Origin of the sequence: Pseudomonas sp. 14A, assembly GCF_018132745.1 — a bacterium.
Classification (GTDB): domain Bacteria; phylum Pseudomonadota; class Gammaproteobacteria; order Pseudomonadales; family Pseudomonadaceae; genus Aquipseudomonas; species Aquipseudomonas mercuritolerans.
In genome coordinates this window covers 1-57671 of record NZ_JAGRQJ010000003.1, presented here as the reverse complement: position 1 = coordinate 57671, position 57671 = coordinate 1, and the positions used below count along the sequence as shown (strand labels likewise).

Here is a 57671-nt window from a genome sequence, read left to right as displayed (position 1 = left end):
AGCCCGTGGTGTGCCAGATGTAACCTCCCGCCGCCACAGTCCCCAATTGCCGGTGGTTGGTGGAGGTGGCAATGCGTTGCAGGATGCGCTCAGCGGCCACGATCTGATAGGGCCGCATCACCAGCAGCTTGCGATCCACATCGAACACGCAGTACTTGGTGAGCAAGTTCAGCAATGAATGCTTGGCAAAGAAGGTCTTGGTGAAGCCCACCAGCTCGGTGATGGGCTGGTTAAGCGCGTCGGCCCACCAACTGGTGAAAGAAAAGCTGTTGGAGGTTTTGCTTTTGCTGCGCTTGCCGGACTGCTCCTTCAAGTGTCCGTCGCGTACGGTATTGCTGTAGTACTTGGTCAGCGTGCCATTGCTGATCACGAACAGCTGCACGTACTCGAATAGGCCACAGCCCGCCCAGAAGCTGTCGCGCTGGTAGCGATTGATTTGGTTGAAGGCTTCGCGGATATCCACCCCGCGGCGCTTGAGCTCGACATGCACCATCGGCAGGCCATTGACCAGCACTGTCACATCGAAGCGCGTAGTGTGTTTGCCGCCGTGCTCGCCGGTTGGCGTTTCGTACTGGTTGATCACCTGCAAGACGTTGTTATGGATATTGGCCTTGTCGATCAGGTAGATGTTCTTGCTGCTGCCGTCATCGCGCTTCAGGACCTGGACGTGGTCTTCCTGCAGGCGCGCAGTTTTTTCCAGAATGCCGTCATTGCTACTAGCAACGCAGGTCGCGAAGAAGCCCTGCCACTCGGTGTCGGAAAACTCGATATTGTTGAGCTGCTCCAGCTGGGCTCGCAGGTTGGCGACCAACTCGGCCTCCGAGCTGATCGGTAGGTATTCATAGGCCTGACGCTGCAGTTGCTCGATAAAGGCACTCTCCAGCGCCGCCTCGCTCTGGTAGCCAGTCTCGCGCACACCCAGCGCATCCGGCAGAAACTCGGCAACCACCGTGCTCTCATTGGAGAGTGAAATGGCCTCGTAACGATAGGGCTGGATCTCTATGCTCATGCGGCTTCCTTGAAAGTGAGCAAACGGTCGCGGTAGTAAGTGTACTGCTGACGGCGAGCGGCAATCTCGGCAGGCAGGCCGACGGAGATGTCATTTACCAGCGCATAGAACTTGTCGAGGATTGCGACGATGCGCTCTTGCTCTTCGAGCGTTGGGACTGGGATACGGATCGTGGAGAAGCCGCCAATCAGCAAGGTGTTGACCTTGGTACGCGCTACGTACTTGGCCTTCCCAGCAATGAATGAGCTCGTTTGCATGCAGTAGGAAACGAACTTCGGATTCATCGAATGGCGGAAGGCGTAACAGTGATCGTGGATCGCAACATCCTCGGTGCCAACCCAGGCCACGGCCTTACCAACATCCTCCACGGTTTCTCCTACGTCAGTAACCACGACATCACCGGGCTTGGCATAACGCAGTGAAGCGGCCATATCCGAACGTACATGCGAGATGGCCGATTCTGCGGCCGTACCGTAGCGGGTGTAAATCTCGCCATAGTGGATACAGGGCACGCCATCTTCGACGTAGTCAGCCTTGGTAAAACGTCGCCCCCGGATGAACTTGCCGAGCTCGGCCATTGCGACCCAGCGAATATCTTGATCACTGAAAGCGAGCAAGGCGTCGCGATAGTACCGGTACTGCCTGCGCCGCGCCTCTAGCTCTGCCTCCAACTCCGCACCAAGCTCCGCCTCAAGCCCCATGAACGTGTCTAGCACTTTCACGATCTCACTTTGGACTTCGAACGGCGGGACAGGAATACGAAACGCTTTAACCGCACCGTCCGTGATTGCTGGATAGCTTGCTCCACGCTGATTGACATCGACATAGCTATAGAAGCTTTCTGTCCCGAGGAGATGAAACAAAAAACTGGGCAGGAGCAAATCAGCTTTGGGACGAAGAACGCAGTAGCCAGTGCTGCATATTTGCCCGTCGTATTCAGCTGGGACTAGGCAATAGCGTTTGAGCATCGGTCTTGTCGTGCCGAAAATAACGTCGCCTACACGCACGATTTGCTGTGCTCGGCTCGGCGCGGTTTCACTATCGATCGTCTCTGTGTTAGCAATAGCGGAGGTATTTCGATCAACCGAAGTCAGATCGATGTACTGGAATTCCTGACCTGCGACATCCTGCCACCGAATATTCGAGGCTCGCTCAAGCAGCTCACCTATCTCTTTGAACTCCACCCCCTCCGGGCAAAGCTCAGCGATCATGACCTCAATCCGGTTCATGGTTTTTTCTTCCCGGTAATTTTCTTCTGCACCGTCTTCACGGTTTCCGGATAGGCCGCTTCCAGATCCGCAACGACGGCGTCGATCTGCTTTCTCAACTCCGCTTGCCGGGTAACGATGCCGCTGATTTTTTCATTTAGCTCACGAATATCCACCGCTTCACTGGTGTCGGCCTGCTCAACATAGCTTGAGACGGCGATATTGTACCCGTTGGCGGCGATGTCGCCGTTCTCAACCATATGTGCGAAATGGTCGATGTTCTGGCGACCGGTGAATGCGTCGAGGATTTTCCGCTGGTGATCGAGCAGCAGCTTGTTCTTGTTGCCACCGCGCACGAACAGGCTCGAGGCGTCAATGAACAGAATGGCGTTGTCGCGTTTAGACTTCTTCAGCACGATGATGCAGGTCGCGATGGGGGTGCCGAAGAACAGATCCGGCGGCAACTGGATAACGGCATCGACGTAGTTATTGTCGATCAGGTACTTGCGAATCTTGGCTTCCGCACCGCCGCGATAGAGCACGCCAGGGAATTCGACAATGGCAGCCGTGCCGTTGACCGCCAGCCAGCTGAGAATGTGTAATGTGAAGGCCAGGTCGGCCTTGCTCTTGGGCGCGAGCACGCCGGCCGGAGCGAAGCGCGGGTCGTTGATCAGCAGCGGGTTGGCATCACCCTCCCATTTGATCGAGTAGGGCGGGTTGGAGACGATGGCCTCGAAGGGCTCGTCATCCCAGTGCGCCGGGTCGGTCAGCGTGTCACCGTGGGCGATGTTGAACTTCTCGTAGTTCACGTTGTGCAGGAACATGTTGATCCGGCACAGGTTGTAGGTAGTAAGGTTGATTTCCTGGCCGTAGAAACCCTGACGTACCTTGTTGTGCCCCAGCACCTTGGAAAAGCTCAGCAACAGCGAGCCGGAGCCGCAGGCTGGGTCATAAACCTTATTGACCTCCTTCTTACCCACCACCGTGATGCGGGCCAGCAGTTCCGAGACCTCCTGCGGGGTATAGAACTCGCCACCGGACTTGCCGGCGGTGGAGGCATACATCTGCATCAGGTACTCGTAGGCGTCGCCGAACAGGTCGATGCTGTTATCGGCAAAATTGCCCGAGCTGTTGCCCAGCGGCAGATCTCCGATAGCATCGAGCAGCTTCACCAGCTTTTCGTTGCGCTTGGCCACGGTGGGGCCGAGCTTGCTGCTGTTGACGTCTAGGTCATCGAACAGCCCCTTGAAGTCGTCCTCGCTACCTGCGCCCAGCGCCGAGGCCTCGATGTCCTTAAACACTTTCGACAGGGTTTCGTTGAGATTCGGGTCATGTCGGGCGCGCTTGCGCACGTTGGCGAACAGTTGCGACGGCAGGATGTAGAAGCCCTTTTCCTGAACCGTTTCGTAACGGCCCACAATAGCGTAGGCGTCTGCCAAATCGCTGTAGTCAAAATCCGCACTACCCGCGCGGCGCTCCTGTTCGTTGAGGTAGTTGGTCAGGTTCTCCGAGATGAAGCGGTAGAACAGCATACCGAGCACATAAGTCTTGAAGTCCCATCCATCGACGCTGCCACGCAGGTCGTTTGCGATGCGCCAGATGGTTTTGTGCAGTTCGGCGCGTTCAAGATCTCTAGTGTTGCTCATAGGACGGTAATCACTCTCAGTTTTCGTGTCGCCGGATGACTAACCCATCGCGGCATATATCTAATCGTTCGCTCAGGTCGTCCGGTAACCGGGTGCCAGTACCGCTGTTTCCACGCCGTAGAGCAGCAGGGGATCTTTCAGCCAAAGGCGGTACTCCGGATCACGCAGCCGATGATCTGGCGAACAGTCGACGCTCCATTTGCGCAGCACATAACCAGCCGTAGCCCCGCGCAACCTCAGGCGCAGCACACCGTCTTGCATGGCGTAATCCATGGTGGTGATGTCCGGATGCGGCTGGTCGGGGTGCGGTACCAGTTCGACCTCCAATATCCGGCTCCACTGGACATCCTGCTCCGGTCGCTCATGCTCGGCGACGGGAGACTCCATCAGCAGCTCCGGCCGTCTGATGCGCGTGACCACGAAGTCTCGAAATGCACCACGCTTGCGGTCATAGCCGCGCACGTGCCAGCGCAAGCCCGTATCAATGAGGGCAAACGGCACGATCTCCCGCTGGGTCTTGCCACGCTCTAGCGAGTAGTACTCCACACGCAGAGGGCAACGGTGGTAAATGGCACGGGTCACGATACCCAAAGTGTCCAGATCCGGCTGGGTGAAACGCCCGGACGTTACGCAGGAGATTCCTGGAGCACTGCTGGCCGGCTCGCCATCGCCAAACCCCTCTGCCAGCCAGGCCAGTACCCGGTCAACAGAGAAGGTGAATATCGGCCGGAACTCCTTGGTCGGCGTGTAGATTTTGCTGCTGCGGTCATACGCCAGGTTGTTGCCGGCGAGCTCGCGGTAGGTGGCGAGGTCACGGGTAGCAGCCGCCGTTTGAATGCCGAAGCGCTGAACCAAGTCCTGCCTGCCTATCTCCCCCACGAATCGCAGGCGCAACTCCAGGTAAGCAAGGCGATCGCGTTGGGCTTGCGTTAGCTGCGAGAGGGCGTCAGTGGTCATGGTTCGTCTGATTGTAGTTAAAGCCACGACAGGATAAATTGCGATCACAACACCCGCAATTAAAAATCATAAAAGTACAATTTACAGATCATTTTGATTCGTTATTACGTAAAGCTACGGCTGCCGCCCCGCCCGCCCCGCAAACTCGGAACGGGCATGCACATATGGCTATTTACCAATTTGCCCACGAGATAGAGCATGCAGAACGGGTGATTTTGCGCAAAGCTCAAGGACGCTGGATTCAGCTATCCGATAGGCCAAGCTGCGAAAATGAACCGCGCCTGGTGGGGGGAGTGACCTGTAGAGCAGAAGCGGCACTTGGGGTAAGACGAAGGTGCAACACGCTGCCAGTACGCATGGGGATGGATACAGAAAAATGAACGACGACTGCTTTTCTGCCAATCACTTCCATCGTTTAATCGGCCCTGGGAGCCCTGTACCGGCGAGCGCAGGGGCAACGATCAACAGTGCGACCATTTGCTTGATAGATTCGGCCCCGATTCGTATTTGGGGACGGTTCTCAAAAGGCACCGTCCATCGGAATCCAGACCACGCAGCGTTCCAACTGGTATTCCAAGCAAGTTGAGCAAAAAATTATTTACCAGCAAAAACAGATAGATACCGACCGATTTCAAATTACCCCGGCCCACCAACTCCAGCGAGACGACACCTTACTGCGTCTTCTTTTGGGACTTAGCTTGACTGAATTTAGGGTTTCTCTGGTTTGAGATCTTCGGCATACAACAATTTCCAAAGCGGTCGGGAAAGGGTGAGACGCAACCCACGTCTGTGCGCTCAGACGAAATGAATCCGCAATGCCCTGATCCACCGCGACTACTTCGTCAGCGCCTCGATCCGGATCATGATCTTCGCTGATCGCATCGAATTGATCAGCCCCGGGCACCTGCCTGACGTACTCGATACCGAGAAAATTCGATTCGGCCTGTCCAATCGTCGTAACCCGACGCTCACGTCCCATGCTGTGCACATCCTGCCCTATCGCGGTTTGGGTACAGGCATTCCGCGTGCTATCGACGCTTGGCCAATGATTACCCTTGACGACGACCGGCAAAGTAACCAATTCAGGGTGGTGATTAAGAGGACCGTTGAGAAAGGGCCTCTTTCGGGCCCAAGCGGGGACCAAGTAGGGACTAAGTCGGGACCAAGTCGGGACCAAGCAGGGACTGAGTCCGTTGTCGACGGAGAACAAGCCGTAAACCGCCTGTATTTGCAGCCAGAGCAGATAACGCTGCTAAGCAGGACGACAGGTGAGCACACTGTGCTCGAGCTGATGACCTTCGTCGGGCGCAGCAACCGCAGCAAGTTTCGCGAGCAGGTTTTGGCCCCACTACTGGCGAGTGGCGTGGTCGAGATGACCGTTCCAGACAAGCCCAACAGCAGCAAGCAACGCTATCGCCTGACAGCGGTCGGCCGAGCGCTGAAAGCTGAACACCGCCCCTCGGACGACTGACCCCGGGCAAACGAATTTTCACGCCAGCGCAATCTGGCGCTTTGTACACTTCGCCACAGGTAAGCGCGGCCGTCGGGCGGCTATAGTGGGCTGAGTCTTTATCAGGATTAGAAAGAACCATGTCCGTCCCGACCTACGACCAGTTCATCGAGCCCATCCTGCGGTTTCTCTCGGTTCATCCGGAAGGTGCCACCGCATCCGAGGCCCACGAAGCGGCCGCACAGGCATTGGGCCTAAGCGAAGCACAGCGGCAGGAGACCATCGCCAGTGGCCAGGCCACCTATAAGAACCGTTCAGGCTGGGCGCATGACCGGCTGAAGCGCGCCGGCTATTCCAGCAGCGCCAAGCGTGGCTATTGGCAGTTGACCGACACCGGCCGTGTATTCGCTCAGGCCAACCCTGCCCCGTTGAGCGCAGAACTGGTCGAGCATCTGGCTGTGAATTTCATGAGCGTGAAGCTGAAGACAGCACCGGATGCGGCCTCACTGGATGAGAGCACCGATGCGTCCATGTCGATTGCCACGACCGAGCTTGCTACGAGCAGCCCACAGGAGCGTCTCAACCAAGCCATCCTCGAGCTGCGCACGAGCGTAGCGGGCGACTTGCTGGACAGCCTGCTGCAAGCAAGCCCGACCCGCTTCGAACATATTGTGCTCGACGTGCTGCACAGCTTGGGCTACGGCGCGAACCGTCAGGCGCTGCAGCAAGTCGGTGGTAGTGGCGACGGAGGTATCGACGGCGTGATTTCGCTGGACGCACTCGGGCTGGAGAAGGTTTACGTGCAGGCCAAGCGCTGGCAGAACACCGTCGGCCGTCCCGACCTGCAGGCGTTTTATGGCGCCCTCGCCGGACAAAAAGCCAAACGTGGCGTATTCATCACCACTTCCGGCTTCACCGCTCAAGCCGTTGACTTTGCGCGCTCGGTTGAGGGGCTGGTGCTGGTCGATGGCAAACGCTTGGTCAACCTGATGCTTGACCACGACGTGGGCATCAGCTCGCAGCTTTACAAGGTTCCCAGGCTCGACAGCGATTACTTTGACGAATCGCTCGGATGAGTAAAAATCAGTGCCTGCCACAGCAGCCACTCCGGACTTATCGCCCGTAAACAATGAATTTTTCTTCACCACGCTGAATCCGCTCACGCTGTAAAGTCCATCCCGCTCATTCAAGAAACTACGGTTCGCCCGCGCTCCTAGCGGGCTTTTTTTCGTCTGCCATCCAGCACACCTTGCCGCTCCCCACCATATGCGCGACTCTGCCTGCAGATCCCTCGCCAAGGAGCGCTCGATGCCGCTGTTATCCCTCCCCTGCCCGCGCCTGACCCTTGCCATCCTCTCCCCCGATCAGGCCGAGCTCGAAAGCGCTTTCTACCAGCGCAACCAGCGGCACCTGGCTCGCTGGTCGCCCATCCGCACCACCGACTACTTCTCCACTGCCAACATCCGTCGTCGCTTGGAGATCCAGGCCAGCGCCTTCGAAGCAGGCCTGGCGATGCATTTCGCTCTGCTGTCGTCGGACGGTCAGCAGATGATTGGTGCGTGCAATTTCAGCGGGATTATTCGTGGGGCATTTCAGGCGTGTTATTTGGGTTATCACATCGATGAGGCGCATCAGGGGCAGGGTTTGATGCAGGAGGGGCTGGAGGCGGGGATTGGTTATATGTTCGATGTGCAGAATCTGCATCGGATCATGGCCAATTACATTCCCGGAAATGAGCGCAGTGCGCGGTTGCTTGAGCGTTTGGGTTTTGAGCGTGAGGGCTACGCGAAGGCGTATCTGAACATTGCCGGGCGTTGGCAGGATCATGTGCTGACGGCGCTGGTCAATCCGGGGTTCGAGGCGCCGGATCAGCGCTGGTCGCGGCGCCTGGGTTGAGTTGCGCTAAATCTGTCAGACAAAAATCCTTTCAGCTCTCGGGTTTGCGGCCGATACAGACCTGCTAACACCCCTGCTGGCTCAAAAGAACAACAATCTTCCAGCTTAACTGACGACCAAGAAACCCAACGTTTCTGGAGGATTTGCATGAATAGCTGGTTCGGTAACATCAGCGTGAACATGAAACTCGGCCTGGGCTTCGGCCTGGTGCTGGCCCTGACCTGCGTTCTGGCGCTGACCGGCTGGACCAGCCTCGGTGGCCTGATCGACCGCAGCAACTGGATGAGCGACATCACCCAGCTCAACGCCGGCCTGACCAAACTGCGCGTGGTGCGCCTGCAATACATGCTGACCAACGGCGACGAAACCGCCGCGCAGAATGTGCAGGCCACCCTGGAAAGCTTCGCCGCTCAGCAGCAGGCGCTGATCAGCAAATTCAAGAGTCCGGAGAACGTCAAACTGCTCAAGCAGCAGGCCGCGACCATCGCTGAATACCAGACCTCGCTGAACAAAATGCGCAACGCCTATCGCACCGGCAACAGCGCCCGCGACACCATGAGCGCCAACGCCCAGACCGCGTACAACCTGATCGAATCGATCAGCCAGCGCGTGCAGCAGATGGAGTTGAGCGATCAACGTTTCGAGCAGTTCCAGGCTGTCACTGCGGCCAAGGAAGCGTTCATCCTCGCGCGCTATGAAGTGCGTGGTTACACCGCGACCAGCAACGCCGAGACCGAGCAGAAAGCCGTCGGCCAGATCGACGCGGCCATCGCCAGCCTCAAACCGCTGAATGCGCAATTCGCTTCGACTCAGCAGGATGCCCTGCGCCAATTGGAAACCGCGCTGACCAGCTACCGCAGCGCGTTGATGGCGTACAAAAACGCCAACACCGATGCCGTGCAGGCGCGTAAGGAAATGACCGATCAGGGCACCACCATCGTCGCCCTGAGCGAGCAGCTGTACCAGATCCAGCTTGATCGCCGTGACGCTGAAAGCGCCCAGGCGCGCACCTTCCAATTGATCAGCACGTTGCTGGCGCTGCTGGTTGGCGTGATTGCTGCGGTGATCATCACCCGTCAGATCACCCGGCCGTTGCAGGAAACCCTCGCCGTGGTCGAGCGCATCGCCAGCGGCGACCTGACCCAGAATGTCACCGTCACTCGCCGCGACGAACTCGGCGTGTTGCAGCAAGGCATCGCGCGCATGGGCGTGACCCTGCGTGATTTGATCAGTGGCATCCGCGACGGCGTTACTCAGATTGCCAGCGCCGCTGAAGAACTCTCGGCCGTGACCGAGCAGACCAGCGCCGGTGTGAACAGCCAGAAAGTCGAGACCGATCAGGTCGCCACCGCCATGCACGAAATGACTGCCACCGTGCAGGAAGTTGCGCGCAATGCTGAGGAAGCGTCGCAAGCCGCGGCCGCGGCGGATGGCGAAGCCCGTGAAGGCGACAAGGTGGTGAATGAGGCCATCGCGCAGATCGAGCGTCTGGCCAGCGAAGTGGTGCGTTCGACCGAAGCGATGAGCGTGCTGCAACAGGAAAGCGACAAGATCGGCAGCGTCATGGACGTGATCAAGGCGGTCGCCGAACAGACCAACCTGCTCGCCCTCAACGCCGCGATCGAAGCAGCGCGTGCCGGTGAAGCCGGGCGTGGGTTTGCCGTGGTTGCCGATGAGGTGCGCGGTCTGGCTCAGCGTACGCAGAAGTCGACTGAGGAAATCGAAGGTCTGGTCGCCGGTCTGCAGAACGGCACCCAGCAGGTTTCGGCGGTGATGAACAACAGCCGCGCGCTGACCGACAGCAGCGTCGCCCTGACGCGCAAGGCCGGCGCCTCGCTGGAAAACATCACCCGCACGGTGTCGAATATCCAGTCGATGAACCAGCAGATCGCCGCTGCTGCCGAACAGCAAAGCGCCGTGGCCGAAGAGATCAGCCGCAGCATCATCAACGTCCGCGACGTGTCCGAGCAGACCGCAGCGGCGAGTGATGAGACGGCAGCGTCGAGTGTTGAACTGGCGCGGTTGGGTGGTCAGTTGCAGCAGATGGTCAGCCACTTCCGCGTATGACGTTCGTTTTGCGCTGAGGCTGAAACCGAATCGCGGGCAAGCCCGCTCCCACAGGTTTTCGTGGTCGAGCACTGTTGATGTGTTCACCTCGCTCCCACATTTGGATTTGTGTGACTCACCGGATTTTGAGCAGACCACAGATTTCTTGTGGGAGCGAGCTTGCCCGCGATGGCGGTGGGTCAGTCAAATCAACATTGTCTGACGCTGCGCCTTCGCGAGCAGGCTCGCTCCCACATTGGATCTGTGGGGCTCGCTGGATTTTGATCACACCGCAAAACCCTGTGGGAGCGAGCCTGCTCGCGAATGCGGTTTAAATGACAGAGCAGATTTTCAGACCTGCCACGGATTGATCACTTCAATCCCGGCAAACTCGAAATCCCGGACATTGCGCGTAGCAATCGCGGCTCCACGATTTCGGCAGATCGCTGCGATTTGCGCATCGGCCATTGCAGTCCCCCGCCCCTTCGCCTCTGCATCGGCTACCAGCGTCGCGTACTCGACGGCTGCGTGGGCATCGAATGGCAAAATCCGCCCGGCAAAATCCTCTTCAAACATTGCCAAAGCGTGGGCCTGGAGTTTTTGTTTGCGCTTGCCGGAAGGTAATCGAGCGATGCCGTGCAGTATCTCCGCCACGGTGATTGCGCTGATGGCCAGGTCCATGGCCGGTTGCGCATCCACCCAAGCCAACACTTGAGCCTCGGGTTCGATACGCATGAATTCGGATAGAACGTTGGTATCGAGCACTATCATTCAGAAAAGTCCACCCCGAGCGGTTTTTCTGCACGCGCAGGCAGATCGAGCTCGGCTCCGCCCTCGGCGCTGAAACGCTGGTGGATCCGACTGCCCAGCCCTCCGGCACGATCAACCGTGGTGAGCGCTCGGCCCAGAATCAGCCGAGCCTCTTCTTCCATGGAATGTCCGTTGTGTGCAGCGGTAATGCGCAACTGCTCCTTGAGCTTCTCGTCAAGGTTTCGAATGGTGATGCTGGCCATGTCGCCCTCCTGCAATCAATGAAATCATTGATTGCAGGCTAGCATATTCAGGTCTGAAGGAGTGAGGCTTAGCCGAACGGCACCGTCGGCACCGGCACTCCGCAATACCCCCGTGGGAGCGAGCCTGCTCGCGAAAGCGGTGGATCATTCAGATCATCATTGACTGAAACTCCGCCTTCGCGAGCAGGCTCGCTCCCACAGGGGTCTAGGGTGTCAGGACTATTCGGGATACCCGGTGATTTTGCGGATGCTTTGGTACAGCGGTTTGAGCTGCCGGTACATACGCAAATACACCTCTCTGTACAACTGCTCATAAACCTTCTGCGCCTCAGGCTGCGGTGTGAAAACCGCTCCAACCCGAGTCATCGCCGCAATGGCCGATGGAAAATCCCGATGCAACCCCAACCCCACCGCACAGCAAATCGCCGCCCCCAACCCGGACGCTTCATACACATGCGGGCGCTCTGCCGGCAGGCCGAAGATGTTGGCGGTCAGTTGCATGGCGGCGTCGCTTTGTGAGCCGCCGCCGGCAACGCGCAGGCGTTTGATCGAGACCTTTGAGCGTCGCTCGATGTTCTCCATGCCCTGGCGCAGCGCGTAGGCCAGGCCTTCGAGAATCGCCCGGTAGATGTGCGCGCGGGTGTGTACGTCGCCGAAGCCGATCATCGCGCCTTTGGCTTCCACGCCCGGTTCGCGGATGCCCGGTGACCAGTAGGGTTGCAGCATCAGGCCCATCGAGCCCGGTGGCACTTCGTTGACCAATGCGTCGAACAGTTGCTCCGGTTCGATGCCCTGCGCATTTGCCTGTTGCATCTCGCGCAGGCCGAATTCGTTCTTGAACCAGCTGACCATCCAGTAGCCGCGATAGATCATCACTTCGCAGTTGTACTGATCGGGCACGGCTGAGGGGTACGGCGGGATCAGCGGGACGATTTCCAGGTAGCGTGAGCGTGTGCTGGTGATGGTCGCGGTGGTGCCGTAGGACAGGCACACGGTGCTGGCATCGACCACGCCGGAGCCGATCACTTCGCAGGCCTTGTCGGCGCCGGCGGCAATCAGCGGCAGGCCTTCGGGAATGCCGGTGTGCCGGGCGGCTTCGGCGCTGATATAGCCAAGGGTTTCGCCGGGTTTGTGCAGGCTCGGCAACTGCTGCGGGCGCACCGCCAGGGCCTGCCATTTCCAGTCGCGCGGCGCCGCCCATTTCAGCCGCTTGAAGTCGAAGGGCAGATAGCCGACGCAGCAGCCGACCGAATCGACGAAGCGTCCGCACAAGCGATGAGTGAGAAAGCCCGAAAGCAGCAGAAACTTGTCGGTCGCCGCCCACACTTCGGGCTGATGCCGGGCGATCCAGTTGGCCTCGGCCTGGGCGCGAAAGTAATCCACCGTTGCCTTGGCGCCGACCAGTTTGAACAGCCAGCCCCACGGCCCCTTGATGCCGCCCTCGACCTCGGCCTGACGTTGATCAAGCCAGACAATCGCCGGGCGCAGCGGTTTGCCGCTGGCATCGACATTGATCACCGTGCCGCGCTGGGTAGTCAGGGACACGCCGGCAATCTGCGCACGGTCGATGCCGGTCTGCTGCCAGAGTTGCTGACACGCCTCGCCGAGTTTCGCCCAGTAATATTCCGGATCCTGCTCGGCCCAACCGGGTTGCGTCGAGTAGTACGCCTGCAAGTCGACTTTGCCTTTGCCGAGCAGATTGCCCTGCTGATCGAAGAGCAATGCGCGCACGCTCTGAGTGCCGTTGTCGATCGCTAACAGGTATTTCATGGCGTGATCTCCGGCAGGCCGTGATCGCGCAGCCACAACAATCGATAACGCTGGATTTCCGCTAGCCAGCGCTCATCGTCCCAGGCCAATCGTGGCTGGCAGAGCGTGCGAATCGCAGGCAGATAGTCCTCGCCACCGCGCGGCAGCAACAGGCCCAAACGGGTGCGGCGCAGCAGCAAATCATCCAAATGCAGAATCATTTCCGCCTCGCAGGCGAACGCCAGTTCTGCCCACAACGTATCGCTGGCCCCAACCGTTTCCAGACCGAGTTCGCCGAGCAATTGCGCCAGCCTCGGCAGGTCTCGACCGTGACGTCCGGCCAAGCGTCGCCATTGACTGGCGCCCAGTCCCGCAATTGTCAGCGGTGGCACAGCGGCGAACACCGCCGCGCCGTCATCGACAAAAGAGCGCCCGAGCATCGCCGCACAAGCCTTGAGCACTTCGATCGCTTGCGGGCGAAATGTGGTCAGTTTGCCGCCGGCCAAAGTGACCCAACCCGGCTCCTGCCACAACACATGTTCGCGGGTTTCATTGGACGGTTTGCCCTGCTGCGCACCCGCCGCGCTGCCCACCACCGGACGCACGCCTGACCAGGTCGACAGCACGTCGTCGACGCCCACTTCGGCGCCGGGAAATTGCTGTTGGCACGCGGCGAGCAGATAGTCGAGTTCGTCGCTGGAAATGCGCGCGCTGTGGTCGAGATCTTCGCGGTGATCGAGGTCCGTGGTGCCGACCACCGTCGCGCCTTCCCACGGAAACACGAACACCGGGCGCCGATCGCGCTCATGCAGAAAAGTGAACGCCTGCGCGACCGGCAGACGCCAGCCTGGCAGCAACAGATGACTGCCGCGCAACGGTCGCAACTGCTTCGCAGCGTCAGCGGGACGGAGGCGCTCAGCCCATGCGCCCGTGGCCACGGCCAGCACGCCACAGCGCAATTGCAGCGTGACGCCGCCCTCGCCATCTTCGATCTGAACCCCGCACACCCGCCCGCCTTCACGCAGCAGTTGCGTGACCCGCACACCATTGAGCACCACCGCGCCATCGGCCCGAGCCTCGCGTAGTATGCGCATCACCAGCCGCGCGTCATCAGTCAGCGCATCGACAAAACAGCTGCCGCCGAGCAGGCCGTTTTCCTTCACCCCCGGGGCGAGATAACGCAGTTGTTGTGCGTCGTGAAAAGCATGGTTGCGCCGCCCCGCCAGCGCGTCGTACACCGAGAGCAGGCCGCCCATGACGCGCGGCCCGGGAAAGCCGCCGCGATAGTGCGGCATCATGAAACTCATCGGCTCGACCAGCCCCGGCGCTTCGTCGAGCAGGCGCTGACGCTCGCGCACCGAATCGCGGGTCAGCCGCCACTGGCCCTTGGCGATGTAACGCAAACCGCCGTGGACCATTTTCGATGATCGGCTGGACGTGCCCCAGGCAAAATCGCGCTGTTCCAGCAGCAGACAGCGCCAGCCCCGGCGCGCGGCTTCGCGGACAATCCCGGCGCCGCCGATGCCGCCGCCGATCACGATCAGGTCCCAGGTTTCATCCGCCAGCGTCGGCAGAATCTGCTCGCGCCACTGCGCGTTCCAGTTCGCCGTCATGGCCGCGACTCTGGCAACAGCGTGCCCGGGTTGAGGCGCCCTTCCGGGTCGAAATGTTCACTCAGTGCCTGCAACGTCTGCATCGCCAGCGGGCCTTTTTCCCGTAGCAGATACGGCGCATGATCCTTGCCGACGCCATGCTGATGGCTGATGGTGCCGTGGTTGTCGACGATGGTTTGGCTGGCCGCGTGTTTGAGCATCCGCCAGCGCGCCAGCGTCGCGGCATAGTCCGCTGCCGGGCGAAACACGTAGGTGGTGTAAATGCTCGAGCCCTCACCGTAAACGTGCGAGAGATGAGTGAACACATGCACCCGTTCGCCCTCGGCGGCCAAGGCGTCGCGCAGGCTGTTTTCGATCAGGCTGAGCAAGTGATCGACGTTGCTCCAGTCGGTGGCGGTTTCGAGGGTGTCGACCACGTAACCGGCGTTCCACAGGTTCTCGCGCAGGTAGGGAAAGCGGAAGCGGTTCCGCGCCCACTTCTTGCCCAGCAGGGTACCGGTGAATACGCCGCCGAAGGCTTTCAGATGCTGGCGCGCGTGTTTCAGCGACAGTGCGTTTTGCTGGCGATTGCCGGTCACACCGAAGGTCAGCAGGCATTTGCCGGCGCCGGCACCGCGCAGCTTGAGGTACTTTTCCAGCCAGGCGATCTGCTGCGGATGGCCGGCCAGCGCCAGTTGCGTTTCGGTTTCCACCGCGTTGGACAGGCGCAGCATCGACAGCGGTACGCGCGCCTGCGCCAGTTGCCGGATCGCCTGCAATGCCTGCGGCCAGTCGGGCAGGAACACACCGTAGAAACGTTCGTCCGCCGGCAACGCGCTGACTCGCACTTTGACTTCGGAAATGATCCCGAAACGGCCTTCGCAACCGAGCACCATTTCACGCAGATCGGGACCTGCCGCCGACGCGGGAAAGGTTGGAATCTGCAGAGGCCCGGCGAACGTTTCCAGGGTGCCGCCGGCGAACAATTGCTCGATCCGACCGTAGCGCAACGACTGCTGACCGCTGGAACGACTGGCCACCCAACCGCCCAGCGTCGACAGCTCCCACGACTGCGGAAAATGCCCCAGCGTGTAGCCGCGTGCGCGCAACTGGCTTTCCACTTGCGGCCCGCTGGCGCCGGGGCCGAATGTCGCCAACAGGCTCTGTTCGTCGAGATCGGTCAGGCGATTCATCCGCGCCAGCGACACCGTCAGCACCGGCCGCGTGGAGTTCGGCGGATTGATGTGTCCGGCCACCGATGTGCCGCCGCCATAGGGAATCAGGCACAGATCCTGATCATGGGCGAGCGCCAGCAATTGGCGGATCTGCTCAGCGCTTTCGGGAAAGGCCACGGCATCGGGATAAGTACCCAACGCGCCTTCGCGCAACGCCAGCCAGTCCGGCAGGCTCTGGCCGCGCGCGTGCAACAGGCGATCGTGAGTATCGACGCTGTACAAGCGATGAGGCACCAGGCGCGAGGTCGGCACTTGCGCCAACGCCGCTGCCAGAGTCGCATCGGGCAATGCCCGGCCGGCGCCCAGGCGTTCGTGGAGAAATGTCGCGCCCTGGGCCGGCAGTTCGACCACCGTGCCTGCCTCTCCCCAACCGTTCCAGCGTCGCATGCGTGTGTCCTTTTTCTGCCGTTGGATCAAGCTTGCATACTAGTCAGCGCTGGAGATCTGTCACGGTCGCATCCGGCCAGATCCTGTAGCGAATGGCGCCAAACGTCCGGGCATTTACTTTCGCCGGGCAATCCACTTACCTTGCGCCATTCATTCGCTCACGCGCCGTCGATCAAAGGACCGCGACCATGCCATCGCTCGGCTTCACTTCCGTTCCGCCGCTGCTCAAATACCTGCGCCATGCCGAACAGTTGGGCCTGGCCATCGAGCCTGCATTGGCGGCGGCCGGGTTGCAGGCGCAGCAGTTGAGCGACAACACCTTGCGCCTGCCGGGTGAGGTTCACGAGCGCTTGCTGGATTATTTCTGCGAGCACTCGGGCGATGGGTTGTTCGGGCTGCATGCGGCGAATTTCGTCCTGCCCAATTCGTGGAGCGTGCTCGGTTACATCACCATGAATTGCGCGACGCTGGGCGATGCGATGAGCCGGATCATGCCGTTCGAAAAACTCGTCGGCGACATGGGCGTCAGCCGCGCCGAGGTGCAGGGCGAGCACGTGCATCTGGTCTGGACCTGCCGCTACCAGCGGCCACGGATTCGCCGGCATCTGGTGGAAAACGTGCTCGGTTCGTGGCTGCACTACGCGCGCTGGATCGCCGACACGCAGCTGTCGCCGGCCTGCGTATGGCTGGAGCATGCGCGGCCGGATGAGGTGACGCTGGCCGAGTACGAGGCGTTTTTTGGTTGCCCGGTGCTGTTCGATCAGGCGTATTCGGCGCTGGTGGTGCCGCTGGATTATTTGCAGTTGCCGCTGCGCCAGGCCGATGCGCAGTTGCTGCGAACTCTGGAAGAACATGCGATGGGCTTGCTGGCGACGCTGGAGGATGCGTCGCTCGGGGAGCAGGTGAAAAACATCCTGCGGGGTTTGCTCAAGGAGGGCTTGCCGCGCAAGGAGCAAGTGGCGGAGCAGCTCAGCATCTCGGTGCGCACGTTGCAGCGGCAGTTGCAGCAGGTCGGGACGTCGTATCAGCAGATTCTCGATGAGCTGCGTCAGGAGTTGGCGGAGCATTATTTGCTTAATAGCACGTTGCCGATTCAGGACATTGCGCAGTATCTGGGCTTTACCGAACCGCGCTCGTTTCATCGCACCTTCAAGAGCTGGCGCGGGATGCCGCCGGGGGAGTTTCGGCTGCGGAATCGGCGGTGATGCTGATGACCTCTTCGCGAGCAGGCTCGCTCCCACAGTAGTTCTCGGTTGTCTGCATTTCCGAGTTCACCGCAGATCCCCTGTGGGAGCGAGCCTGCTCGCGAAGGCGTCATTCGCCACATCGATTAAACACGTCTTGGCACAACCGTTTAAAGCCGCCAGACATTCAGCGAAACCACCCACAATTCCTTGCGCCGCTGCCTACGCCTGCGCCAGAATCCGCCGGCTTGTGCGCCATGGGGCCTGCCGGTAACTTGATTCGGTCACTGATTTCTCAGTGATCGAGCTTAGCGGCTCGGACAGCATTCCGGTTGTACAAGTCCAATCCGGTCAGGCTCACGCCTGCACTCGATGGTGGCTGTGCGCATGGCATCTTCGGATGCACCGGGTTGAATGCTTACCGGTCCGCTAACTTGCGCACAGCTGCCTCCCTTTGCTTAGCGGCGAAACGGATGCAGCTTCATAAGAGGCAAGCATTCATGTTCAAAGTAACCCCAAACCCGCCCCCCACAGACCCGGCATCTCCCTACGAATCCGCCGACTCAAAGAAATTCCACGAAGCCGCCGACCGCGCCCTCGACCATTACCTCGGCCCATCCAGCGCTGAATTCATGGCCCCGCCCTACAAGTCCAACACGCTGTACATGGCCAATCCCGACGCCGACAACGAATCGCTGTTGGCCGACGCCTGCGAAACCCTGGGGTCGGCGACGGTGATGCTCAACGATCAGGCAGGGCTGGTGAACGGCTCGCAACGCAAGACGTTGCAGGGCATTGCGCAGATTGTGATGGTCGCGGAGATGGCGGTGAATCGGGTGCTGGATCGGTTGGTGCCGACTGATTGAGGACTTTTGCGGGATTTGGTGTGGGCTGGTTTTTGTGGGGTGTCAGGGGTTGCCCTCACCCCAGCCCTCTCCCCAGGGAGAGGGAGCCGACCGTGCGATGCTCACGAATTACGCCGACCAGAAATGACCGCTGTGAATCCATATTCGACTCGGCCGTTCAGGTCGACGTTAGAAGCGCGGTCAACTCGGTCGGTCCCCTCTCCCCCCGGGAGAGGGCTAGGGTGAGGGGCTTTTGATCTTGGGCGCCAAGCTCAAAGACTGATCGCATTGGTAAACACCAACCGATTGCCAAACGGATCGGCAATGGTCATGTCCTGGCTGCCCCACGGCATCGCCTGAATCTGCGGATGCGAGAACGTGTAATCCTTGGCCATCAACTGCTGCTGAAACGCCTCCAGCTCATCGGTCTCGATACGCAGCGCCGAACCCGGGCAGGCATCGCCGTGATGCTCGGACAGATGCAGCACACACTCGCCCCGTGACACCTGCAGATACAGCGGAAAATTCGCTTCGAAGCGGTGCTGCCAGTCGATCTTGAAACCGAGAAAATCGACGTAGAACTCGACAGCCTTGGCCTCATCGAAGATCCGCAGGACCGGGGTGGTTTTGCCGAAGCTCATGGGGTGCTCCCTGACTGATTGGCCCCACAGTGTAGACGGGGAGGATGTCAGCAAATCGGCTTGTGGATGGCTTTCTTTAATTGCAATGTGCCATCACCACAGAAAATCAAAAGATTGCAGCCGGGTGTACACCTGTAGGAGCTGCCGAAGGCTGCGATCTTTTGGCGTCATCACCATCAATCAAATCCTTCGCGCAAATCACCTTCACGTGCCAGAAACCGACCTGCCCTGCCCCCACTCGCCTGTCCATCGCGATAACTCAACACGCCGTTGATCCAAACCCCGTCGATCCCCTGCGCCGCCCGTTGCGGATCGTTGAAATCGGCCACGTCACGCACGGTCGCCGGATCAAACAACACCAGATCCGCCCAGTGTCCTTCACGTATCTCGCCCCTTTCCTGCAAGCCAAAACGCGCCGCCGACAGGCCGGTCATCTTGTGCACGGCGGTGTGCAGCGGAAACAGGCCGACGTCGCGACTGAAATGGCCCAGTACCCGTGGGAAAGCGCCCCACAGGCGCGGATGCGGGAACGGGTCTTCGGGCAGTCCGTCAGAGCCGACCATCGACAGCGGATGAGCGAGGATTCTTCTGACGTCGGCCTCGTCCATGCCGTAGTACACCGCGCCCGCCGGTTGTAGACGTTTCGCGGTTTCTTCCAGCGACAGTTTCCATTCGCCAGCGATGTCGATCAGGTCGCGCCCGCTGACTTCCGGGTGCGGCGTCGACCAGGTGATGGTGATGCGATGGGCATCGGTGACTTGCTTCAAATCCAGGGTCGAAGAACTCGCCGCGTACGGGTAGCAATCGCAGCCGACCGGATGGGTTTTCGCTGCCTCTTCCAGCGCTGCGAGCAATTGCGGACTGCGCCCCCAGTTACCGACGCCGGCGCATTTGAGGTGGGAAATAATCACCGGCGATTGCGCGTGTCGGCCGATCTGGAAAGCTTCATCCATCGCCTCCAACACCGGGGCGAATTCGCTGCGCAAATGGGTGGTGTACACCGCGCCGAACGCCGTGAGTTCTTCGGTCAGTTGCATGACTTCATCGGTCGAGGCGTTGAAGGCGCTGGCGTAGGCCAGGCCTGTGGATAAACCCAACGCGCCGGCCTCGAGGCTGTCGCGCAACTGCTCGCGCATGCCGGTGATTTCGTCGGGGGTCGCGGTGCGGAACAAGTCGTCGAGGTGATTGCTGCGCAGCGCCGTGTGGCCAACCAGCGCGGCGACATTCAGCGTGGTATTGGCCGCTTCGACGGCGGCGCGGTAGTCGCTGAAGCGCGGATAGACGAACGCCGCTGCGCTGCCGAGCAGGTTCATCGGATCGGGTGGATCGCCCTTCAAACTCACTGGCGAAGCGCTGATGCCGCAATTGCCGACAATCACCGTGGTCACGCCCTGGCTGAGCTTGGGCAGCATCTCGGGTTGGCGGATGACTACGGTGTCGTCGTGGGTGTGCACGTCGATGAAACCCGGCGCCAGTACCCGGCCGGCGGCGTCGATTTCTTCGCTGGCGCGGGCGTCAGGCAGATCGCCTATGCGCCCGATGCGGCCATTGAGAATCGCCACGTCGGCGCGGTAGCCCGGCGTGTTGCTGCCGTCGATGAGCAGAGCGTTGCGGATCAGGGTGTCGTACTGCATGTCAGTCTCCCAGCGGCAGGTGATCGTCGCCGCCACGGTATTCGTCGAGGGCGAGTTTGATTCGCCGCAGGCGTTCTTGATTGTCTTCAGGCCTGGCCAGCGCCAGCTCGGTGGCGAGCACGTCGATGGCCAGCAGCATGCCGTAGCGCGCCGCCGTCGGTTTGTAGATGAACGAGGTTTCCGCGCCCTGCAACGGCAGCACGACGTCGGCCAGTTCGGCCAGCGGTGAATCGCCGCGAGTGATGGCGAGTATGCGCGCGCCGTAGTTGCGCGCCAGCTCCACGGTTTCCAAAAGCTCCGGAGTTATGCCGGTCAGTGAGCAGACGATCAGCACTTGCTCGGCGTTGAGGCTGGCGGCGGTGACGCGCATCATCACCGCGTCATGACACACCGCAATCGGATAGCCGAGGCGCACCAGGCGCACCTGCAATTCATCGCTGCACAGGGTCGAGCAACCGCCCATGCCGAACGCGTGAATCATCCGCGCCCGGCTGAGCAATTTCACTGCGTCGGCGAAGCGCGATTCGTCGAAACCGGCCAGATGCTGGCGCAGCGTGGTTTCGATGTCGCCGACGATCTGCCCATAAAAAGCCGATTGCTCGGGCGTGCTCCCAGGTTCAAGAAAGCGGCTGCCAACGCCGCTGGCCTGGGCCAGTTGCAGGCGCAGATCACGCAGGTCGCGGCAGCCGACCGTGCGGGCAAAGCGCGACAGCGTGGCGGTGCTGACCTCGGCGCGTTGCGCGAGGTCTTCGAGGCTGGCGCTGGCGGCAAACCCGACATCGTCGAGCATCAGCCGCGCAATGCGCCCCTCACCGGCGCTGAAGAAATCCTGGCGGGCGCGGATCTGGTAGAGGATGTCCATGGGCGGCGGGCTCCGGTTACAGCAGGTAGGAAAGGCCGACGGTCAGCGCGAAAGCGACCAGCGAAATCAACGTCTCAAGCACCGTCCAGGTCTTGAACGTCTGCGCGACCGTCATGTTGAAGTATTCCTTGATCAACCAGAAGCCGCCGTCGTTGACGTGGGAAAAGATAACCGAGCCCGCGCCGGTCGCCAGCACTAAAAGCTCAGGATGTGGATAACCCAGACCGATGGCCACCGGTGCGACAACGCCTGATGCGGTGGTCATCGCCACGGTGGCCGAGCCAGTGGCAACGCGCATCAGCGCAGCGAACAACCAGCCCATGATCAGCGGCGACAGGTGGAATTCGTGAGCGAGGCCGACGATCTGATCGGTAACGCCGGCATCCACCAGAATTCGGTTCGGCCACCGGTGCGACAACGCCTGATGCGGTGGTCATCGCCACGGTGGCCGAGCCAGTGGCAACGCGCATCAGCGCAGCGAACAACCAGCCCATGATCAGCGGCGACAGGTGGAATTCGTGAGCGAGGCCGACGATCTGATCGGTAACGCCGGCATCCACCAGAATTCGGTTCAAGCCGCCACCAGCGCCGACCAGCAAGGTGATGCTGGCAGTGGGCGCGAGGCATTCGTTGGTGAACTTGAGGATCGATTCGCGGTTGAAACCCTGAGCAATGCCCAGCGTCCAGAAGCTCAGCAAAGTCGCCAGCAACAACGCGATCACCGAATTGCCGATGAAAAGCAGGAACTGGTTGAAAGCGCTGCCGGGAGTGGAAATCAGGTTAGCCCAGCCGCCGATCAACATCAGCACCACCGGCAGCAGAATGGTCGCCATGGTAATGCCGAAACCCGGCAGTTTGTCGCGCGGTTCGCGGTCGAGAAATTGCTTTTCCAGCGGGTTGTCCGCCGGCAATTGAATGCGCGGCACGATGAATTTCGCGTACAGCGGCCCGGCGATGATTGCGGTCGGAATGCCGATGGCGATCGCGTACAGCAAGGTCTGCCCGACCGAGGCCTGATAGGCCTGCACCGCGAGCATCGCCGCCGGGTGCGGCGGCACCAGCGCATGCACCACCGAGAGGCCGGCCACCATCGGCAGCCCGACCATCAGAATCGACACGCCGACGCGGCGCGCCACGGTGAAAGCGATTGGCACCAGCAAGACGAAACCGACTTCGAAGAACAGCGGCAAGCCGACCAGAAACGCGATGCAGACCATCGCCCAATGCGCGTTCTTCTCGCCGAATTTCTCGATCAGCGTGCGCGCCATCTGCTCGGCGCCGCCAGACTCGGCCATCATCTTGCCAAGCATCGTGCCCAACGCCACCACCAGCGCAATATGCCCCAGCGTCTTACCGACGCCCGCCTCATACGCACCGACCACCGCCGACGGCGGCATCCCGGCCACCAGCGCCAGGCCCAGGGAAATCAGGGTGATGACAATGAACGGATTGAGCCGGTAACGGGCGATCAACACGATCAGCGCAATGATGGCGACGGCGGCATAGACCAGCAGCCAATAGCCGAAGGAAGGCGTCATGCGGTACTCCTCGAAAGGGTCACGTTCGAATGGGTTGTGAAACTCATAAATCATTTCGAGATCGAGATTTCAAACCGCATGAAAATAATTTTCGTGGAGAGATAAGGTGTGTCGCTAATGGATATGCCAAGTCGCGTTTTATGAAAATCACCCCCATCCATTTTCGCCATCGAAATTTCTTATAAACATTCGCGCCGACGATTGCAGCGCACGTTCGGTAACAAACAACTAGCTGAAGTCGAATAAAACGTCCTGAATACCGAGCCAGAACAATCCTTTCAGAACTTTTCCTACAAACCACTTAGTTCAAGTTTTTTCTTCTTACCCTCAGCAGAGAATATTCCTACACCTAAAATTCTTTGGACTAAGTTATGTTCGCCGCCACGACAACTCACAGCACTAACCGGCGAATAGATCATGAGTACAAGAGAACCAGACATACTCAAAAAGACTTGCGAAACGGCAGACACTTGGACTTTGGCTTATGCCAGCAGTCCTGCCCGGCAAATGACGCGGGAACAAATGGAGCGCCAACTGCACAAAGCTGACAAGACAGACGAGACAGATAAAACACGAAACAAGCGCGACCTGACAAAAATCGAGGCAACTTATAACAATCTGTTCAAAGAAAACTGGGGGGAGTTCTGCGCTCATGACGATATCGCTTCGATCGATTCTCCAGTTGCTTATCTGCGCGCGTTGTACTTGTTTGCCAAGCAATTCGACGCGAAAGCTAAACCCGGGCGAAAAATAACAGACCTTCGTCCGGATATCGCCGAGCAAAAGATAGATGCCAGCACTGTTTTTGAATCACTCTCGACATTGAAACTCGTCAATAATGTACTGGACCAAAAAATAACAAACGATGCAAAAAACATCAGCCGCAAGCAAGCATTGGAGATAATGTCGAAAAAGACTAAGCCCCTTTATTTCCCCTACCATCACGCTCACCAGCAATGTGTGGTAGCGCTCGCCGCGAAGAATCTGGGACTGGGCATTCTGGATTACAAATTGCGGTTTGAATGGCCACATTGCCATGTTGCGGATTCCGAAAACCTGAAGACAAAAGAGCTTTGCAAAGCCCAGCTAAAGATGTCGAATCTGAGCAACAGGCAAATCGAAGTCCTCACCGTCAAGCTCGCAGAATATATCGACCGGTCAGATATCCCGACAGGCACAGCAAACACTGTAGTCAACAAATCCGAAATAAACGACGGGCGTTACCCGCTGGACCTGTTCGCTTCTCAGACCCATTGCTCACCATCGGAAATCAAGCAGCTCCTGGACCTTCAAGTTAGCAAATCATACCCGTCACAAAATTCACATCCTGTCGTGGAAGATATAAAGGGTAGCGAACTGAAAAACATTTGTCTGGCATACGAAAATGACAATGCACACCTGTTTACCGCCCTCGACCGCCTCCAACGAATAATACGCTTGCATCGATGGAGCAAAATCTCGCTGGGGGATCTCGACACATTGGTCTGCAACGCAATTTCCAGCGATGGCAGTGATGGCAGTGATGAATTCATCAGTACGTCCACATTGCGCGCCTTGGGTGTTTATCAATATTTCAAACTACATTACGGGATTGAGGCAGAGGAATTCGCCGCGTTGCTGTATCGGTTACCTACCCACTCGGTCGACGGCCGCACGCCGTTGTCTGATCGTGTTTTGCGTCGCAATTCCCTGACGGCCAATTTGTTCCAACAAGAGGGGGGAGAGATTGAAGCAACTATCGCCTCTCTTGCCGAAGGAATGGATCTCGGGATTTCGTACCATTCGCTCAAGCAGATGGCGCAACTAAGCAAAACATATTCGAAAAACCTGCGTCAAAACTTGCAGACCGCTTCATCGCTTTATCGCCAGGCGCGCATCGCAAAGCTGTTTGGTTTGTCCCCGCTCGAATGCGTCGAGTTGGTCAATGTATTGGGAGGCGAAGCCTTCAAGGAATTGCTGGTATCCGGAAAATTAGGCAATGACAAACCGGACATTCTCCATTTGCTGATGGCACTGGACGGAGTAATGGCATGGTTGCGATCCGCCGGCCTGACTGCCGCGCAACTGTTACGCATGCTCGGGCAGCGCGTTCCTTTTGCGCGTGAAACGCTGCCCACGCATATCGCTGCGATAAGAGCCATGCGCGATGCCAGCGCTGAAGAACCACAAAGGCTTGCCGTGCAGCAAATGCTGCAAGACGTCGCCGGGCTTTCGGCGCAATACATTCCCTGCGTCATGAAAATGGTCAACACCAGTGAACAGGCGCTATGTACGCAAATCAGAGCCGGGGGAATCCTGCTGCTGAAACAATCACTGGCCGCCGCTGAAATCTGCCAGACATTAAACCTGAGCAGCGACGTATTGCTAAAGCTGTTGAATACGCCCCAGCTGCTGAAATCAGGCTGGAACAACGTATTTGCACTGGAAGACTTCTATTGCCTTGAACGCTTTGCCAATTACAGCCGAGGCAACGCGAGAGCAGGCGGAGATCTTCTAGGTTACTTAGACATCGCCTCCACCGATGAAAAAAACAAAGCCAATGAAGCGCTGAAAGACTTTCTTGATATCAAGTATTCGTTGAGCAGCCTAACCCAGCCTTTATCCCGGGAGCGTGTTGAAAACATGCAGCAACTGGATTGGGTCACGCGTCACCTTGAAGTCTGCAAAAGCGCTGGGCTTGCATTGGAAAGCCTGCATGAAACGTTGGCTTTGGATAACGAAAGCTCAATGGACGAATGGAGCACCGTCGCAGCCAAACTTCTCCACGCCGCAAATGTTTAAGGAACTGAACATGAACACCCTGAATATGGAAAAGCAGTTGGAGGAAGGCCTGCGCGATGCTCAGGTAGCCTATTACCTTCATCTGAAAGACGGACCAACGAAAAACACTTCTGCTGAAACGCTTTACGATAACTTCCTGTTGGACCCATTCGTCAGTCACGATGTCTCGACGACGCCGGTAAGCTTCGCGATATCCAGTCTTCAACACTACATCGAACTGATCATGACTCGTCATTCCTCTGATCATTCGCCGACCGAGGAGCAGCGTTCCTCGTGGCACAATATTTTGAGCCACTATTCCACTTGGGCAGCCCACCAGCAACTGATGTATTTCCCGTCGCTCTATCTCGACCCTGCATTGCGGATCGATAAAAGCGAAAATTTCTGCCAATTGGAAAACGACTTGACGCAGGGTCGGCTCGACGCTGCGACCGCGCATAAAGCGATACTGGGTTACCTCACGCGCTTTGAGGAAGTGGCGAACCTGAAAATCCTCAATGGTTATATTGATGGCGATGACGTCACTAACGGTGTTTGTTATCTGCTGGCCAAATCACGCACAGCTGATCGCTACTATTGGCGCTCGCTCGATATGTCGCAGCGACCTGAGAAGCTGATCGGCGAAGGGAAGAAAAAGCGCCAGCGTCCTGAACCTCAGGCCTGGAGCCAATGGAAAAAAGCCGATGTACCGATTTCACAGAACGCCATCGAACATACCATTCGGCCCGTCTGGTTCAACAATCGGTTATTCATATTCTGGGCAGAAAGTTACCGTCAGCACCCCGGCCAGCTTGCAGATCAAAGTGCAACGGGCAAGAGCAACCCGCAGCTGAAACTCAATTATGCATGGCGCAAAATCGACGGGAACTGGAGCCTGCCGGCAACCTGCCTCGAACGTTTTTTTGAGAGCATCTGGAACGCCCTAACACCAGAGCGATTCAATCAATACGTCGAAATCTACGCTTATGAGCTGAACGATAAGATCGCCATAGGAATTGCGTTGGGTGCGGAAAGCCTGACTGGCGATATCGATAAGAATTTTTCGGTTTCGATAACCGCTGGAACTACCGCAGAAAATGATGCAAAGGAGAACGGTGCAAAGGAGGATTATGTAAAGAAGCAATTGAAGCTTACGATCGACTTCCTTTCACTCCGAGAAGTCTTGATGGCGAAAAACCACAAGATCACTGACTGGAAGATTGCCACTAAAGAGTCGTCGCAGACTTTGCAGTACAAGCCCGACGACAGCAAAACGTCTCCAGACGCTGATGACCAGATCAGCCTCAATACCGGTTTCGCCTCCGAGATGATCCGGCGCGCGGAGAACAGTCTGGACGAACTGTTCAACCTCGACTCACCGAAATCCGAGTTTTCCGCGCCGAGCTCATCCCCCACGCAGGCGCTGGATTTTCATGGCGCTTACGGCCAGTACTTCACAGAACTGTTTTTATACGTGCCATGGGTGGTCGCGACCCGATTGAATACCGAGCACCGTTACGAAGAGGCGATGACCTGGGTCAATTATCTCTTCGACCCTTGGGGGCAGGACAAGGCTAGCCAGCCACAGCACTGGAAGTCAGAACCCCTGAGTCCTGTCGAAGAGCCCTCCTATGCGCAGAACAATCCGTATGACCCGCATCAGATCGCGCTCAGCCATCGCGTGCATTTTCGCAAGGCCGTGTTTTTTCTTTATGTCGACATACTGCTCAATCGCGCTGACGAGGCTTATCGCCGCCTGACAACCGAGAGCCTTGACCAGGCGAAGTCACTCTATCTGCAAGCGCAACATCTGCTCGGTGCTCGGCCAGTGATCAACCGGCGTAACGCCCTCTGGCAGAGCATCACACTGGGCGAACTGGTAACCGATCAGCCTGAACAGGATCTTGGCGTGAACGACAAGATCTCGCCGAAACCCAGATTGCATATTCCCTTCCACCCGCAATTGCTCAAGCGCTGGGATCAGGTGGAAAGTCGCCTGTACAACTTGAGGCATGGTCTGGACATCGCCGGTAAACGCAAACTCGTTCGCGTGTACGAATCGCCTCAAGAGCCGCGCGCGCTGTTGCAGGCCGGCAACGTCGGTGGCGAGAGCGGTACGCGATCGTCTTTTGCCTCGACGCAGATCCCGCATTATCGCTTCAGTGTGATGCATGGGCAGGCGCTGAGCGCCGTTGATAGCCTGATCCAGTTCGGCATTACGCTGCTGTCGCTGATAGAGCGTCAGGAACAATCGCAACTCCAGGAGGTGCAGCAGCAGCAAGCCTGGGCACTGGCGTCGCTGTCGGTTGACTTGCAGACGCAGGCATTGCGCGCCGAGCAGCAGAATCACAAAGCGCTGCTGGTGGGCAAAACAATCGTGCAGCAGCGGTTTGAACATTTTGAAAGCTTGCTCAAACAGGACCTCAGTGTCGAGGAGGCCAGCGCCAGTCAGTTGTACTTGCGCAGCGGTGTAGCCGAACAGCTGGCGTTAGCCTCCCAGGTCGGTGCCGGCGCGTTGATGCTGGCGCCAAACACCTTCGGCCTCGCCAATGGCGGCATGCGCTGGGAAGGCGCGCTGCATGCCTTGACCGCACTCGCCCAAGGCGGAGCGGCCGCTGACCGAACCGCAGCCAGCCATCTGGATCGTACGGCGCAGTTCAGTAGACGACGTGAGGAATGGACGCTTGCGCGCGACCAGGCCGCACTGGAGTTGACCCAGATTGCCTCCCAGTTGACATCGATGGAAGAACAACAGAAAGCCGCAGAGTTATTGATTCGCCAGGCCCAGACAACATTGTCCCAAGCCAGGAGCAACCACGAGTTCCTCAGCAGGCGCTTCACCCAGGCGCAGTTGTATCAGTGGCTTGGTACGCAGCTTGCTCCTCTTTACAGCCAGGCCTACGACATGACACTGGCGCTGTGCCAGGACGCGCAGGCCGCGTGGCAATACGAGATTGCAGATTTCAACACAACGTTCCTGCCGCAAGGCACCTGGCAAAACAATCAGCGTGGGCTTGGAGCCGGAGAGCACCTGAAGCTGGCTTTGATGAAAATGCAGGCTGAATACTTGCGGCGCAATCACCGGGAACTGGAGATTCGCAAAACCGTGTCGTTGCATCAGCTCAAAACCGGGAAAAAAGAAGACTGGAACAGCGTCCTGAATACTTTCAAATCCACGGGCAAGTGCGATTTCGAACTCACAAAAGAGCTGTTCGAACAGGATTACAGGAATCACTATCTGCGCCGGATCAAAACCATCAGCGTTTCCTTCCCGGCAGTTCTCGCTCCGTACGAGAACGTCCGGGCGACCCTGATGCAACTCTCCAGCGAAGTCCAACTGACCTCAGCAACAGACTCCATCCTGAGAAACCAACGGGTCAACGAAATCATTGCGCTGTCGACCGGTGTTGACGATAACGGCCTGTTCACTCTCAATTTCAACGATGAGCGCTACCTGCCCTTCGAATTCACTGGCGCCATTTCCAGTTGGCGGCTGTGCCTGTCCGATAAGGATGGGCAAACGACTTTCATCGACTCGCTGACTGACGTGCTCATACACATCAACTACACGGCCAGGTCGGCAGGAGGCCAGCAGTGAGCCGCCCGGAGCCCTTGTCCATCAATATTCCCGCGTTGCCCAAGGGCGGTGGCGCCATTCAAAGCGTGGGTAAAGGCTGGGGGCCTGTCGGACCGACCGGCGCTTCCAGTTTCCTGCTGGGGTTGCCGATTTCGACGGGGCGCGGGTTTGACCCGTCCCTGACCCTGGGCTACTCGAGTTCGGCAGGCAACGGTGTGTTCGGCATCGGTTGGAGCCTGCCGACACCGGCGGTGACGCGCGTGACCGCCAAAGGCGTGCCGACCTACACCAGCAAGGACGAAATCGCCGGCCCCGACGGCGTCGAGTGGTATCCGGCAGAATCGAGCAAACAAGATCGGTACAACGACCTCGATCTAAAAAAAAGCTATGCGGTTACGCGCTATCTGGCTCGCGTGGAAAGCGCTTTCGACCGGATTGAACATTGGTCTGCCGACGATGACCGCGCCGGCTTCTGGCTGGTTCATGGTGCCGACGGAACCCTTCACCTGTTCGGCCGTCAGGCCATCGCACGACGGGCCGACCCTGCGGATCCACTGCGTGTCGGTGAATGGCTGTTGCAGGAAAGCGTCAACGCTTCAGGCGAGCACATTTTCTATGACTATCAGACCGACATTGAAGATGGAAAAACAACGGCACAGCGTTATCTGAGCCGTGTCTGCTATGGCAACGAGAAATCCCAGCAACACCTGTATCTGTGGCGTCCCAAGCGTCTGGAGGCCGTGCGCTGGCATTTTGAACTGATACTGGACTACGGAGGACGCCATACCGGGTATTCGCAAAAACCCGATTATGCCTCTGGCAATGCGGTCAATCGCGACGATCACGTTCTTGATTACGCGTACGGCTTTGAGTTGCGCACGAAGCGCTTGTGCCGGCAGATTCTGATGTTTCATTGGTTCCCCAACGAACTGGGTGAGGATCCGCAGTTGGTCCGGCGCTTGCTGCTCGACTACCGGCAGACCGAGGCGGGTTACCATTTGCTCTCGGCAGCTCATCAGCAGGCATTCGCTGACGGGCCGGCGCCCGAAAGTCATCCGCCTGTGGAGTTCACTTACAGCGAATTTGCACTGCGACCATCGCCCTCTGCCTGGGAGCCTTTCAGCCAGATGCCCAAAGTGGCCAGCCACCAGATGGAGTGGGTCGATCTGTATGGCGAAGGCCTGCCAGGGTTGCTCTACCAGCAGCATGATCATTGGCGCTACCGTGAGCCGCTGCGCGGCAAACCGAATAGCGAACAAGTCGTTTACGGCGAAGGGCAGCTTCTGCCCGCCATGCCTGTGTTGAACGGAACATCCCGGCAATCGCTGTCCGACCTGACCGGTGACGGACGCCTGGACTGGGTCATTGCGCAACCGGCCATGAGCGGTTTTTTCTCCATGGCGCCGAATCGCTCGTGGACCGGTTTCAGCGCTTTCGATTCGTTTCCTCTGGACTTCTTCAACGACAAGGCACATCAAGCCGATCTGATGGGCGCAGGCTTGGCCGATCTGGCAGTGATCGGGCCACGCAGCATCCGGCTGTACGCCAACCAGCGCAGTGACGGGTTCGGCGCTGCCCATGAAGTCGCCCGCTCCGCTGACGAAGATAACCTTCCGGTTTTCAGCCATTCGAAGCAGGAGCTGGTCGCGTTCAGCGATTTGCTTGGCAGCGGCCAGCAGCATCTGGTACGCATCCGTCACAATGAAATCAAAGTGTGGCCAAACCTGGGCCGCGGACGTTTTGGCAAGGGTCGGGTTTTGCGTTGGCCGGGGCGTGCGCGGGAATCCTTCGACGCCTCGCGCATCCGTCTTGCGGATCTGGACGGTTCGGGCGCGGCAGATCTGATTTACCTGACAGCCGAACACGCGCTGATCTTCAGCAATCGCGCCGGCCACGGCTTCGATTCAGCAGTGACACTGGCCTGGCCCGAGAATTGGCGCTTCGATGATCTGTGCCGTGTCGATCTGGTGGACACCCGTGGTCTGGGCTGCTCCAGCCTGGTGATCCATGCGCCTGGCCATTCTCCACATCACTGGCGCTATGACTTCGTCCAGCACAAGCCCTACCTTCTGACCACTTCGAACAACAACATGGGACAGTCCACGAGCATCGCTTACCGCAGTTCCGCGCAGGAATGGCTGGACGAAAAAACCGAGCGCATGAAAGGGAACAAGGTCGACCTGACCTGCCACTTGCCCTTTGCCTTGCATCTGGTCAGGAGCCAGACGCAACGGGATGAAATCACTGAAAACCAGCTGACTCAACGTTTCAGCTACCGCCAGGGCTACTACGACAGCAAGGAGCGGCAACTGCGCGGATTCGGACTGCTGATCGAAAACAGCAGCGAAGCCTTGTCCAGCGCCGATCTCATGCCGCCAGGCAGGACCCGCCAATGGTTTCATACCGGCCAGCCAGGCGAGCCGTCGCGCCGCAGCTACGACGCGTCCGACAAAGACGCGCAGCGCTTGGGCAAAGTCTATGTGAGTCGGTATGAGGGAGAAGAAGAACTCGCCGTCGAAGCGAGCGATGAGGCTACCCGCCGGGCGATTGCCAGAGCCCTGTGCGGCCGCCTGCTGCGGCGCGAGGTCTTTGATCTCGGCGCCGGGTCGAAATCGCGCAAGCTGTTGCAGGTTGAAGAACACCGCTACCAAGTGCGCCTGCTGACCCCTCAAAAGGTTGCGCGAGACCACATCCGGGTACTGCCCCTGGAACTCGAATCGATCAGTTACAACTACGACGGCTTCGTTGCAGATCCGCAATGCGTGCACACGATCAATACCCGCCGGGACCGGTTCGGCGCCATAGAGCAGAGTTTCCAGATCCATTACGCCCGACGCCTGACCGCCAGTGACACCGCCCCCTTCGATCAAAGCCATGAATACCAATGGTGGAAAGATGCCCACGACCCGACGCAACAGCGCTTCTACATCAGTGAGAACCGTGCCCGATACATTCACCTCACCGACGCGCAGGGCTGGCGTCTCGGCCTGCCTTGGCGCCAGCGCAGCCAGGCATACGAAGCTGACAAGCCAACGGCGGTCGATGGGCTGAAGCCAAGCGACATCAGTTACGAAAAGTTCGAGAAATGGCTCATCGGCTCTGGCGTTGCGAAGAAAGGCGTGTTGACCGGGTTGTCGGTACAACGCTATCAAAACGCCCGGACCGGCGTTGTATTGCCCGACGGCGTGGCTGAATTTGCCGGCATTGGCGCCTACGTCGAAACAGCTGAGTTTGATCAATCTGCTCTGCGCGCTTTCGACACGCTGGCGCCCGATCTCCAGCCAGACGACGCATTGATGACACGTTTTGGCTATGAGCGCATGACCGACTGGCTCGCGCCCGCCGGGACGCAAGACAGGTTCTGGTCGGTCAGGAGCGGTTTCGTGAACGTAGCCTCGGGAAAAGGCTTCCATAAACCCCAGTCCCTGCAAGCCACCGCACTCCAGGGTCGGGTGACCGTAGAGCATGATGCGTATCAATGCTGTGTGCTTGCCATTCGTCAGGAGGATGGCTGCACCACCCGGGCCAGTTACGATTATCGAGTGATGGCGCCAACGCAGATCACCGACGCCAATGGCAATATCAATGAAGTGCTGGTGAACCCTTTCGGTCAGGTAATTGCCAGCAGTGTGCATGGAACCGAGCAGGGCCGACCGGTCGGATTCGCCAGTTTGAGCAGCTACCGACGACCGGACGCGCTCACACCGTCGAGCGCCATTGCCGATCCGCAGGGCGCACTGCAGCAAGCTGCAAGCATTGCCGCCAGCGATGTGTTCAGCTGGATGGGCCGCATCGACGAAAACGCACGGCGCGACAGTGAATGGTTCAAGCGCTGCGTAGCACAGGGACTACTGTTGCCCGACGGCCACATCTGCACACGCGCCCGCGAACTGACCACCAGTGGCGCTCGGCTCAACGGTGATGCGCGACAGCTTGCAGCACTGATTGCGCAGGCACATCGCGAGCCCGTGCACACCGCCATGTTGAGTGCGGACCGTTATCCCGGCGATCAGCAGCAGATCCGCATTTCCCTGACGTGCCTTGATGGCTTCGGCCGGGAGCTGCAAAGCAAACAGAAGGTCGATCCGGGAATGGCCTACTTCGTCGGCGACGACAACCGGCTCGTCCTCGAGAACGATGTCGCGCAGGAACGCGCCACAACCACACGCTGGTGCGTCACCGGCAGGCAGGAATACAACTGCAAGGGCCTGCCAATCCGCATCTATCGACCGTATTTCGCCGATCGGCACTGCTACGTCAACGATACGTCGATGCGCACACTGGACCATTACGACCTTCAGCATTACGACGCACTGGGCCGGCCGACCAAAACACTTCTGGCAAAGCAGGGCGCGATTTCATACCTGCGTCGCCGCCGTTATCACCCTTGGTATTCAGTCATGGAAGACGAGAACGACACCCTTGAGGAAGTGCTGCTCGCCGCCTCCAAAGGAGTGCAAGCATGAGCGCCCGCCTGCACAACAACACACCTGACGTCAGCGTCGTCGACAGCCGTGGGCTGATGGTGCGCCACGTCGCTTATTACCGCAGCAGTGAGTCGCAGGTACCCGCAACTCCCAGGGTCACGCGGCAAACCTACGACACTGCCGGGCGCCTGATCGAGCAATGGGATGCCAGACAAGACGCACGAAAACTGACGCCTAATCGCACAATGTCGTACTCGCTGACCGGCACGCCACTGGGCGTTGTCTGCGTCGATTCCGGATGGAGTCTTTCGCTGGCTCAGGCCACCGGCCAGGCTGGCAGGCGTTGGGATCAACACGGCCGCGTCTGGAACATGGAATATGATCGGCAGTTACGCCCTGTGAGGGTCGATGAACAATCGCCCGGTCAAGCCATGCGCGTTGCCGAACGCTTCACCTATGGTGACAGTTCTGCCGACTCCGCACAGCGCAATTGCTGCGGCCGGCTGGTGCGTCACGATGACAGTGCGGGCACGCTGTCGAGCAATGCCTACGCGCTGTGCGCAGAACCGTCCGACCAGACACGGCAACTGTTGATCGCTGCACAATTGCCCGATTGGCCAGACACCGTCGAACAACGTGACGCCCTGCTTGAGGACCGACGCCACACCACACGCTGGGAGTACGACAGCAGCGGTACCACGCTCAAACAGACCGATGCGAAAGGCCACAGCCAACGCTACAGCTTCAATGTCGCAGGGCAGCTCAAAACGCTGCATCTGAAAGTCGCCGACCAGCCCGTCGAACGCGTGATCATCAGCGACATCGAGTACAACGCGTTCGGGCAGATCCAGTCCCAACGGGCGGCAAACGGCGTGATCAATCGCGCGAAGTACGATATGGCCAGCGGTCGCCTCTGTGAGCTGAGTGCCTCGAAGGCTGGCCGGCTCCTGCAGGATTTGCAGTATGTCTTCGACGCAGTGGGCAACGTCTTGTCCATCACCGACAAGGCACAGCCCGCCAGCTTCGCGAACAATCAACAGGTACAGGCCGTCAGCCGCTTCACTTATGACAGCCTTTACCAATTGACCAGTGCCACCGGCCGCGAAGCACAGGCAGCAATCACCCAGCCGAAACTGGTGCCCGCAGCCAGCATGACCATCGGGGTCGGAGAGCTGTTCAACTACACCCAGCATTTTGCTTACGACACGGGCAGCAACCTGACGACGTTGCGCCATGTTCGCGATGGCAATCAATACACGAGAACCCTGAACATTGCCCAAGACAGCAATCGTCTTGTTGCCTGGAACCAGGGCGACCCGGCCACCGACACGGTCATGAACTCGGATGTCCATGGAAATCTGCTGACCTTGCAGCCCGGTCAGCCGCTGCAATGGAATGCCTTGGGCCAATTGGCTGGCGTGACACTGGTCAGCCGTGCCAACGGCGTCAATGACGAGGAACGCTACACCTACGACAGCAGCGGCCAGCGAGTGCGCAAATCCCGCACGTTTCACGGCGGAACGCTTACCCATCGCGATGAGGTGGTTTATCTGCCGGGACTGGAGTTGCGTTCACAGAACAAACAGCGCCTGGAAGTCATTACTCTGCAGGCTGGTCGTTGCAGCATCCGTTATCTGCACTGGACCGAGGGCAAGCCTGCAACCATGAGCCCGCGCCAGCAACTGCGCTATAGCCTGGACGAACCCTGTGGATCCTGCATGCTGGAGCTTGATGACGACGCAAATCTGATCAGCCAGGAAGCTTATTACCCTTTTGGGGGTACCGCCTGGAGCGCCGCGCGGTCAGTCATCGAGGCGCAATACACAACGGTGCGCCACTCGGGCAAGGAACGCGACAGCAGCGGTCTTTATTACTACGGACACCGCTACTACGCCCCTTGGTTGCAACGCTGGATCAGTGCGGACCCGGCCGGAACCGTCGACGGCTTGAACCTGTTTTGCATGGTGGGCAACAACCCGATCAGGTACAGCGATCACGGCGGCCTGCAGAAGTACGAATCGTTGAACCATCTGGACATTCCCGCCAGCGCGATCGAACGAGCCCCTCTCGCTCATTTGGTCGATCAACCGAACACTTCCTACGGCAGGTTCTCGGCAAAAACCCGGTGGTTGACCGGTACGCAAGCCGAAAATGCCCCGCCCGAGCCGAAGGCCAAGGCCAAATCCAGAAAAAAAGCGCATAAGCGATCCGAGTCCGACCCTGGCCCGCCCAGCGGAAAAAACCTGAAAAAATACATCGCACATGCCAGTTACGTCATGCGCGGCGCTTCTTCGGAAATGGCTACTTTTCATAATTTTCAAGGCAGCCCATCGGGAAACAATGTTTTTCCGGGCATTACCTCAATGCCGACAAAAATCCCCCAGAATCTGCAGATTCCAACGTTTGAAGGCGTTCGCAAGGATCCGCAATCGAGGAAAGACAATGACTTTCTGCCCACGGGTGATCTGGGTTCGTATTCGGTGACGGCGAGGAAACAGTTCAAGTCGGCCCTGCGTGAAGAGTACAAACGCAACGGGGTGATTCTGCATCCGGAAACAATGAAACTGATCATGAATCATGTTCGGGCACATCCCGAAATCCCGATCCGCGCAGGCGTTGCCGGCTTGCATGCTGACGTGCAGACCGTCAACGACATTGCCAATAAATTGCCTCTCAGGGACGGAAAGTTCGATTCGTCGGGCTTCAAACGAGCGCTGTCGGACAGCGTCGTTTTTGTCCAGAAACTGACTAACCCTGGACTCAATCAGGATTTCCCGGCTTGTGGCAACTGCACTGGCATCATCCCTGACATTGTCACTGTTGCCACCGGCATCCTGCCGTTAGGGCGCCACACCGGGACCTCTCGCCGAAGGCATATTTCCGGTTAATCGGAGAACGCCCTGTACCGGCTCAGACAATGGCGCAGGGCTTGGCAGCATCGGAAGATGCCGCTCACACCATTTCTCGACGAATCCATTCCACCACCGACGTACGCTTCGGCACCCAGCCCAGCAGTTCGCGGGCATGTTTGCCGCGTACCCGGCTGTTGGAGCCGAGGCCGTAGTTGGCCATTTCATAGCCCCATTCGGCTTCGGCGTCTTGCAATGGCCAGTCTTGCGGTTTGCCCAGATTGAGGGCTTCGGCCATGGCGGTGGTCATGTCGATGAACGAGGCTTCACCGCTTTCAACAAAGTAGAACGTGCCCGGCACATTCCTGGTCAACGCCAGCAGATACAGGGCGACGACGTCTTCGATGTGCACGTTGGACCAGATGTTCTGGCCGCTGCCGACGTGACGCACCACGCCGCTTTTACGCGCCTGCTTGAGCAGTCGCGGCAGTTGCACGCTGTCGCGTTTCACTCCCAGGCTGTGGCCGTAGATCAGCGTGTTGCAGACCACCGCCGAGTTCACGCCATCCTGCGCCGCCGCGAGCACCAGATTGTCGATGGCAACGCGGTCGGCTTTATCGACGGTCGGTTCCGGCAGGTTGTCTTCGTAGTAAATGACGTCGCTGGATTTGCCGCCGGAAGCATCGCCGACAATGCTCGAACCGCTGGTGTGCAGAAAGACTTTGTTCGAGCCACGCAAAGCACCGAGCAACGCCTCCACTGCGCCGCGATGATCGCTGCTGGCAGCGTTGATGACGGCATCGGCAGCACGGGCCTGTTGCGCCAGCAACTGGCTGTCATCAAGGGTGCCGATTACCGCATGCATGCCCAACGCTTTGATTTCGTCAGCCTGCTCGGCGCTGCGCACCAGACCAGTAACCTTGTGCCCGGCCTGCACCAGACCGGTGGCAATGGAACCGCCGATAAAACCGGCAGCGCCGGTAACGAATACGTTCATGGAGAAACTCCCTGCGTGAATAATTGATGCAGCGAGTATCGACCGATGAACCCCGGCGAAAAACCCGCCACAGGCCAATTCACTCTTGCGCAGGGATCACGAATCAGCCCTTGAATTCGGCGCTGGCGTAGGCGGCGAGTTTGCTCTGGATAAAGTCGAGGAAGCACTGGATGCGCAACGCCAGTTGCGAGTTGCGGTAGTACACGGCGTTGATCGGCTGACGGTAGCCAGTGTTGAATTCGCCGAGCAGGACTTTCAGGCGTCCGGCGCGGATGTCGTCGATGGTCATGAAGTGCGACAGGCAGGCAATGCCCTGCCCTTCCAGCGCCAGATGGCGAACGGTCTCGCCGCTGGAAGCGCTGATCGCCGGGCTGATCGGCCAGCGATCGCCGTGCGCATAGCGCAGCGGCCACTGGTTGAGGCCTTCGTTGTGGGTGAAGCCGAGCAGCGTGTGTTCACTGAGGTCTGCGACCTGCCGGGGCGCGCCGTGTTTTTTCAGGTAAGCAGGGCTGGCAACGATCAGCAACGGACTGCAGCCGAGCGAACGTGCGTGCAGCGTCGAATCAGCGAGAGTGCCGATGCGGATGGCGACGTCGGTGCTTTGTTCCAGCAGGTCAATGATCAGGTCGTTGCTGTTGAGTTCGAGTTGGATGTCCGGGTAGAGCTGCCGGAATTCGTCGATGTAGGGAACGATGGCGTGGAGCATGAACGGCGAGGCGGCGTTGATGCGCAGGCGCCCGGAGGGAGTTTGCTGGCGCGAAGACAGACGCTCTTCGAGTTGATCCATCTGATCGAGAATCAGCTTGGCCTGTTCGAAGAAATACTTGCCCTCCTCGGTCAGGTCCATGCGCCGCGTGGTGCGGTTGATCAGCGTGGTGTCGAGCTTGGCTTCGAGCTTCGATAACGTACGGCTCACCGCCGACGGCGTCTGGCCGACCTGCTCGGCGGCGGCGGAAATCGAACCGCATTCGATCACGCAGACGAAAATCTGCAACTCATCGGATCTGGCTTTCACGGGTTCCCTCTTTGAAATCGCCAAGATCGCAGCCTGCGGCAGCTTCTACGTTGGAATGCATTCCCCCTGTAGGAGCTGCCGCAGGCTGCGATCTTTTGCTATGACCCCGATATTAGCCTGAAAGCCTCAAGCCTTGAGACCAAACATCTCAGTCAGATGCTGCTCATAGCGCACCACATCATTCTCGATATTCGGACGCTTCATCACGTCAACGCAGAGGAAGGTCGGCAGCGCGGTCATGCCGAGAAATTCGTTGGCCTTGTGGAACGGGAAGTACACCGCGTCCACGCCTTTGGCTTCGAAGAAATCCGTCGGATCATCGAAGGCTTGCTGCGGTGCGTTCCAGGTCAGCGACAGCATGTATTGCTTGCCCTGAATCAGACCGCCGCTGCCGTACTTCTGCGAGGCATCGGACCGAGTGCGGCCGTCACTGGCGTAGAGGCTGCCATGGCCTTCGGTGAAGACTTCGTCGATGTACTTTTTCACCGTCCACGGCGCGCCCATCCACCAGCCCGGCATCTGATAAATGATCACGTCGGCCCAGAGGAATTTCGCCACTTCTTCGACAACGTCATAGCCCTCGTCGATAAACGTGGTCTTGACGTCGACACCGCCGCGATCGAGCACGCTCAGCGCGGTTTCGTGCAGGGTAGTGTTATAGCGGCCATCGGAGTGGGCGAATTTTTTACCGCCATTGAGCAACAGCACTTTCTTCATCGGAAAACCTCGGCGCAGCCTTCAAGGCTGGATTGAAACAGGAATTGGAATGGCCGCAGATTAACCATCGATCTCGCGCGGAAACAGCCACGTCGACGCAAAATACATTTGATCAAAACGCACGAATCGATCGCCAATTGTTGCCGTAGCATTCAGCGCTTTCTGCATTCGAGGAAGTTGTGATGAATGAACGCCAGGGTTTCATCCTGCACGCCAAGACCCGCCCGGAAAAAGCCGCCGAATTCGAAGCGCTGTTCCGTGCTTACGTGGAGCCGAGCCGCGCCGAACCGGGCTGCATCGAGTACCACATGCTGCGCGACCAGCAGGATCCGACGCTGTTTATCTTCTACGAAATCTGGGCCAGCCAGGCGCATCTGGATGAGCACTCGGCATTGCCGCACATGAAAGCGTTTTTCGCCAGGCGCATGGACTATCTGGAGCGCGATTTCGATATCCGCGCGATCGACATGCTCAGCGAATCGTCGGCTAGCCGCTGATCAGCAAATGGGCGCCGAGCGCGCCCAGTCCGATAAAGAACACTCGCTTGAACAGCACCGCACTGATGCGCTGACGCAACCATTGGCCAAGCCACATGCCGAGCATGGCCGGGATCAGCGCCAGCAGCGAGGCACTCAATTCGCCACCGCCGAGTGCGCCGTGCCAGAACAGCCCGAGCGCCAGCGCCAGGGTCGAAACAGTGAAGGACAGGCCGAGTGCCTGCACCAATTCATCGCGGCTCATCCCCAACGCTTGCAGGTACGGCACCGCTGGAATCACGAAGACGCCGGTGGCTGAGGTGATGACGCCGGTGATCAGGCCACACAGCGGGCCGAGCCAGCGCTCATGACGCAGGTTGACGTGCAAAGTCGGCAGAAACAATCCGCTCAATGCATACAGCAACAGCGCCGCACCAAGTCCGCGCACCACCCAATGTCCGCCGGACAGGCCGAGCCAGAGGGTGCCGATGCCGGTACCGAGGAAGATCAGCAGCAGCATCGGCCAGAGGCGTTTGATCAAGCTTTCCAAGTGGCCACCGAAGGCCAGTTGCCAGAGGTTGGTGAGGGTCGCGGGGACGATCAACATCGCGGCTGCCTGCGCCGGCGCCATAGCCAGACCGAGCAAGCCCATGGCGACAGTGGGCAGGCCGAGGCCGATCACGCCTTTGACCGTGCCGGCGAGCAAGAAGGTGGCGATGACCAGCAGGGACAGGGTCAGGCCGAGGGATTGGTAAAAGTCGATTAGCGTGTGCATTGGGGTAATGTGCACTGATCCGGGCTAGGGGGAAATCTGCCATATACTGAGGCAGCCTCTTCCTTTGCAAGAGGCTGACATCGGCGTTGAGGCATCTGACCTCTTCGCGAGCAGGCTCGCTCCCACACGGGATCTGCGCTGTACATAAGTCCCTGTGGGAGCGAGCCTGCTCGCGAAAGGGCCAGCCCAGCCACCGCGAAACCACAGGCAAACTCCATGCACTTCGACCTCACCGACCTGCGCCTCTACCTGCACATTCTCGACACCGGCAACATCACCGCCGGCGCCGTGCGCAGTCATTTATCCCTCGCCGCCGCCAGCGCTCGAATCCGCGCGATGGAAGCCTCGCTGGGCGCCGAACTTCTCGAGCGCGGCCGCCGTGGCGTCACCCCGACGCCTGCCGGCAAGGCCCTCGCCCGGCATGCGCGCATCCTTCTGCAACAGGCCGAACGCATGCAGCAGGAGCTTGCCGATTACGCGCAAGGCGTGAAAGGCCAGGTGCGGCTGTTGTGCAACACCACGGCGATCACCGAGTACCTCCCGGAAGTGCTCGCGGATTTCCTGCGCAGCCATCCCAATCTCGATATCGATCTAACGGAACTGCCGAGCGCGCGGATCACCCATGCCTTGCGCGAAGGCGCAGCGGACTTGGGCATCGTCTCCGACGCGGTCGACACCAACGGCTTACAGACTCAAGCGTTTCGCGACGATCCGCTGCTGCTGATTCTGCCGCTCGATCATCCGTTGTCTGACGCCGCCGAGGTCAGTTTCAGCGACGCGTTGCAGCACGACTTTGTCGGACTCAGCGCCGACAGCGCATTGGCGATCTATCTGGAAGAACAGGCGCTGCACAGCGGCGCACGAATGCAGGTGCGCATTCGCGCCGATGGCTTCGATGGGGCGATGCGCATGGTCGCCCGAGGTGCCGGCCTGGCCATCGTGCCGTTGGCCGCTGTCCAACGCGCGATGCTCGAGCAGTTCAAGTGCGTGACTCTGAATGAGCCGTGGGCGCGCCGCGCGTTATTGCTCTGCGCGAGAGACTTCGCCGCGCTGCCGGGTTATGCCCAGGCGTTGTTACAAGCGCTCACCGCTGCGCGCGTTTCTGAGCACTCCGATGTCGACCCCAGACAACTGAACGACATCCGGGCGCTATAGGGTGCGGCTTCAATCTCAAATCACTTGCCCGGAGTCCCCATGACCGCGACCGCCCCTATCACCGTTCTGCGCGACACCCACCCGCTGCCGGTACTCGACGCCTGCAAATGGGAAAAACTCGAAGGCGACCCGCACACCGTCAACCTCAACGCCTACACCAGCGAAGACGGCAGCAAGATCATGGGCACCTGGATCTGCACACCGGGCAAGTGGCGCGTCGATTATGTGAAGTGGGAGTACTGCCATTTCCAGGAAGGCTACTGCGTGATCACCCCGGACGGCATGGCGCCGATCCACCTGCGCGCCGGCGATATCTTCGTGGTTGAGCCGGGCATGAAGGGCACGTGGGAAGTGGTCGAGACCGTGCGCAAATACTTCGTCTTCGCCTTATAAAGGCTGCGATGTTTTTCTTCCTGCACAAAAAAGCCGGGAAATCACCCGACGTGATTTCCCGGCAAATGTCCCGGCGTTGCTAAAACCTGTGGCGAGGGGATTTATCCCCGCTCGACTGCGCAGCAGTCGCAAACCCTGAGCACTCGGTTTACCTGACACAATCCAGGGGGCTGCTGCGCAACCCAGCGGGGATAAATCCCCTCACCACAAAGGTTTGATCGCGATTACTGCGGCTTGCGATAACTATTGATGATCGCCGAGAAATCCTTCCCGCCGTCACCACGCTGGCTCATCGCCTGATACAACTGCTGCGCCACCGCGCCGAGCACCACCGGTTGATGCGCCTGCCGCGCCGCTTCCGTCGCCAGGCCGAGATCCTTGAGCATCAGCTCCGCGCCGAAACCACCGGTATAACCGCGCGAGGCGGGCGCCGTTTCGACGATACCCGGCCACGGGTTGTACATCTCCGAACTCCAGCAGCGGCCGGTCGAGCTGTTGATGATTCCGGCCAGCACGCCGGTGTCGATCCCCAGCGCATCGCCCAACGCCATCGCCTCACTGACGCCGACCATCGAGATCGCCAGCAGCAGGTTGTTGCAGATCTTGGCAATCTGGCCGGTGCCGACTTCACCGCAATGGACGATGTTGCGGCCCATCTGCGCCAGCACCGGTTGCAGGGTGGCGAACAGTTCCGGCGTTGCGCCGACCATGAAGGTCAACGTGCCGGCGGTCGCGCCGCCAGTGCCGCCGGAGACCGGCGCATCGGCCATGGCCACGCCGTGTTTGGCGGCGGCCGCAGCAACGTCGCGGGCGGTCTGCGGATCGATAGTGCTGCAATCCACCGCCGGCACGCCTTGGCGAATGCCGGCAAGCACGCCCTCTTCACCCAGCCAGACACTGCGCACGTGCACAGCGGCCGGGAGCATGGTGATCACCAGTTCGGCATCTTCCGCCGCCTCGCGGGCTGAAGCGCGGATGGTGCCGCCCAGTTGCTCGAGTTCCGCCAGCACGGTTTTGTTCAGGTCGACCAGGTTCAACGAGTGGCCGGCCTTGATCAGGTTGCGCGCCATCGGCGCGCCCATATTGCCCAGCCCGATAAATGCGATTTTCATGGCCATTCCTCAGCGCAGGTTGATGGTGGTGTTCACGCCGTCGTTGACGCTGTCGTCATCGAACCAGCGCGCCGTGACCGTTTTGGTCTGGGTGTAGAACTGCACCACTTGCTTGCCGTACGGGCCGAGGTCGCCGAGTTTCGAACCGCGCGAACCGGTGAAGCTGAAGAACGGTACCGGCACCGGAATCGGGATGTTGATACCGACCTGCCCGACGTCGATTTCCGTCTGGAATTTACGCGCCGCCGCGCCGCTCTGGGTGAACAGGCCAGTGCCGTTGCCGAACGGATTGGCGTTGACCAGCGCAATCGCCTGATCGAGGGTGTCGACTTCCAGCACCACCAGCACCGGGCCGAAGATTTCCTGGGTGTAGATCTGCATGTCAGTGGTCACGCCGGAGAACAGGGTCGGGCCGACAAAATTGCCTTGTTCATAACCCGGCACGCTGATGTCGCGACCGTCCAGTTCAAGCTTGGCGCCTTCCTTGATGCCGCTTTCGATCAGTTCGAGAATCCGCGCCTTGGCCTTTTTCGAAATCACCGGACCGACATCGGTGCCCGGCTCGCTGCCGGCATTGACCTTGAGCTTCTGCGCCAGCGCTTTCAGATCCGGCAGCCATTGTTTCGCCGCACCGACCAGCACCACTACCGAAGTGGCCATGCAGCGTTGCCCGGCTGCACCGAAACCGGCACCGACCAAAGCATTCAGCGCTTGCTCGCGATTGGCGTCCGGCAGTACCACAGCGTGGTTTTTTGCGCCCATCATCGACTGCACGCGCTTGCCGTATTTGCCGGCCAGGTCATACACGTGGGTGCCGACAGCGGTCGAACCGACGAACGACACGGCTTTGATGTCCTTGTGCGTGCACAGGCCATCGACCACATCCTTGCCGCCATGAACGACGTTGAGCACGCCCGCCGGAACGCCAGCCTCAATGGCCAGTTCCACCAGCAGCATGGTCGACAGCGGATCCTGTTCCGAAGGCTTGAGCACGAAGGTGTTGCCGCACGCGATCGCCATCGGGAACATCCACAGCGGAATCATCGCCGGGAAGTTGAACGGCGTGATGCCGGCGCACACACCGATCGGCTGGCGCAGGGTGTAAGTGTCGACACCGCCAGCGACGTTCTCGGCGAACTCGCCCATTTGCAGGGTGCCGATCGAGCACGCGTGCTCGACCACTTCCAGGCCACGGAAAATATCGCCCTCGGCGTCAGCAATGGTCTTGCCCTGCTCGGCGCTGAGGACCACGGCGATGCGCTTGGAGTGCTCGCGGATCAGCGCTTGCAGCTTGAGCATGATGCGCATCCGCGCGCCGATCGGGGTCAGTTTCCAGGTCTGGAAGGCACGCTGGGCGGCGCTGACAGCGGCATCGACCTCAGCGGCGGTGGCGAACGGAACCCTGGCCAGCACTTGCTGGGTGGCCGGGTTGACGATGTCGTGCCACTCGGTGGTCTGCGACTCGACCCATTCGCCGTCGATCAGCAGTTTGACCTTTTGCAGGGTGGTGTCGTTGGGCGTAAGCGATGCGTTCATGCTGGTCTCCAGAACTTGTTTTTATCGTAGGAGCCAAGGCGAAAGGTTCGCCTTGAGATGAGGCGTGTGTCACGAATTGGTTGTCGGACTGTTTTTGGAGTATAGATGTGCAAACTTCTAATAAGAACGCACATATAAGCCCGACCATCATGCAAAAAAACATCACCTCGCTAGGCTCGCTGAACTGGGATGACCTGAAGTTTTTCCTTGAAGTCGCCCGCACCCGCAAGGCCAGCACCGCCGCCAAACGCCTGGCTGTCGACTACACCACGGTGTCGCGACGGATCAGCTCGCTGGAAGCGGCGCTCGGCACATTGCTGTTCGAAAAATCCCGCACCAGCGGCTTCGTCCTGACCACTGAAGGCCAGCGCTTGCTCGGCTATGCGGAGTCGATCGAAAGCACGTTGCACATGGCCTGCGAGCAGGTTTCCGGTTCGGGTGTGGCCCTGTCCGGGCACGTGCGCATGGGCTGCACCGAAGGCTTCGGCAGTTTTTTCATCACTCCGCAGTTGAGCCATTTTGTCGACGCCTACCCGGCAATCTCCGTGGACATCCTGCCGCTGCCGCACTTCATCAGCCTGTCCAAGCGCGAGGCCGACATCGTCATCGCCCTCGAGCGGCCGGAGCACGGGCCGTACGTCTGCTGCAAACTCTGCGACTACCGCTTGCAGCTGTACGCAACCCAGGACTATCTGGACAAACACCCACCCATCCGCCACCCGGCCGACTTGAGCAAGCATCAATTCATCAGTTATGTGGATGATCTGGCGTTCAGCTCGGAGCTGCTCTACCTGGCCAACGTCCTGCCTGGCGCCAGCGCAAACTTGCGCAGCACCAGCGTGATCGCGCAATACGTCGCCGCGCAGCAGGGCCGCTCGCTGGCGATCCTGCCGTGCTTCCTCGCCGCGCAGGATCCACGATTGTTGCCGGTGTTGCCGGAGGAAATCGACATCACCCGGCAGTTCTGGATGTACTGCCGGGAGGATCTGCGCAAGTTGAAGCGGATTACCTTGTTGTGGGATTACATTCGCGAGGTGACTGAGCGTAATCAGGCGTTGTTGATGGGTGAAACGCGGGAGATGCGCTTTGCCGATTAATCGGCGCTGACCACGATCGACACCCGGCGATTTTCCGTGCGCCCTGCCACGGTGTCGTTGGAGGCCACCGGTTCGCTGCTGCCGAGGCCTTGCAGCTGGATGTTCTCCTGCTTCATGCCGACCGTGCCGAGGACGTTGGCAACGCTCTTGGCCCGACGCAGCGACAGTTGCTGATTGTAGGTTTCCTTGCCCGACGCATCGGTGTGGCCATCGACCCGCACCCGCTCGATGCCCACGCCGAGCAGCGCCTTGCCGATGCGTTCGACGATTTCCGTGCTGGGTGCATTCAGGCTTTCGACATCGCTGCCAAACAACACTTTGCCCGACAGGCCGAACTCCCAACCGTCGTCGGTCAATTCGAAACCCTGCTGTTTGAGCACGGCGACCTGCGCCGGTGTCAGGCCCTTTTGCGGGGCGGTCTGGCAACCGCTCAGGGTCAGCGCGGCCATCAGCAGCAATGCGGAAAACAGTCGAACGGCAAGTGTGAACACGGGCATCAGCTCCTGGTGTGAACGGTATCGACCGGGCGCTCCGACCCGGCCGTGAATTGCGCGCCGCGCGACAGGCGCTTGGCCTGATACATCGCCGCGTCGGCTGCGTTGAGCAAGGTGCTCGGCGTGCTGCCATGATCGGGATAAACCGAGATGCCGATACTGAGCGAAGTCACCACACTGCTGTCGCCGGGCAAGGTGATTGGCATATCCATGCTGGCGAGGATCTTGTCTGCGATGTGCTCAGCGTCTTCGACCGTGTGCAGCGGCGCGAGCAGCACGGCGAACTCGTCGCCGCCCAGCCGCGCGACCAGATCATCCTCGCGCAATTGCGCTCGCACACGATTGGCAATGGCTACCAGCACTGCATCGCCCGAAGCGTGACCAAAGTTATCGTTGATGCCTTTGAAGCGGTCGCTGTCGAGAAACAGCACGGCGACCCGCTCATCGTGCTTTTTCGCGTTGCGCAGGGCGCGGATCAACCGACCTTCAAAAAATGCGCGGTTGGGCAACCCGGTGAGGCTGTCGTGGGTCGCTTGATGGGCAAGGGTTTCGTTTTCGTTTTGCAGGTGGGTTTGCCACGACTCAAGTTCGCCCAGCAAGGCATTGAAGTCATTGCCGAGGTTATCCAGTTCGGCGATCTGCGCCGGCGGCACGCGCCGATCAAGAGCGCGTTCGCTACGGGCGGCGTGAGCGACGGAGGCGAGGCTGTGCAGCGGGCCGATGATCGCGCGTAACTGCCGCCGCGCCAGATAAAGCGCGACCCAGGCGCTGATCGCGGTGCACAACACAATGCCGGCCAGACCGCTGAGCAGGAAGCGCATCAGGCTGCCGCCGTGGCCGATGAGCAGGACCCGACCGATTTCACGGTCCTGATGCTCAATCGGCAGGCTCACCGGTTTTTCCAGAATGGCGCGGGCGATCCGCATCTCCAGCTCGGAGAACAAGCCGGTTTCAGCGCGCTGCCATTGCGCAATCAATTGGCCTTGCGCGTCGAGCACCCGGGCATCCGCTACTTCCTCGGTGGCGGCGATGATCGCCAGCGCCTCGGTTGCCGCCGCTTTGTCATTGAACACGACGGCCGCTTCGACGGTGTAGCTGATCGAACGAGCGATCAAGTGCAGGTTGTGATCGGCATACACCCGCAGCGCGAGCACGCCCAGCAAGGTCAGCGAAACACTGGCCATCGCCACCGCCACCAGCGCGACAATCAAATGCCCGCGGCCAATGACCGAACCAAGGGTGGGGCGAGCCTTCCAACTGAACAGCTTCATGGCGCCGCCGCTTTGCGACGGGACAACTGCAGCACGCTGGGGTGAATGCGCACACCACTGCGAGCCACGGAGTCGAGATTGACCTCGAACGACACCTGATCATCGCCAACGCGCAGGCAGAACAGACTGCCAACGGTGCATTGATCGTCGGCTTCGCTGATGCTCAGCACTGGATGCCCGATCAACGATGCGAACAGGCGACTGCGTTCATCGGCGGTGAGCTTGCCGATGTACACCGCATCGCATTCACTGACGATGCCCGGGTTGTCCGCCAGCAGACGCCGCACAGCCACCGGCCGGCCCGTGGCTTGGGTGGTGCCTTTGACCAGGTCATCGGTGTATTCGGTGGGGCCGACGATGCACAGGCGCAATTGCGCCGGTTCCACCGGCCAGCGTGCATAACTGAGGATGCCAAGCACCACTTGCGTGACCGCTTTGGCCCGTTGCTCGGCCGGCCCGGTTTGCGCTTGGGCGATGGCGCTGCCCGCCAACAACCAGAGCAAAACGATCAGCAATGCGCGCTGGCAAGCAACCACACGCTCTGTCGCCCGGACGGCCACGTTCATGGAGGGATTCTCTTGAAGCGTAACGAAATGATGCCGCAACGATAGCACAGCGCCAGAACACCAGCGAGGCGCCGGCCTCTGACCGGTTGGTCAGTATTCGTTGTCAGTCATTCAGCGCTTCATCCCTGAGGCTCGGTGCCCTCCTCCAGTTCCAGCATCAGCCCGCTCAGACGCTTGACCTTGCGCTGCACCGCCTCTTCAAACACGCCGGCACGCGGCTCGATCAAAGTGAACCAGTCTCTGGCGCGGGTAATCCCGGTGTAGATCAGCTCTTTGGTCAGTACCGGATTCAGCGCATCCGGCAGGATCAGCGCCGTGTGGGCGAATTCCGAGCCTTGAGACTTGTGCACCGTCATGGCGTACACGGTTTCCACGTCGTTGAGCCGACTCGGCAACACGAAGCGCACGCCGCCCTGACCATCGTTACGCGGGAAGGCCACGCGCAGAACCGTTTTACCGATCTCCGCGCCTTCACGCTCGGGCAGTTTCAGGGCGATGCCGATGTCGCCGTTCATCAGCCCCAGACCATAGTCGTTACGAGTCATCAGCACCGGCCGACCTTCATACCACTGCTGATCGCTCTCGATCAGACGCGCCTTGAGCAACGCAGCGGTGATGCGCTGATTCAGACCTTCAACGCCCCACGGCCCTTTGCGCACCGCGCACAACAACTGGAACGTATCGAACGCCTGCAAGACTTCCCGCGCCCAATCGGTCCAGTCCGCATGTTCAAGTGGCCGCGTCGACGGTGGACGCTGATCGCGCAGTACACTCAGGTAATGGCGATAACCTTGCGGGCCGTTGCCGTGACCTTCGAGCAGCAGACGTTCGAGCTTCTGATCGTGTTCGCCCTTGAGCGGCAGCGAATACACGTCGTCGTAGCTGCCGGCCGCGAGCAACTGTCGCGCCTCGTCGGCCAATTGCTGATTGACCCGACGCGCCAGCTGACCGATGCCGCTGCCCTCGCCGAAACGGCGCGAGTGACGCAGCATCACCACTTGCTGCGCCAGCGGGTGGGTGCCGTCGCGGTCTTCATGCAAACCGCTGCCCTGCAACGACTCGCCACTGACCGACTCCAGCCATTGCCGCGTCTGCGGGCTGTACCAACCGCCCTCGGCGTCACGGCACAGATCGCCCAACACCGCACCGGCCTCGACCGAGGCCAGTTGATCCTTGTCGCCCAGCAATACCAACCGCGCATGGGCCGGCATGGCGTCGAGCAAGTTGGCCATCATTTCCAGGTCGATCATCGAAGCTTCGTCGACCACCAGCACATCCAGCGGCAGGCGGTTACCGGCATGGTGACGAAAGTGGCGGGTACCCGGTCGACTGCCGAGCAAACGGTGCACGGTGGTGACATCGCTGGGGATCGCCGCGCGCACCGCTTCGGCGACTTGCAGCGATTGCACTTGCTGGCTGATCGACTCGGTCAGGCGCGCAGCGGCCTTGCCGGTCGGTGCGGCCAGACGTATGCGCAGCGGATGGCCGGCCTCGACGGCCGGTGCCTGCAGCAGTGCGAGCAGGCGCACCACCGTGGTGGTTTTGCCGGTACCCGGGCCTCCGGTGATGATGCTGAAGGCGCTGCGCGTTGCGAGAGCACAGGCGAGTTTTTGCCAATCGATTACAGCTGCGGATTCCGCACGGCCGAACAATTCATTGAGGCGCTGCGGCAGATCCTCTGGCGTCGGCTCCTGTTGCATCAAGCGTTGGCGCAACGCTGCATCAATGCGGCGTTCGTAGGTCCAGTAACGGCGCAGGTACAGGCGTTTCGAGGACAGCACCAATGGACGTGTCTGCGCTGTGTCACCCGCATCAGCGGCCAGAGCGACCAGCGAGCTGCTTGCCAGCACTTTGCACCAATGGGCTCCATCGAGCGTTTCGAGCAGTTGTGAGGGCAGCAGCAACACACCGCCCTGCACATCGCCTTCGGGCGGCAATGACAGTGCAAAATCCGGCGCCTTGAGGGTTTCGAACAGGTCCAGACACACATGACCATGGCCGAGCTGGTGACTGGTCAACGCCGCCGCGAGCAGCACCAGCGGATCGGTCTCGGGCTCGAGTTCATGCAGGAAAGCGACAAACGCCCGGTCCAGCGCGCGCAGCCAGCCGCGCTCGACCCAACGGCTCAGCAACAACAGCAAATCATCGGCGCGGGTCAGCGGCGAGAGTTTCGACAGGCTGTCCGCTTCCAGCGGTGTCGGCAGCAGATCGGCGAATGTGCGGCTCATAGCAGGACTCCCTGTTCCCAGGCGGGCTCGGACTTGGGTTCGGGTTTGCCCTGGAACATCCGGTCGAGGCGTTCGATCAATTCCCGTGGCGGACGCACGAAGTACACGCCTCGACTTTCGGCACGCGTACCGCGCAGGAAAAGATAAACCGCCCCACCGACATGGCGGTCGTAATCGTAATCCGCCAGCCGCGCCTTCAACTGGCGATGCAGTGCCAGCAGATACAGCACGTATTGCAAGTCGTAACGGTTGTCGAGGATCGACTGTTCCATCGCCTGCACGGTGTAGGCCTGATCATCCACGCCGAGCCAGTTGGATTTGTAATCGGCGACGTAATAACGGCCAGCGTGCTCGAAGGTCAGGTCGATAAAGCCCTTGAACATGCCGTTGAGTTGTACCGGCTCCGCCGCCACCCGGGCGACGCCATTGTGGGTGTGCTGGCGCACCTGTTCATCGAGCTTGAGCACGTCGACTTTGTGGCTGGCGAACCAGAACTCCATCTCGACGCGGTATTGCTTCAGTTGCTCAGGAACCACCGGCGGTTGCCCGCCAGCGATCGGCAACGGCGACTTGAGCAAATGCTGCAGCCAGTCCGTCAGCGTGGTGATCCAGCCTTGCCAGCCGCGCAAGTTGCAGCGCCGGGCAATCGCGTCTTCCAGCGCTTCGCGGGTAACCGCAAAGCCTTCAGCACCCGCCCATTCGAGCAAGCCATGCAAAAAGGTGCCGGGATTCGGTCCGCGAGGAAAACGGTGGATATCGGCGCCACCGCTGATGATTTCGCGGGGTGCGTCGGGGTCGAGGCGCTCGTCGTCGAAGAGCTTTTGCGCCTGCGGACTGTCCGGTGCTTCATCGCTGCCGATGCTCATTATGTCGCTGATGCGCAGGGCGCTGTAAGACGCGATCCACCAGTTTTCACTGGCTTTGCGCTTGGGCCGTAGCGTCGCTCGTAGCACTGCTTCATTGCGCGGCGGCTGGTAATGTTCGTCAGTGGGCTGAGGCATTTCGCCGATGCCGATGGCCGGGCAGTCTTGCTGCAGATCGCGCAGCCAGCGATTCAATTCGCTGGACTCGCCCAAAGCGGCACCGCCACCGAGCAAGTAACCCAACGCAGACAAGTGCAGCACAGAGCTGTTGTTATTGCCGCGCTTGAGATCGGTGACGCCCAGCCAACAGGCATGTTGTGCACGGGTCAACGCGACATACAGCAGCCGCAGATCTTCGGCCAGACGCTCATCGTCAGCCAGAGCGATCAATTCGGGAGTCGGCTTGAGGCTGATCTGCGCCTTGCCCGCAGCGTCGTGGTAATGCAGCGGCAGACGGCTGCCATCCACCGGTTTCGCCGAGCAAATGAATGGCAGGAATACCAGCGGATATTCCAGGCCCTTGGATTTGTGGATGGTCACCACTTTGACCAGTTGCTCATCGCTTTCCAGACGCAGAATCTGCTCTTCACCGGCCTGACCGGACAGTGCCAGCAGCTCGGCCAGATGGCGGATCAATGCTTGCTCGCCGTCCAGTTCAGCAGCGGCCTGCTGCATCAGTTCCGACAAGTGCAAAAGGTTGGTCAGTACGCGCTCGCCGTCACTGCGCTGCATCAGGGTTTGCGGCAAATGGAAGTCGTGAAGCAGGCGCCGCAACATCGGCAGAACGCCCTGTTTACGCCACAGTTCGCGATAGCCGCGGAACTGCATGACCCGGGCTTCCCAGACCATCTCGTCCTGGTTCAGACGTTCCAGCTCGATCAGCGGCAGGTCCAGGGTAGTGCAGGCCAGCGCAGCCTTCAGCGAACGTTCGACATCGGGTTCGGCGCAGGCCTTCAGCCAGGCCAGCAGATCGTGCGCCTCTTGCGCGGCGAACACCGAATCCTTGTCTGATAGATAAACGCTGCGCACTCCTCTGGCGGCGAGTTCGGCGCGTACGGCCTGGGCTTCTTTACCGTCGCGGACGAGGATCGCAATATCCGAAGGACGCAGACCTCTGAAGTCATCTGCCTGAACGAAACCAGCGCTACCGGTTTGCCCGCCATTGAGCAGTGCGGTGATTTCACTGGCGCAGGCGGCGGCCATTTGCTGACGATAAACCGCGCCAGAAAGCGGCTGATCGCTGGGCAATAGCCAGACATTCAGTGCCGCGAAGTCTTGCCCGACAATCCGCAGCGTTTCCTTGCGTCCCTGAGACTCGACCGGGAGGAACGGCACCGGGTTTTCGCCGGTTTTCTCGCGAAACAAAAACGCGCCGCGTCCCTGCTCTCGGGACTCGGCGCGTTCGAATACGTGATTGACCGCTGTCACCATACCGTGGCTGGAGCGGAAGTTGGTGCCGAGCGTATGCAAGCGGCCGGTGGTGGCCTGACGTGCGCGCAGGTAGGTGTAGATGTCCGCACCGCGAAAGGCGTAGATCGCCTGCTTAGGGTCGCCGATCAGGAACAGGCCGGTGTCCGGGTGATTGTCTTCGATGCGGTAGATGCTTTCGAAGATGCGGTATTGCACCGGATCGGTGTCCTGGAATTCGTCGATCAGCGCGACAGGGAACTGCTCGCGGATCAGTGTCGCCAAGCGCTCGCCGCCCTCTGATTGAAGCGCGGCATCCAGACGCAGCAGCATGTCGTCGAAACCCATTTCTGCGCGACGGCGCTTCTCCTCTTCAAAGCGTGCACCGACCCACTTGGCGGCGTGTTGCAGAACAGCGGCATCGGGTGTCGGCAATGCGTCGAGGCTCGACTTGAGTGCGGACATGGCGTCCAGCCCCGGATGACTCGGGGCCTGGCCTTTCCAGGCTTCGGCCATGCCATCGGGTGTCAGACGAGTGAAGCCGGTGCCAATGTCCAGTTGCTCAAGCGCCTCGTCTGCGGCCCAGGTCTTGAGCTTGTCGAACCAGGGCTCGAAATAACGCGCCTGCATCTTGCGGCCATCGACGGTTTTGCTGGCCACGCCCTCATGGCACAGAGCAAGCAGCTCGTCTGCCCAGTCACGCCAAGGCATTTTCAGTTCGACCAACGCCGCTCGCCTCTCCAGCAAACATTCGGCGATCAGCTCCGCCGGCACCTTGCCTTCAGCGGTGTCACGCTCGCTGGCGAACAAGCCGCGCACCCGAGGCAACAACGCTGCGGGGCCACCCCAATTGCTGCGCACCCAGTTCAGCGCATCGCCCTGCATTGGGTAGCAGAACAGGCGCCAGTAATCGCGCAGCACCTCGCCGAGCAAATCGCTGTGATCGGTTTCCAGCGACTGCGTGAACAGGCTGCCGCTGTCGAACGCATGCTCGCGCAGCATGCGCTGACACCAACTGTGAATGGTCGAGACAGCGGCTTCGTCCATCCACTGCGCGGCGATATCGAGGCGGTTGGCACAGCCCGGCCATTGCTGCGGATCGAACTGATCGCGCAGCTCGGCAATCAGTCCGTCGGGGGCAGTGATTTCACCGCGGAAGAATCGCGCGGCCTCAGCCAAGCGTGTCCGAATGCGTTCACGCAGCTCTTTGGTGGCAGCGTCGGTAAACGTCACTACGAGGATCTGCGGCGGCAGCAATTCGCGTGCGAAACCGCTTGTCTCGCCGCCATGACCGAGAATCAGCCGCAGATAAAGTGCCGAGATCGTAAAGGTTTTTCCGGTGCCGGCGCTTGCTTCGATCAACTGACTGCCGCGCAGCGGGAAGGCCAGAGCCAACGGTGTTTTCGTACTCATGCGCGCGCACCTTCGCTGGACAAGGAACGCCAGGGCGCTTCGAATAATGGGCGGTACAAGGCGTCGCACCAGCCGGTGAAGGTTTCGTCTGCCAACAATGCATCGAAGTCGGGATATTGCCGGAGCAGTGCCGGGCTTTCACGCCGCTCGCCCTCGCTGGTCTGGCCGTCACCTTCATAGGCTTTTCGTGCAGCGGCTTCGGCTTTGACCGGGTCAGTTTGAGACAACCAGGCGAACGCGGTTTTTATCGCAATCGGCAAGGGTTGGCGCATTCCGGATTGCCACGCAAGAAGCAGGTCGCCGAGGAAACGCAGCGCTCGGTCTCGCTCCATTGGCTCAAGCAACAATGTGTCGTCACTGGCGACCAATGCCGTGGTCAACGCATGCTCGCTGGCGCAGGCGACCAGATGAGTGACCCACGGTTTGGTCAGCCGGTGCCACTTGCGCGTTTTGATCGAGCCGATGCTGTTGGGAATGGTAGTGACTGACAGCAGGCCGCCATCGGCACGTTGGTGCAGGCTTGAGAGCCAGCCTTCCAGCCGCACACCTTGCAAGTCGAGACTGACCGGGATTGCGCTGGTCAACGGAGTCGGCCATAACGTCAGCAACTGTTGGTACCGCTGCAGAAGATCCGGTAGCGGTTCGATCAACTCTCGCTGTAGACACTCGCCAAAACCGGCCATAGGCAGCAGACCACTGTTTTGCAGGCGCAGCGCCCGGGCTTGCAGCGCCTGATCGATATTGTCCGGCTGGCTCAGTGCGGCTTCCAGCAAGCTGTCGCTCAGCGTGTAGCGCTGTAGGGCGTCCAGCACGAAAGGTTCTTCATCTGCCAACGGCGCTTGCGCCGCCTCGAAATAGACCTTGAGACGTTGTGTGAAAAAATGCCGAACCGGATTACGCAGAAAGTCCTGCAGTAAAGCCAGTGTCAGCGGTTCTTCCTGAACATACGGCGCGAGTAACGGCGCCTCGCTTTGCTGCGCTTTCTCTTGATGCAACACCTGCCACTCGCTGGCGTAGCTGAACAGTTGCTCGCCTTCGTGGAAATAGCGGGCGCTGAAAGGTTGCAGGGGATGTTCTTCGGTCAGCACGTCCAACAGATCCTGGCTCGGGTCGATTGAACGCCAGCCGCTGGCGAGGTGATCGCGCAACTGGCCGATGAGCACCGAGGCAGGTCGTTCGCTGTTGTCACGGATGCTGCGACCGACCCAACTGATATAGAGCTGAGAACGTGCGGACAACAGCGCTTCGAGTAACAGGTAGCGGTCGTCTTCACGTCGTGAGCGATCCCCAGGTCGGTAATCGCTGCCCATCAGATCGAAGTCCAGCGGTGGTTGCGCGCGGGGATAATCGCCGTCGTTCATGCCCAGCAGACAAACCAGTTTGAAAGGAATGGCACGCATCGGCATCAAGGTGCAGAAATTTACCGCACCGGCGAGGAATCGTTGCGACAAACGGCCCTGATCCAGCCCGGCGAGCCAGGCTTCTCGCACGACAGTCAGCGGCAGTTCGTCAGTCAGCCCGACCGCCTCGCAGGTTTCCAGCCAGGTCTCGCGAAGCTCCTCCAACTGGGTCAGCAGATAATCGTCATGCTCGTTGCTGGCTTGGAAAAACACTTGCATCAGCGCCTGCAAGCGCAGCCCCCACTCTTTCGGTTGAGCCGGTTGCGTGAGTTGCTGGTGAGCGATTTCCAAGGCATCCAGCAGAGCCACCAGTGGACCGATCAGGGCAGCATCAAGCCCACCAATTTCATCGTAAGGTTCTATACCTGCACATGCCTCGGCACTGCCGACGGCGTACCCCAGCAGCATTCGGCGCAGGCCGAAATGCCAGCTGTTCTGCTCCAGTTCCTCTGGCAAACCGAGACCGGCCCGTTGCTCGGCGCTCATGCCCCAACGCACGCCGGCGCCTTCGATCCAGCGGTGCAGAGTTGGCAGGTCGCGTTCTTCTACGCCAAAGCGAGCGCGCAGGGCCGGGACATCGAGCAAGTCGAGGATCTCACTGACTGGGAAACGGCTGTCCGGAAGCTTGAGCAGGTGCTCGACTGCGATTAGTAACGGATCGCGGCCACGCTGGCCCTGATCCGCCAAAGTGAACGGAATGAAGCGCGGGTCAAATCGATCGAGCTGACCGAAAACTGCGCGGATATGCGGTGCATAGCTGTCGATATCCGGGACCATGACGATCACATCTCGCGGGCGCAGATCCGGGTCGGCACTGAAACGCGCCAGGAGTTGATCGTGCAGGATCTCGACTTCACGCTGGGCACTGTGGGCGATGTGAAAACGTATTGAATGGTCTTGGGTTGCATCGACCGCAGGCCAGAGTTCGCGTGTCTCGTTGAGTGGACGTAACTCCAGAATGTCGTCCTGAAGCTGGTTAAGCATGTTGTGGGGTTGGGCTTCGCTGAACAGGTCGATGCGTCCGTCACGAAAGGCTGCGCGGTAGCTGTTGGGATCGTCGTAGCTGTCGAGCAGGTTGATATAGTCGCGACCTTGCTTACCCCAAGCGGCCAGCAACGGATGCGCGTGCTGATGCAGGGTCTCGGCATCAAGTACCACTGGCATCCCGCTTTTGCGTTGTTGCCGCTTGTATTGATGCCGCAGCAGATCCTTGTCGGCGACGATATCGGCCCAGTGATGGCGACAAGGGTTATGTACGCAAAGCAGCACCTGGCTGAAACGTGCCAGACCGGCCAGCGCTTCAAGTACCTGCGCGGGCAATGAAGAAATACCGAAGACGATCACGCGTGGTGGCAGCGCAGCCGGAGCCTCATCAAGGGTGTTGATTCGCTCCATGAAGCGTTGATGCACGCCGGCACGACTCTGCGCCATGCCTTGTTCGCCGACGTCATCCAGCAGCGCTCGCCACAACTCGGCCTGCCAGCAGCTGGTCGGTGGCAGCGGCTTTATTTCACCTCGCACATTACGCAGTTGGTGGCGGCCGTCCGCCCAATCTTCGAGCCAGTCGGCCCGGTATACCTGATATTGGTCAAACAGATCGGCGAGACGCTCCGACAACTGATAGCGCTTGCGCAGGTCGCCGTCGTGGGTGAGGAAGCGTTGCAGCGGCTCAAAATGTCGGCGGTCGATTACCTGTGGCAAGAGGCGCATCAGACGCCAGGTCAGCGGTGCTTTATCGAGCAGGGATTTCGCTGGAATCTCTTCCCGTCCCAATACCATGCGATACAGCTGCCACATGAAACTGCCGGGTAGTTGCACGTCAATCGCCGCAGCGATCCCGCAACCGCCAAGGTCGTCGCCTTCGGGATCCTCGGCCAGTGCCAGTTTGAGCCATTGAGCGATGCCGTTGCTTTGCACCAACGCGATTTCGTTTTCCAGGGGTGCCAGTGGGTAGCGCCGCATGATGCTGACCACAAGGCTGCGCAGCTCATCGAGACTGTTGCTCTGAACCACCATGAATGCAGCGTTGAGGGACTGGGCGTCCGACATATGGATTCCTTGGAAAATCGCTAAAGCCGAGGCAGAACCTTAGCATTGTCGGCCGGCTGTGACAGCCGGACGAGGTCTGCAAAGGCTGTAAGAACTTTCTCGCAGGCAAAACAAAACCCCAACTGCTTTCGCAATTGGGGTTTCGGAATTTAATCTTGACGATGACCTACTCTCACATGGGGAAACCCCACACTACCATCGG

39 protein-coding genes and 1 pseudogene (1 of these 40 running past the window's edge) are annotated in these 57671 nt (G+C 59.6%); 14 read left to right on the top strand and 26 right to left on the bottom strand.

Annotated features, from left to right (window positions below):
- The 4 genes from PS14A_RS02950 to PS14A_RS02935 form a co-directional block, all read right to left on the bottom strand.
- Window positions 1-1009 carry the 5' end (the start) of a type I restriction endonuclease subunit R gene (locus PS14A_RS02950; RefSeq protein ID WP_212615277.1) on the bottom strand. Its footprint begins 2030 nt before the window's first position, so the window shows 1009 of its 3039 coding nt (coding positions 1-1009); its start codon is at window positions 1007-1009; its stop codon lies off the left edge, out of view.
- Entirely contained in the window at window positions 1006-2238 is a 1233-nt protein-coding gene (locus tag PS14A_RS02945) for a restriction endonuclease subunit S (protein ID WP_212615276.1), read from the bottom strand. Before PS14A_RS02945 ends, PS14A_RS02950 begins: the two co-directional genes overlap by 4 nt.
- Window positions 2235-3863 (bottom strand): type I restriction-modification system subunit M, encoded by a 1629-nt coding sequence (locus tag PS14A_RS02940; protein ID WP_212615275.1) that lies wholly within the window; start codon window positions 3861-3863, stop codon window positions 2235-2237. Before PS14A_RS02940 ends, PS14A_RS02945 begins: the two co-directional genes overlap by 4 nt.
- Window positions 3864-3935: 72 nt before the next feature.
- Entirely contained in the window at window positions 3936-4820 is an 885-nt protein-coding gene (locus tag PS14A_RS02935; RefSeq protein WP_212615274.1) for a WYL domain-containing protein, read from the bottom strand.
- An 808-nt stretch (window positions 4821-5628) separates the two neighbouring features.
- On the opposite strand from PS14A_RS02935, the gene PS14A_RS02930 reads away from it, so the two are divergent.
- The 4 genes from PS14A_RS02930 to PS14A_RS02915 all read left to right on the top strand — a co-directional run bounded on the left by PS14A_RS02930 (window position 5629) and on the right by PS14A_RS02915 (window position 10233).
- A complete protein-coding gene (locus PS14A_RS02930) occupies window positions 5629-6291 on the top strand; it encodes a Fic family protein (protein WP_349251715.1) in 663 nt (220 codons plus the stop codon).
- A 119-nt stretch (window positions 6292-6410) separates the two neighbouring features.
- Complete coding sequence (locus tag PS14A_RS02925; RefSeq protein ID WP_212615272.1) at window positions 6411-7346, top strand: restriction endonuclease; 936 nt, start codon at window positions 6411-6413, stop codon at window positions 7344-7346.
- A 232-nt stretch (window positions 7347-7578) separates the two neighbouring features.
- The gene (locus PS14A_RS02920) at window positions 7579-8166 is read left to right on the top strand and encodes a GNAT family N-acetyltransferase (protein WP_212615271.1); all 588 of its coding nucleotides are present in this window, start codon (window positions 7579-7581) and stop codon (window positions 8164-8166) included.
- Window positions 8167-8313: 147 nt separating this feature from the next.
- Window positions 8314-10233, top strand: a complete 1920-nt coding sequence (locus tag PS14A_RS02915) for a methyl-accepting chemotaxis protein (RefSeq protein WP_212615270.1) — start codon at window positions 8314-8316, stop codon at window positions 10231-10233.
- Between the two features lie 330 nt (window positions 10234-10563).
- On the opposite strand, the gene PS14A_RS02910 is transcribed toward PS14A_RS02915, so the two are convergent.
- From PS14A_RS02910 to PS14A_RS02890, 5 genes are all read right to left on the bottom strand, one after another.
- Window positions 10564-10983: a type II toxin-antitoxin system VapC family toxin gene (locus PS14A_RS02910; RefSeq protein ID WP_212615269.1), complete on the bottom strand. Its 420-nt coding sequence runs from the start codon at window positions 10981-10983 to the stop codon at window positions 10564-10566.
- On the bottom strand, window positions 10980-11225 hold the full coding sequence (locus PS14A_RS02905) for a plasmid stabilization protein (protein ID WP_076565651.1): 246 nt from the start codon (window positions 11223-11225) through the stop codon (window positions 10980-10982). Before PS14A_RS02905 ends, PS14A_RS02910 begins: the two co-directional genes overlap by 4 nt.
- A 219-nt stretch (window positions 11226-11444) precedes the next feature.
- The gene (locus tag PS14A_RS02900) at window positions 11445-12995 is read right to left on the bottom strand and encodes an FGGY-family carbohydrate kinase (RefSeq protein ID WP_212615268.1); all 1551 of its coding nucleotides are present in this window, start codon (window positions 12993-12995) and stop codon (window positions 11445-11447) included.
- Entirely contained in the window at window positions 12992-14587 is a 1596-nt protein-coding gene (locus tag PS14A_RS02895; RefSeq protein ID WP_212615267.1) for a glycerol-3-phosphate dehydrogenase/oxidase, read from the bottom strand. The genes PS14A_RS02900 and PS14A_RS02895 overlap by 4 nt, the downstream gene beginning before the upstream one ends.
- Complete coding sequence (locus PS14A_RS02890; protein ID WP_212615266.1) at window positions 14584-16188, bottom strand: FAD-binding oxidoreductase; 1605 nt, start codon at window positions 16186-16188, stop codon at window positions 14584-14586. The genes PS14A_RS02895 and PS14A_RS02890 overlap by 4 nt, the downstream gene beginning before the upstream one ends.
- Before the next feature lie 188 nt (window positions 16189-16376).
- Between PS14A_RS02890 and PS14A_RS02885 the strand changes: the two genes are divergently transcribed.
- Window positions 16377-17393, top strand: a complete 1017-nt coding sequence (locus PS14A_RS02885; protein ID WP_212615265.1) for an AraC family transcriptional regulator — start codon at window positions 16377-16379, stop codon at window positions 17391-17393.
- A 479-nt stretch (window positions 17394-17872) separates the two neighbouring features.
- Entirely contained in the window at window positions 17873-18238 is a 366-nt protein-coding gene (locus PS14A_RS02880) for a DUF6124 family protein (RefSeq protein WP_122602659.1), read from the top strand.
- Between the two features lie 251 nt (window positions 18239-18489).
- Here PS14A_RS02880 and PS14A_RS02875 read toward each other — a convergent pair whose 3' ends face one another.
- The 5 genes and pseudogenes from PS14A_RS02875 to PS14A_RS02855 all read right to left on the bottom strand — a co-directional run.
- Window positions 18490-18858: a glyoxalase superfamily protein gene (locus PS14A_RS02875; RefSeq protein WP_137215556.1), complete on the bottom strand. Its 369-nt coding sequence runs from the start codon at window positions 18856-18858 to the stop codon at window positions 18490-18492.
- A 176-nt stretch (window positions 18859-19034) separates the two neighbouring features.
- On the bottom strand, window positions 19035-20492 hold the full coding sequence (locus PS14A_RS02870) for a D-aminoacylase (RefSeq protein ID WP_212615264.1): 1458 nt from the start codon (window positions 20490-20492) through the stop codon (window positions 19035-19037).
- A 1-nt stretch (window position 20493) separates the two neighbouring features.
- Window positions 20494-21354, bottom strand: a complete 861-nt coding sequence (locus PS14A_RS02865; protein WP_212615263.1) for a MurR/RpiR family transcriptional regulator — start codon at window positions 21352-21354, stop codon at window positions 20494-20496.
- A gap of 16 nt (window positions 21355-21370) precedes the next feature.
- Window positions 21371-21742, bottom strand: a complete 372-nt coding sequence (locus tag PS14A_RS02860; RefSeq protein ID WP_349251714.1) for a hypothetical protein — start codon at window positions 21740-21742, stop codon at window positions 21371-21373.
- Between the two features lie 13 nt (window positions 21743-21755).
- Window positions 21756-22892 (bottom strand): annotated as a pseudogene (locus PS14A_RS02855) (gluconate:H+ symporter); the annotation flags it as partial.
- Between the two features lie 417 nt (window positions 22893-23309).
- Here PS14A_RS02855 and PS14A_RS02850 point away from each other — a divergent pair.
- From PS14A_RS02850 to PS14A_RS02835, 4 genes are read left to right on the top strand one after another with little or no spacing between them, the layout of a single operon-like run.
- The gene (locus PS14A_RS02850) at window positions 23310-25673 is read left to right on the top strand and encodes a Tc toxin subunit A (protein ID WP_212615262.1); all 2364 of its coding nucleotides are present in this window, start codon (window positions 23310-23312) and stop codon (window positions 25671-25673) included.
- A gap of 10 nt (window positions 25674-25683) precedes the next feature.
- The gene (locus tag PS14A_RS02845; protein ID WP_212615261.1) at window positions 25684-29250 is read left to right on the top strand and encodes a neuraminidase-like domain-containing protein; all 3567 of its coding nucleotides are present in this window, start codon (window positions 25684-25686) and stop codon (window positions 29248-29250) included.
- Window positions 29247-33695: a SpvB/TcaC N-terminal domain-containing protein gene (locus PS14A_RS02840; protein WP_212615260.1), complete on the top strand. Its 4449-nt coding sequence runs from the start codon at window positions 29247-29249 to the stop codon at window positions 33693-33695. The genes PS14A_RS02845 and PS14A_RS02840 overlap by 4 nt, the downstream gene beginning before the upstream one ends.
- Window positions 33692-36544: an RHS repeat-associated core domain-containing protein gene (locus tag PS14A_RS02835; RefSeq protein ID WP_212615259.1), complete on the top strand. Its 2853-nt coding sequence runs from the start codon at window positions 33692-33694 to the stop codon at window positions 36542-36544. Before PS14A_RS02840 ends, PS14A_RS02835 begins: the two co-directional genes overlap by 4 nt.
- 64 nt (window positions 36545-36608) lie before the next feature.
- Here PS14A_RS02835 and PS14A_RS02830 read toward each other — a convergent pair whose 3' ends face one another.
- The 3 genes from PS14A_RS02830 to PS14A_RS02820 form a co-directional block, all read right to left on the bottom strand.
- Window positions 36609-37502 carry an NAD-dependent epimerase/dehydratase family protein gene (locus PS14A_RS02830; protein WP_137215563.1) on the bottom strand — a complete coding sequence of 298 codons (894 nt, stop codon included), beginning with the start codon at window positions 37500-37502 and terminating at the stop codon, window positions 36609-36611.
- 103 nt (window positions 37503-37605) lie between these two features.
- On the bottom strand, window positions 37606-38517 hold the full coding sequence (locus PS14A_RS02825; protein WP_212615258.1) for a LysR family transcriptional regulator: 912 nt from the start codon (window positions 38515-38517) through the stop codon (window positions 37606-37608).
- Window positions 38518-38643: 126 nt separating this feature from the next.
- Window positions 38644-39234, bottom strand: coding sequence for an NAD(P)H-dependent oxidoreductase (locus PS14A_RS02820; RefSeq protein WP_212615257.1), 591 nt, complete (start codon window positions 39232-39234; stop codon window positions 38644-38646).
- A 182-nt stretch (window positions 39235-39416) separates the two neighbouring features.
- Between PS14A_RS02820 and PS14A_RS02815 the strand changes: the two genes are divergently transcribed.
- Entirely contained in the window at window positions 39417-39731 is a 315-nt protein-coding gene (locus PS14A_RS02815) for a putative quinol monooxygenase (RefSeq protein WP_130000080.1), read from the top strand.
- Here the strand turns inward: PS14A_RS02815 and PS14A_RS02810 are convergent.
- Window positions 39721-40485, bottom strand: a complete 765-nt coding sequence (locus PS14A_RS02810; protein WP_212615256.1) for a sulfite exporter TauE/SafE family protein — start codon at window positions 40483-40485, stop codon at window positions 39721-39723. The two genes, PS14A_RS02815 and PS14A_RS02810, sit on opposite strands and share 11 nt — an antisense overlap.
- A gap of 216 nt (window positions 40486-40701) precedes the next feature.
- Between PS14A_RS02810 and PS14A_RS02805 the strand changes: the two genes are divergently transcribed.
- Both PS14A_RS02805 and PS14A_RS02800 read left to right on the top strand, forming a co-directional pair.
- Window positions 40702-41640, top strand: coding sequence for a LysR substrate-binding domain-containing protein (locus PS14A_RS02805; RefSeq protein ID WP_212615255.1), 939 nt, complete (start codon window positions 40702-40704; stop codon window positions 41638-41640).
- A gap of 39 nt (window positions 41641-41679) precedes the next feature.
- Entirely contained in the window at window positions 41680-42033 is a 354-nt protein-coding gene (locus tag PS14A_RS02800) for a cupin domain-containing protein (protein WP_212615254.1), read from the top strand.
- 224 nt (window positions 42034-42257) lie between these two features.
- On the opposite strand, the gene mmsB is transcribed toward PS14A_RS02800, so the two are convergent.
- Both mmsB and PS14A_RS02790 read right to left on the bottom strand, forming a co-directional pair.
- Entirely contained in the window at window positions 42258-43145 is an 888-nt protein-coding gene (gene mmsB, locus PS14A_RS02795) for a 3-hydroxyisobutyrate dehydrogenase (RefSeq protein ID WP_016770578.1), read from the bottom strand.
- A 9-nt stretch (window positions 43146-43154) separates the two neighbouring features.
- Window positions 43155-44681 (bottom strand): CoA-acylating methylmalonate-semialdehyde dehydrogenase, encoded by a 1527-nt coding sequence (locus PS14A_RS02790; RefSeq protein ID WP_212615253.1) that lies wholly within the window; start codon window positions 44679-44681, stop codon window positions 43155-43157.
- A 149-nt stretch (window positions 44682-44830) separates the two neighbouring features.
- Between PS14A_RS02790 and PS14A_RS02785 the strand changes: the two genes are divergently transcribed.
- Window positions 44831-45778 carry a LysR family transcriptional regulator gene (locus PS14A_RS02785; RefSeq protein WP_051600376.1) on the top strand — a complete coding sequence of 316 codons (948 nt, stop codon included), beginning with the start codon at window positions 44831-44833 and terminating at the stop codon, window positions 45776-45778.
- Here the strand turns inward: PS14A_RS02785 and PS14A_RS02780 are convergent.
- From PS14A_RS02780 to recC, 6 genes are all read right to left on the bottom strand, one after another.
- On the bottom strand, window positions 45775-46269 hold the full coding sequence (locus PS14A_RS02780; RefSeq protein WP_212615252.1) for an OmpA family protein: 495 nt from the start codon (window positions 46267-46269) through the stop codon (window positions 45775-45777). The two genes, PS14A_RS02785 and PS14A_RS02780, sit on opposite strands and share 4 nt — an antisense overlap.
- Before the next feature lie 5 nt (window positions 46270-46274).
- Entirely contained in the window at window positions 46275-47543 is a 1269-nt protein-coding gene (locus PS14A_RS02775; protein ID WP_137215568.1) for a diguanylate cyclase, read from the bottom strand.
- Window positions 47540-48109 (bottom strand): YfiR family protein, encoded by a 570-nt coding sequence (locus PS14A_RS02770; protein ID WP_212615251.1) that lies wholly within the window; start codon window positions 48107-48109, stop codon window positions 47540-47542. The genes PS14A_RS02775 and PS14A_RS02770 overlap by 4 nt, the downstream gene beginning before the upstream one ends.
- Before the next feature lie 119 nt (window positions 48110-48228).
- On the bottom strand, window positions 48229-50337 hold the full coding sequence (gene recD / locus PS14A_RS02765) for an exodeoxyribonuclease V subunit alpha (protein WP_212615250.1): 2109 nt from the start codon (window positions 50335-50337) through the stop codon (window positions 48229-48231).
- Entirely contained in the window at window positions 50334-54020 is a 3687-nt protein-coding gene (gene recB, locus PS14A_RS02760) for an exodeoxyribonuclease V subunit beta (RefSeq protein WP_212615249.1), read from the bottom strand. Before recB ends, recD begins: the two co-directional genes overlap by 4 nt.
- A complete protein-coding gene (gene recC / locus PS14A_RS02755) occupies window positions 54017-57469 on the bottom strand; it encodes an exodeoxyribonuclease V subunit gamma (RefSeq protein ID WP_212615248.1) in 3453 nt (1150 codons plus the stop codon). The genes recB and recC overlap by 4 nt, the downstream gene beginning before the upstream one ends.
- Window positions 57470-57671: the final 202 nt, after the last annotated feature.

Bases quoted from the DNA above. Each gene is read 5' to 3' on its own strand.
- PS14A_RS02945 (WP_212615276.1), bottom strand. From the start codon at position 2,238: ATGAACCGGATTGAGGTCATGATCGCTGAGCTTTGCCCGGAGGGGGTG.
- PS14A_RS02940 (WP_212615275.1), bottom strand. From the start codon at position 3,863: ATGAGCAACACTAGAGATCTTGAACGCGCCGAACTGCACAAAACCATC.
- PS14A_RS02935 (WP_212615274.1), bottom strand. From the start codon at position 4,820: ATGACCACTGACGCCCTCTCGCAGCTAACGCAAGCCCAACGCGATCGC.
- PS14A_RS02925 (WP_212615272.1), top strand. From the start codon at position 6,411: ATGTCCGTCCCGACCTACGACCAGTTCATCGAGCCCATCCTGCGGTTT.
- PS14A_RS02920 (WP_212615271.1), top strand. From the start codon at position 7,579: ATGCCGCTGTTATCCCTCCCCTGCCCGCGCCTGACCCTTGCCATCCTC.
- PS14A_RS02915 (WP_212615270.1), top strand. From the start codon at position 8,314: ATGAATAGCTGGTTCGGTAACATCAGCGTGAACATGAAACTCGGCCTG.
- PS14A_RS02910 (WP_212615269.1), bottom strand. From the start codon at position 10,983: ATGATAGTGCTCGATACCAACGTTCTATCCGAATTCATGCGTATCGAA.
- PS14A_RS02905 (WP_076565651.1), bottom strand. From the start codon at position 11,225: ATGGCCAGCATCACCATTCGAAACCTTGACGAGAAGCTCAAGGAGCAG.
- PS14A_RS02900 (WP_212615268.1), bottom strand. From the start codon at position 12,995: ATGAAATACCTGTTAGCGATCGACAACGGCACTCAGAGCGTGCGCGCA.
- PS14A_RS02895 (WP_212615267.1), bottom strand. From the start codon at position 14,587: ATGACGGCGAACTGGAACGCGCAGTGGCGCGAGCAGATTCTGCCGACG.
- PS14A_RS02890 (WP_212615266.1), bottom strand. From the start codon at position 16,188: ATGCGACGCTGGAACGGTTGGGGAGAGGCAGGCACGGTGGTCGAACTG.
- PS14A_RS02885 (WP_212615265.1), top strand. From the start codon at position 16,377: ATGCCATCGCTCGGCTTCACTTCCGTTCCGCCGCTGCTCAAATACCTG.
- PS14A_RS02880 (WP_122602659.1), top strand. From the start codon at position 17,873: ATGTTCAAAGTAACCCCAAACCCGCCCCCCACAGACCCGGCATCTCCC.
- PS14A_RS02875 (WP_137215556.1), bottom strand. From the start codon at position 18,858: ATGAGCTTCGGCAAAACCACCCCGGTCCTGCGGATCTTCGATGAGGCC.
- PS14A_RS02870 (WP_212615264.1), bottom strand. From the start codon at position 20,492: ATGCAGTACGACACCCTGATCCGCAACGCTCTGCTCATCGACGGCAGC.
- PS14A_RS02865 (WP_212615263.1), bottom strand. From the start codon at position 21,354: ATGGACATCCTCTACCAGATCCGCGCCCGCCAGGATTTCTTCAGCGCC.
- PS14A_RS02850 (WP_212615262.1), top strand. From the start codon at position 23,310: ATGAGTACAAGAGAACCAGACATACTCAAAAAGACTTGCGAAACGGCA.
- PS14A_RS02845 (WP_212615261.1), top strand. From the start codon at position 25,684: ATGAACACCCTGAATATGGAAAAGCAGTTGGAGGAAGGCCTGCGCGAT.
- PS14A_RS02835 (WP_212615259.1), top strand. From the start codon at position 33,692: ATGAGCGCCCGCCTGCACAACAACACACCTGACGTCAGCGTCGTCGAC.
- PS14A_RS02830 (WP_137215563.1), bottom strand. From the start codon at position 37,502: ATGAACGTATTCGTTACCGGCGCTGCCGGTTTTATCGGCGGTTCCATT.
- PS14A_RS02820 (WP_212615257.1), bottom strand. From the start codon at position 39,234: ATGAAGAAAGTGCTGTTGCTCAATGGCGGTAAAAAATTCGCCCACTCC.
- PS14A_RS02815 (WP_130000080.1), top strand. From the start codon at position 39,417: ATGAATGAACGCCAGGGTTTCATCCTGCACGCCAAGACCCGCCCGGAA.
- PS14A_RS02810 (WP_212615256.1), bottom strand. From the start codon at position 40,485: ATGCACACGCTAATCGACTTTTACCAATCCCTCGGCCTGACCCTGTCC.
- PS14A_RS02805 (WP_212615255.1), top strand. From the start codon at position 40,702: ATGCACTTCGACCTCACCGACCTGCGCCTCTACCTGCACATTCTCGAC.
- PS14A_RS02800 (WP_212615254.1), top strand. From the start codon at position 41,680: ATGACCGCGACCGCCCCTATCACCGTTCTGCGCGACACCCACCCGCTG.
- mmsB (WP_016770578.1), bottom strand. From the start codon at position 43,145: ATGAAAATCGCATTTATCGGGCTGGGCAATATGGGCGCGCCGATGGCG.
- PS14A_RS02790 (WP_212615253.1), bottom strand. From the start codon at position 44,681: ATGAACGCATCGCTTACGCCCAACGACACCACCCTGCAAAAGGTCAAA.
- PS14A_RS02785 (WP_051600376.1), top strand. From the start codon at position 44,831: ATGCAAAAAAACATCACCTCGCTAGGCTCGCTGAACTGGGATGACCTG.
- PS14A_RS02775 (WP_137215568.1), bottom strand. From the start codon at position 47,543: ATGAAGCTGTTCAGTTGGAAGGCTCGCCCCACCCTTGGTTCGGTCATT.
- PS14A_RS02770 (WP_212615251.1), bottom strand. From the start codon at position 48,109: ATGAACGTGGCCGTCCGGGCGACAGAGCGTGTGGTTGCTTGCCAGCGC.
- recD (WP_212615250.1), bottom strand. From the start codon at position 50,337: ATGAGCCGCACATTCGCCGATCTGCTGCCGACACCGCTGGAAGCGGAC.
- recB (WP_212615249.1), bottom strand. From the start codon at position 54,020: ATGAGTACGAAAACACCGTTGGCTCTGGCCTTCCCGCTGCGCGGCAGT.
- recC (WP_212615248.1), bottom strand. From the start codon at position 57,469: ATGTCGGACGCCCAGTCCCTCAACGCTGCATTCATGGTGGTTCAGAGC.